Below are 40,997 nucleotides of genomic sequence, written 5' to 3'. Positions count from 1 at the left end.
TTATGTCTAGAGATCCAGTTGAGCCAGGTGGCGGTAAGTTATTAGATCCAATCGAACCTGATACAGGTGGAGATAAATTATATAACATCATAAAAAAGATGTTGTTGGGTTTTTCGGTTACATCCCTTTTATTAATAACGGCTTGTGGAGAGGAACAAGCGAAAACAGTTAAACCAGAAGCCGAGGAAACAGTAAAAGTTGATACAGATGTATCTTCCGAAGAGATAACAAGCACAACAGATTCAGAAGAAAACACAGAAACAGAAGAAGTAGAATCCAATGAAAGTAAAGGACTTCCAGAACTTGTTGAACATTTTCGTTCACAAGGGTTTGAAATGGGTGAGGTCACAAAGAAAGCTTACGAAATGCTTGGTGCTGTAGACGGCTTTGGTGTTGAAGCGAATGGAACGCAGATTGAATTTTATGAATATGACATTGAGAATGCTACTGAAGAAACTAAAGCAAACCTTGATAACGGACGTTCATCAGGGACAATGAGCATGGATGGGTTTTCGTTTTCTGTTGTTGTGAATGGGGACTTTATACTGATAAATCATGATGAACATCCAGAGCAAGATAAAATAGTAGAAGCTTTTAATAGCTTTAAATAAATATTAATTACAAGTCTATCCAAATGGGTAGGCTTTTTTATATCCGTTTCTGTTTGAGAAGGAAGTGATTATTATGGCAATGCTAAAGCTTTGCCGTTGTGGTAACCCAATTGATATTTCTCTTTCAAGGTGCACGTCTTGTGAGGGTAAACAAGAAGAACGCCACAAACTATACGATAAATACAGACGAGATAAAGAAGCTGATGCTTTCTATAAAAGCAAGGGATGGGAACGAGTGAGACTACAAGCCAGGTCACGCGATAAGAACCTATGCCAACACTGTTTGAAAGCTAAACGTATTAAAGTCGCTGACATGGTTGACCACATCATTCCGATTAAAATTAATTGGAAGTTAAAATTAGTTCTTAGTAACCTCCAATGTTTGTGTAACTCTTGTCATAATAAGAAAACTCATGATGATAGGAAGAAATATAGGACAACTTATAAGGGGTAGGGGGTATCTAAAAAGTATTAGGGAATCTAAAGAATACCGCGTATCCAGTTGTTGCACGTAAAAACTCCCTTTTTACAATTTTTTTTAAGGAGGTGTAATTGATATGTCAGGAAGAAATAAACAACCCTTGGCAGTTGTACAAGGAAAGGGAAAAAAGCATTTAACAAAAGCTGAAATTAAGGAACGAAAAGAGCAAGAAAAAGCTATAAAAGGCTATACAGATAACATTGAACCACCTGCATATTTAACAGCAGCACAAAAGAAAGAGTTTAATAGAATTGCAAATGAACTTGTGCGAATTGAGATATTAAGCAATTTAGATGTTGACCATTTAGCGCGATATATAGACTCAAAATCTGAACATGAGAAGATCAGTAAAGAGCTAAGGAAGATGAAGCCTACAATCCGAGTTGATACTGAAGGTGGTTCAGAAATTGTTCATAATGAGTCCTATATTAAGTTAAGGAAAACGAAAAACTTACTGTTTAATGAATGTCGTTCTGCAGCAACTGACCTTGGATTGACAATTACATCTCGCTTAAAGTTAGTCATTCCTACAAAAGAGAAAGAAAAGCCTGAAAGTAAGTTTGCTAAGTTTGGTCGTGGCAATAGTGGTTGATCGAGTCACCTCATATGCTTTTGATGTGTGTATGGGTAAAATTCCTGCAGGGAAAACACAACAACAGGCATGTAACAGACACTTAAAAGACTTGGAACGTCAAAACACAGAAGGTTTTCCTTATGTCTGGGATGTAGAATTAGCTCATGAGATTATTGAATTTGCTGAAACACTCACTATTGCAGAAGGTGAAGAGCCTCAACCATTAAATCTTTATGGATTCCAGGACTTTATATTTGGCTCCTGGCATGGTTGGAGAACGTTAAAGGGGTATAGGAGGTTTAGGACATCTTATGTTCAAGTAGCCAGGCAAAACGGTAAATCACTAGGAAATGCAGTCCCTACGATGTATTACGGTAATTTTGATGGCTACAATTATCCTCAAATATACTGTACGGCAACTAAAGAACTGCAAGCGAGGATTGTGTTAAAAGAGTGCTTTAAATTTATTAATGCAGATCCTGAATTATCAGGTGATGAATATGAAGATGGCTTGTTTACAATTAGAGATTATAAAAGTGTGATTGAGTGTAATGTTTCTAATGGTGAAGTTAGAGCATTGGGGCGTGATACAAAGTCCATTGATGGATTCCGTCCTTACTTCGCAAGTGTAGATGAGTACCACCTTCATAAAGACAATCAAATGTATAAATTGTTGGCCGATGGTACGAAGAAGTTGAAGCAAACATTAATCTCTGTTATCACTACAGCGGGATTTGACCTTAATTCACCGTGCTTTGCTCTTTATGAATATTGTAAAAAGGTTTTATCTGGAGTCGTTAAGGATGAAACACAATTCGTATTTATTTGTGAACTAGATAAGGGTGACGATGTTTGGAACGAGGAAAATTGGATCAAAGCTAACCCTTTATGGACTGAAGAAACGCTTGATAGTTTACGAGCTGAAGCAATTAAAGCTAAAGCAATGGGTGGCGATGACTTAAAGAATTTCCTCACTAAATCACTCAATGAATGGGTACAATTTGCTGACAATCAATATATGAACTTAGAACATTGGAAAGAATGTGCATCTAAAAAAACGCTTGAAGATTTCAAGGGTTTTTCTTGTTATGCGGGTTTGGATTTATCTAGTGGCGGTGATTTGACCAGTTTAGCCTTAGTTTTTCCGTATGAAGTAGACGGAGTAAAAAAATATTATGTTTATTCTCATTCATTTATCCCTAAAAACCGTGTCCAAGAGCATGTAAAAAAGGATTATGCACCATATGATATGTGGATCAGAGACGGCTTATTGACGGCAACTGAGACGTTAGGCGGTATTAAAACGGATTATAAATATATCATTGCCCATTTAAAGAAATTGATTGAAGAATACGACCTTGATTTACAGATGATTTGTTATGACCCCCATAATGCTTCTGCATTTTTAGGTGATATAGAAGAGCTTGGCTATGATTCTTTATCTATTACTCAATCAGCAAGAAACTTAAATGATCCAACTGTTGATTTCCGTTTAGAAGTCGAGGCAGGAAATGTAGAGTATGACGAAAATAATCAATTGTTAACATGGTCAGTAACAAACGCAAAAACTGTTTCAAACTCTTTTGGAGAAATTAAGCTCGATAAGGATTTACAGCAGAAACGAATAGATCCAGTTGATGCCATCATTGACGCGTGGAAAATGGCAATGACACAGGATATAGGCATTGATGTTACTGAGGCAACAGAAGAATACTTAGATATGATGGGGTGGTAGGAGGTGAGATGAAACATTGAATGTGCTTGCAAGGATGTATAAAGGGATAAAGAATTTAATAACCCCCACACAAGTTGCAGACATGCAGAGTGAAGAACTTCTTGAGTGGTTAGGTATTAGCACCACTTCAAAAAAGGTTATTAGCGAGGTCACATATTTTACTTGCTTAAAAATGCTGTCTGAAACTCTTGGGAAAATGCCTATTAAACTCTACCAAGAAACAGAAAAGGGAATTGAGAAAGCTACACCAAATGCTGCTTATAAATTATTGAGATTAAGACCAAACCCTTTTATGACAGCATCAACCTTTTGGGCATCTGTAGAAATGAATAGAAATCATTACGGAAATGCTTTTGTATGGCTAAGAAGAGAGCTGAAATTACAGAAGTTTGGCGGTTCATATGATTTAAAAGACATGTGGATTATGCCCTCGGATTCAGTTCAAGTAATGTTCGATAACGCTGGATATTTCGGGAACACTGGCCAAATATGGTACATCTATACTGATAAACATAGTGGTGAACAATATTTTTTGAAAAACCATGAAGTCTTACATTTTAAAACATCTTATAGTTTTGATGGGATCATGGGACTGCCAGTTAAAGAAATATTAAAAGCAACAGTTGAGGGTGGGTTGGAAAGCCAAGACTTCATGAACAACCTATACAAAAGTGGTCTTACTGCAAAGGCTGTTTTAGAATACACAGGGGACTTAGATAAGACAGCCAGAGAACGACTAGTAAAAGGGTTTGAACAATTTTCAAATGGATCTGAAAATGCAGGGAAAATCATCCCTGTGCCACTTGGAATGAAGTTAGTACCACTAAATATTAAGTTAACGGATAGTCAGTTTTTTGAACTTAAGAAGTTCAACGCTTTGCAGATTGCGGGTGCTTTTGGCATTAAGCCAAATCAGATTAACGACTATGAAAAATCAAGTTACGCAAATTCAGAAATGCAACAACTATCCTTCTATGTTGATACAGAGCTATTCATCTTAAAACATTATGAAGAAGAAATAGATTTTAAGATACTCTCACCAGAGCAATTGGATGAGGGTTATTTTTATAAATTCAACGAGAAAGTAATTCTTAGAACTGACAGTAAAACACAAATGGAGACTCTTGCAAAGGCTGTTGACAGTGGTATTTACAAGAGAAACGAAGCAAGAGAAATACTAAATCTCCCAATAGCAGAAGGTGGAGATGTATTAACTGTTAATGGCAACAGCATCCCTGTTACTATGGCTGGAAACCAGTGGGTTAAAGGAGGTGAAAGTAATGAGTAGATTTTGGAATTTTATAAAAAATCAAGATAGCGAAACACAGCCTGGTAGTGTTGAATTAAGAATTGATGGGGACATAGTATCCGATAATAACGCGTGGTTATATGAGTGGTTTGGAGAGCAGTCTACAAGTCCAAATGCATTTAGAGAAGAACTTGGTAAGTATGCAAATCAAGATTTAACGGTTTGGATCAACAGTAATGGAGGGGATGTATTTGCGGCTACAGGTATATATGACGCTTTAAAAAATCATAAAGGTAAAATAACAACTAGAATTGAAATAGCAATGTCTGCAGCAAGTGTTATAGCTATGGCAGGAGATGAAATATTAATGTCTCCAGTTGGAGTAATCATGATGCATAACCCATTAAGTGGTGCTAGGGGTTATGCTAGTGATTTAAGAAAACAAGCAGATGTGTTAGATGTTGTTAAAGATACAATCATCAACGCGTATGCTGCTAGAACGAACAAATCAAGATCAACAATTTCTGCCATGATGGATGATGAAACTTGGATGTCAGCAAACGTTGCCGTTAAAGAAGGGTTTGTAGACAAAATATTATTCCAAGATGATGAGAAGGTTGAAAACATCTTTAATTTATCTTTTAATCGTTTTGCCATTACAAATAATGCAAATGAGTCTATTAAGAAGTTAATAGATTTTGACAAACTGCATAACAAGGTAATTGAAGATAATTTGGAAACTGAAAAGGAAAAATTACTAATGGAATTAGATTTAATCTAGTTCTTTTTTTGTACTCAAATTTTAAGGAGGAATTACTTTGAATCCAGAATTATTAGAAATGTTAAATCAAATCAATACAAAGAAAGAAGAAGCAAGAAAGCTTGTTATGGAAAATAAAATTGATGAGGCAAAGGCTGCTAAAGCTGAATTAGAAACACTTCAAAATAAGTTTGATATTGCGAAAGATCTGTTTGATGAGCAAGAAAAGACTGTTCAAGATCAAGTTAAGAATAAAGCAAAAGCTGCTAAAACAGAAAGTGATGGTGAAAAGCAACGAAATTCGTTCGTGAATATTCTTAAGGCAGGTGTACTTAAAAAGCCAGTTAATGAAGAAGATGTTGAAGTATACAACATGATGACAGAATCAGATCCTAATCCAGAAGGGGAGTCTGATGGAGGTCTGACTGTTCCGAAAGACATTAGAACACAGGTTAAAGAGCTTCGTAGAGCAGGAGACGCTTTGGAGCCTTTAGTAAACGTTGAGCCAGTATCAACTTTAAGTGGTTCAAGGGTTATTGAAGTTAATGCTGATGAAGTTCCTTTCGATAATGTAGATGAAGCTTCGCAATTTCCTGATGTGGATACACCAAAATTTGAGAATCTAACATATAAGGTCATAAAAAAAGGTGGAATTCTTAAAGTAACTAGAGAACTTTTAAAGGATACGGCTGAAAATATTCTAGGTTATTTAAGAAGATGGATCTCTAAAAAATCAAGAGTCACACGTAATTTCTTAATACTAGATGAGCTTGAAAATAGCTTTGGAGGAGACAAGACAAAGGAATTGAGCACATTTGATGATTTTAAAGATGTTTTCAATATTGAACTTGATCCATCAATTGCCTTGACATCGAAAATATTAACTAATCAAGAAGGGTTTAATTGGTTAGATAAACAAAAGGATTCGGATGGTGATTATATTCTTCAACCAAATCCTATTAACAAGACAGAAAAATTATTGTTTGGAAAGTACCCAATTACCGTTGTTTCAAAGAAAGTACTAAAATCAACACCTATTGGAGACCAAAATTCGCCAACTGGATATAAACATCCTTTCTACATGGGGGATTTTAAAGAAGCCATTACAATCTTTGATCGTGAAACTTTATCCATTGAATTTTCAACAGAGGCAGGAGACTTGTGGGATAAAGATTTAACTGGTGTGAAGGTTCGTGAACGTTTGGACATTAAAACAGTTGACAAAGGAGCAGTAATTAAAGGTGAAGTTTCAGTTGACTCTGTTCCAACGCTTTAGTTTAAAGGAGGATTTATAATATGCCAGGTTATGAAGTGAAAAATACATTTCGTGATAAATATACAAAAGAGCTTTTCAAACCAGGAGACGAATACCCCACAGAAGATACAGAACGAGTACAATACCTAAAAAATAAGGGGTTTATCGGAGAAGAAATCCACTCCGAAGACCTAGATGATGAAAGAATAAAGCATGTAGGTGGCGGTTACTATGAGTTACCGAATGGTGAAAAGGTCAAAGGGAAAGATAATGCACTTGCTGCATTACAAAAGCTTGAGAGTGGGGAGTAACATCCCCACCTTATGGGGGTGAGAATGTGTTAGTAACCCTACTGGAGACAAAAGAGTGGTTAGGTGTTGAGCATGATTTACATGACGGGATGATTAGTAGAATTATAGGAGCTTCAGAAATTTACATTAAGAATGGTACAGGACACGATTTTGATTCTTCTAATGAACTGGCTCAACAATTGTGTTTGGTACTTGTCACAGATATGTATGAGAATCGTACATTTACTGGACCGAGTGAAAAAATCCGTCCAACAGTGAGAAATATGATTGAGCAATTAACCTATTGTTATGAAGGTGATACATGATGAATCCAGGGAAATTAAATAAACGAATTGATATTTTACAACAACCTGATGGACAAGATTCTTACGGTGAATCAGATGAAATATGGAATGCAATAGCTCATGTGTGGGCAGATGTTAACCCTTTGCGTGGTCGTGAATTGTACCGTGCTAAACAAATTCACCCTGAAGCAACATACATGTTTATTATTCGATATCGTCCAGGTATTTCTCATGACATGAGGGTACGGTACGGAGAAAGATTATTTGAAATTGTTGCTCCACCTTTGAATGACAAAGAGGTAAATCGTTATCTTGAAATTACTTGTAAAGAAGTGTTTTAGATGGCTAGACGAAATCAAATTGAAGGTATGAGAGATCTTGAAAAAGCTATCAAAAAACTAGGTCTACTCCCTCAAAAATGTGTTACTAAGTCAGCTAAAAAAGGGGCAACCATTGCACTAAAAGCAGCACGTAAAGGAGCACCTTATGATACTGGTGATCTAAAGAAAGGTATTGTGTTAAAAGGTGAAAAATTAAAAGTCAAGGGTAAGAAAGTCTATCAAGTAACATTGGATGCAAATATGAACGATGTATTCGTAAAGACATCAAAGGATGGAAAGCGAAGCTATTATCCTGCGTCACAAGAATATGGATTTATGACCAAAAATGGAGGGTATATTCCTGGTTACCGTTTCATGAGACATGCCATCGAGAATAATGTAAATGCGATGGAAAGGTCTATGATCAGTGTCCTTTCGAAAGAAATAGACAAGTTAAAGTGAGGTGTTATTAGTGACTTTTGAAGAAGCATTACAAGAAGAGTTATCAACCATTATGAAAGTATACCCGTTAAATGCTAAAGAAGGCACGAAAGCACCTTATATCATCTATGTATCTAGTGAGGGGTTACAGGATAAGAGTTTACAAGGTTATTTGGACAGTAAAGAGGTTTCTTTTGAGCTTAATATCTTACACAATGGATATGGTTTATTAAAGTCTAAAACACGACTTGTGTTACAGAAGGTATTGTCATTTCAAGGGAGAGCCATTGGTAACGATGGCCCTTTTATAGAAAACGTTAGTTATGAAAAACCAGTAGAGTTGTGGGAAGATCAAGTGAAATTATATAGATGTATTATAAATTGCAAAGTTAAATTTAAGGAGGGGTAACATGCCAAAGGCAGCAATGGGAACAAAATTGAAAAAGGGTGCTACTGTGATAGCAGAACTTACAAGTATCAGTGGTCTAGAGTTATCAGCAGATACGATTGAAACGACTACACTATCGTCACCAGACGGTTATCGTACGTTTACGCAAGGGTTGAAAGATGCAGGTGAGGTTGGGATTAGCGGCTATTTTGATGTATCCCATGAAGGACTTCTAAACGATTTTAATAGCGGTGCTGAAATTGATTATTCAATTGAATTTCCAGCAGCATTAGGAGCAACGTGGGAATTTAAAGCAATCGTCACAGCATATAGTACAGGGGCAGAGATGGAGGATAATGTCTCATTCGAATCTACTCTTAAAGTGAGTGGTAAACCCAACTTATCAATAACGGAAGCATAGGCTAGGTTGATTCCTAGTCTTTTTATATGGAGGGATAATTTTGAAAAACCAATTAGAAATCAAAGTTAATATAGACACTACAGAAGCACATCAAAAATTAAATCTATTAGAGAATCAATTAGACAGGATTACTAGCAAGATCAAAAAAATTAACGAATTTAAAGCACAGGAGGGGTAACATGGCAGATAAAAACGATGTAGTAATGATCGAATTAGATAGACCAAGAATGTTGTGGTATGGACATAAAGCATTAAAGACATTAACAGCAATGACAGGGAAAGATATTGATGCAATGATGTCTGAAGAAGAATTTGACTTAGAAGATTTTGAGAAAATCATGTATTGTGGCCTTTTGAAAGATGCGAAAGTAAATAACGAAACATTGAAGCTGGAGGATATGGAGGATTTGCTAGACGAAGCTCCATATCATGTAATTATGGGTAAAATGCAGGAGGCTTTTCAAGCAGCATTCGGTCAATTTGATACTGGTGATTCAAAAAACGCACAGAGGATGGCAACGAAGAACACGTAAAGTGGGATTGGGAAGATTCCCTTCGTTCTGCCATCCTTGTTGGTGTTAGTCAAACGGAATATGATGACATGACACCATATCAATTGAGTTTACATGTGAGTGTCTACAATGAGAAAAGGAAACTAGAGGAAGAAGAAAAAATAACATTCGCATATTTAAGTGCCCATTGGCAACGTGTCAAGAAGTTGCCTAGTTTTAAACAAGTACTAGGGAAACAGCAACAACAACCACAGAAAATGACTCCTGAACAGATGTTGGCCAAGGTTAAACAGTTAAATGCAGCATTAGGGGGTGAAACAAATAGCAGTAGTTAAGAATTTAATGGTTCGTGCCGGAGCTGATTTTAGTAAATTGCGCAAAGATATGTATAAAGCGCAAAAGCAAGTAAAGTCGTTCAAGAAAAATGTAAACAAAACTTTAGCTGGGATAGGAGCTACTATTGCTTCCGTTGGTCTGGGTTTTTATGTGAAAGATGCAGTAAATGATGCGATGAGGTTTGAGGCATCAATACAACAATTAAATAGATTAATGGGTCAAAGCGCAGGAGAGTTTATGAAATGGGCTGAATCGACTGCCTATGCCTTTAACATGAGTAAAAGTGATGCGGTTCAGTACGGTGCAACCTTTTCTAATATCATTAGTACATTTGCGAATGATACAAAACAAACTCAGCAATACACACAGGACTTATTACAAGCTACAGCAGTTGCAGCAAGTATGACAGGCAGAAGTATGGAGGATGCACTAGAGCGTGTTCGTTCAGGGATGTTAGGTAACACGGAAGCAATTGAAGATCTGGGGATTTTCGTAAACGTGGCCATGATTGAAAGCACAAAAGCATTTCAGGAATTTGCAAACGGTAAGTCTTGGGACCAATTAGACTTTAGAACTCAACAAACAATACGTTACTTTGCCATCCTAGAACAAGCTGCAACTAAATATGGTGTTGAAGTTGGTAATAACACCATGTCAGCCACAGCAAAACTAACAGCGAGATTAGGCGATTTGAAGCTCGCAATGGGCCAAGCATTCATGCCAATATGGAACTACGTGTTACCTGCACTTACTGCATTTGTAAGTAAATTGGTTCAAGTAATGAATGTAGTAGCTCAATTCACAAAAGCACTCTTTGGGAAATCTGAACAAAATGCCCAAGCTAAAGCTACAGACCAACAAGCAGGAGCTGTTAGCGGTCTTGGAGATGCATATAAAGAAGCTGGAAAAAAAGCAAAGAAAGCCAAAAATTCTTTAGCTGGTTTTGATGAAATAAACTCTCTTGGTAACAGTTCAAGTGCTGAAGATGAGGATGCTGATTCAGGGGGAGCTGGTATCCCAGAAGAAATGCCCATCAATTTTGATACAAATGCTACCGAAATCGGAGAGAAAATTCAAGAAATGGCCAATAAAACAAAACAATTCTTCCAGGATGTAAAATCATTAATAGTAGAGCATAAAGATTTAATTATTGCTTCATTAGCCGGAATTGGTGGAGCTATTACTGCATATACCGTCCTGTTAAATGGTGCTAAGGTTCCTACAAAATTATGGGCGGTCGCTTCTAAAAATTTATCAAAGTTTTTCGGAGCGTTATTATCACCTATAGGGTTAGTTGCATTAGCCATTGGATCTTTGGTTGCAGCGTTCGTCTATTTCTATCGAAAAAATGAAAAATTTAGAGGTGTTGTCGACGGCATCTTTAACAAAATAAAAGATGCAGCACTATGGCTTTGGAAAAATGTCATGGTTCCATTTGGAACGTTTCTAAGTGAAGTTTTTTCAAAAGCGTGGGATGTTGTTAAGGTAGCGAGTGAAAAGCTTTGGAATAAAGTATTAGTACCATTCGGTGAGTTTTTAGCTACAGTATTTAAGAATGCTTGGGATACAGTCAAACAAGCAGCAGAATGGGCATGGAAAAACGTCTTTGTTCCATTAGGTGATTTTTTATGGTGGTTTTGGAAGGACGTATTAGTCCCTGTAGGTGGAATTCTTTTTGATGTTTTGGCAATTGCATTTGAAACAGTAGCAGAAATTGCAAAGTCACTTTGGGAAAATGTCTTAGTCCCATTAGCTGAGTTCTTTGTATCTGCATTCGGCCCAACACTAGAAGCCGTATCTGCAGTGTTTACTTTTCTGTGGGAAAAAATTCTTGTGCCACTAGGAACATTTTTAGGAGGCGTATTTAAAAAGGCTTGGGAGGGTCTAATTACAGTTATTACTTGGCTATGGGACAACGTGTTGAAGCCAGTAGCGAAGTACTTAGCAGGAGCTTTTGCTGATACGTTTGACACAGTTTTTAGTGGTATTGGAAGCATTATCAAAGGACTTGAAACAACGTTTGAGGGCTTGATGACATTTATTACAGGTGTATTTACTGGAGATTGGGAGAAAGCCTGGGAAGGTGTCAAAGGCATCTTCAAAGGGATATTTGAGTCTTTGTACGGGTTTGTTAAAACACCGTTAAACTTGATTATTGATGCCATCAATACAGTAATAGGAGCTTTAAACAGTATTAGCATTGATATTCCTGATTGGGTGCCTAAGTACGGTGGACAAACCTTTGGTATCAGCATTCCAAAGATCCCTAAATTAGCTAGAGGTGGAATTGTAGACACAAAAACCAACATGGGTAATTACATTGCTGGAGAAGCTGGAAAAGAAATGATTGTACCATTAGAAAACACCTCTTTTGTAGACAAAATAGCAAGTGCTCTGGGAACTGCAGTTATGAACGCGATGGAGTTTAGCAATTCAAGCAACTCAGGTCAATCCGGTGATTTAATATTTAACGTTGATGGAAGAACTCTCGCAAGAGTCATGAAACCCTATCTAGACCAAGAAAAGAAGCGTATAGGAAACGACATTACACTAAATCCAATTTAAGGTGGTGGGCGATTATGATCAAAATAAACGGAGTGGAATTGCCCACTCCTTCTAAATATGCGATAGGCATCCAAGATTTATCTCAAGCAGAACGAAATGTTCGTGGGAACATGATCATTGAAAGAATAGCAACAAAAAGGAAAATTGAGTTAACATGGAATACTATAACTCAAGAAAATTTATCTCTGGTATTCCAGAGCGTATCAGATGTGTTTTTTACTGTAGAGTATATAGATCCTGAAAAGGGCGACCACAATACAGGAACATTTTACAGTGGAGACCGAAAAGCAGGAGTGATGGATATACGTAATGGTGTTGTACGTTGGAAAGATGCTAAGTTTAACTTGATAGAAAGGTAGTGTGTAAGCATGCTAGATGTATCAAAAGACTATAAAAATGCAGTTTATACACTTGTAAGAAAAATAACGGCTAGAATTAGCTTTACGATAGATGATGAAACAAATATATATGACGATACAATCATAGATTTGAAAATCCTAGAAGAAATGAACACGATAAATACTACGTTGCCTTCAAATGAAATTCAGGTGACACTTGATAATACTTCAAGAGCGTTTGACTTTTTAAACTTACAAAACATCCAGAATGTGTTGGCTAAAAAGCCTAAAATTAAAGCTGAATTTGGTTTGGAACTAGTAAATGGAATGATTGAGTACGTACCAATGGGATCATTTACTTTAATTGAATGGAAAAATGAAACTGGTTCAATGAGCGTTTCATTAATCGGACGAGATAGCTTTGATCTACTAAAAGAAGTTTCTTATCACAACACAGATCCAGGTACACTATACGATTTAGCAGTAGATATTTTTGAGAGAGCTGAGATTACAGATTATGAAATAGACGATAGCTTGAAAGCCATTCATACAGAAGGTTTTACTGAACGTATAGATAGTCGTACAGCCTTGCAGCATATAGGTATAGCAAGTAAAAGTGCAGTATTCCAGGATAGAAATGGTGTCGTCTTTATAAAACCATTTAAGGTATTGGACCAATCAGATAACTTCTTAGTGTACTGTGGGCAGCCTAATGTATTTGCAGGAGTCACTATCCCAGCAGTAGATGTAGGGTATGACATGAAACATATTGATTATGACAACATCTTTAAAGAGCCTGACATATCGTTAGACAAGTCAATATACGAGGTTGTGGTGAATGTATATGAATCTAATAATAAGAGAGAAGTCATTTATATCAATAGTGCGATTAGTGGGAATAATGGAGCTTCATTTCAAATAGATAACCCACTAATTAATAATGAAACGTTAGCCAAGGAAGTGGCCGAATGGATTATTAGAGAAAGTAATATTAATGCAGTATATAAAACGATTTGGAGACAGAATCCAGTATTGGAGTGCGGTGACGTGATCTTAGTTGAAGATGCTTTTGATGCGAAAAGACAGACAAGAATTGTGAAGCAAGAATTTGAGTATCGTGGGTTTTTAAGAGGTGTTACAGAAAGTAGGGGTGGTTTGTAGTGACGTACAGTAAAACAACATGGAAAGATAGGGTAGTAGAACGTCCTATGACATTTACAATGGATGAAAACGATGATGGAACTGTTACCTTAACACCATCGGAAGGTCAAATTATAGAGCCAGGTACACCTATTACAGCATCAAATATGAATAACATTGAAGATGGACTTGCTGAATTTTTAGAAGAAACTTCTGAGAATATTGAACATTTAAAGTCATCTGTCAGTAGTGGGAAACAATTACTCCACGACACACTTACTGACTATGGTGCTACGGTCGTGGATGCTGATGCTGATGGTGTACCAACCTTTAATGAACTAAACAATGCAATTCCAGAAATTGTTGGTGATTATAAAATCGGTGATAGAATTTCGTATTCTGCTTTGGGATTTAACGCTCCCTTTGTACCAGTAATTCATAAAGAGCAACCACTTGATAGTTATGCACGTTACTGGCGTAGAGAACGTGGTGCAGTAGATGAAACAGGTAAATATTTTTATTGGGGTCAATCAGCAGCAGACACTCATGGAACACAAAATGCATGGTGGGAACTTAAAAAAATAAACTTAGACACTAACCAAGTAAGCACTATTAAAAGCGACCATTCAGCTGGAGACACATCAGCCCGTTGGGATATAAAGAATATAGCCATCTCAAAGAATAAAATAATTGTTGTTGGTAATAGCGCTGACTATGATCTTCTTTGCTACAATAGGGATAATTTGTACACAGAACTGTGGAAAAAAAACGTTAGCTGGGATTACATTTATTGTGTCGATTACGAAAATGAACTGTTCCTTTGTTGTTATGGAAGTAGTGCAGGTGTAAATTTTGAGCTAATTGATGGTAACGGGAATATAATTTGGAACAAGTCTATTTATGAAGCAGAAATTGAAAGTGGAAATCTAATAAAAGACTACGTTATAGTAGGTGGATACCTTTACGTTACAGCACATAAAGGATATCTTATAAAATTTGATTACTCCAACGGAAACTATATAGTAAAAGCATGTATGGGTAATTATGCAAATTCAATTGATTCTGATGGTTACAAGTTGTTTGTTTCAGAAGATAACGTTATTACTGCTTACGATCTAGATATGAACCTGTTGTATTATGCTTATGTGGATTCTAAAAAAATTATTTACAGCCCAGAGTTCGATGAAGTTATTATCATATCAAATTCCTTACTTGCTTATTCAACTACTTCATTCAACTCTATAAAATGGGAAGCACCAATAAGTAGTACTTCTTCAATTGAGATAGTTAGAAATAAGGAAACTAACGGAAATAAAATAGTGATTATATCTGGAGACCTAGGTAATGGGGGAATGCCTATACAACCTATTTTATATGATCTAACCATTAAATCATGATTGGAGGAAGAAAATTGAAAGGCTTATTAGGTGACATCATAGCAGAAGATACATTAAGAGTTAATATGATTCATTCAGATCCTTATCATTCTGAATTTGGCTTGTCTGAGGAGCAGTGGAAGAATGCAGTAATTGTGGAGACAATTTTAGAGGCTGAGTTCCAAGAAGGAAAAAAGCGAATTCTATACGTAACAATTAGTAGTGGTGAAATGTGGTATGAATATGAAAAAAGACCATTAACACCAGAAGAAGAAATAGCGCAATTAAAAACAAAGGTAGAAGTACAAGATCAAGCAATTGGAGAGTTAACAATGTTGATCTCAATGCCACAATAATACTAGGAGGATGATTAATAATGATATTTACAAAGGATAGTGGGTTAGTAAAAGTTTGGGTAAGTTTAATAATGAGTGGTATTTATAGTCAAGATCAAGTCCCTTCACTTTCAAACTTAAAAGAAGCTGTCACAGAAGTATTAAACAAAACAGCATAATTTACCATCAAACCAAACACCAGATACGGTGTATTTTTTATGGGCATTTTTAGTAACCACAATACCCAATATGTTTAATAAAAAAATTCAAGCCCTGTCACAGGGGCTTTTAATTATGGAGAAAAAGAGGGGATAACATGAATTTAATTAAAAACTTTTCAGCAGGATTTATAAAATTAGGCCCTATTGGAACTGCACTAAATTTCTTGTATGGGGTAGGTAATTTAATTTTCATTGCAATGTTAGCACTCGTTACAGTATTAGATTGGGTAAGCGGAATTAGAGCATCAAAAATTGATGGGACGTACACGTCTGAGTATGGGAAATCAGGCATTTACAGAACGTTAGTTATGTTCTTATTACCAGTACTAGGGAACATCGTTGACCAAGCTTTATCAACCACTTTTATTCTGTACGAAATTGAAATCGGCATGTTTTTCTCTTTAATAACTGGAGGTTTGATTTATCACACCTTAATGAGTGCGGCTGCTAATTTTGAACGTGCTGGATGGGGAAAATGGGTGCCAATTAAAGTTGTAGAAAGTGTAGCATCTGAAATCAAAGCGAAAACAGAAAGATCTAATAAAAGAAAAGAGATTATTTATCCTGAGAATAAAGATGGTGAGCAAAAATGATACCAGTACGTAAAAAACTAGTATCTAAAACTAAACATAAACTTAAATGCCCATATACGATGAATGCTGAGTATATCACTATTCATAATACTGCAAATGATGCTCCAGCAGAAAATGAAATAAAGTACATGATTGGTAACAATAATGAAGTGTCATACCATTATGCCATTGACGATAAAGAAGTTATTCAAGGTATTCCAATTAATCGTAACGCCTGGCATTGTGGGGATGGCATGAAAGGTAAAGGAAACCGTTCATCAATTGGTGTTGAAATTTGTTACTCAAAAAGTGGTGGAGAACGTTACAAAAAAGCAGAGGCATTAACAGTTAAGTTTGTTGCTCAACTACTTAAGGAAAGAAATTGGGGCGTAGATAAGGTTAAAAAGCACCAAGATTGGTCGGGTAAACACTGCCCTCACCGTATTTTATCCGAAGGTAGGTGGAATGTCTTTCTAAAAGCTATAGAAGTTGAATTGAAGCCAAAGCAAGAGAAAGTAAATATGAAATTGAAGGATTGGCAATTCAACGATTTACAAGCAGCCTACCAAAACGCTTATGATCGTAACATTTTAAAAAGCAATGAATGGGCAGAAAAAGTTAAAAAGAAAGAAATCACTCTAGATGAAGCAATATTTTTAAATACTGTTATTGTTGATCGTGCGTTGAAATAACGTATACAAAAAATAACAGATGCATATTATAAAGTACACCACGATTGACTATCACGAACCTCCCTAGCCTACACCAAAAGGTTAGGGAGTACATAACTTAATCTACATGGCATTTGCATAATTGCATAACCTCACATAGCCTCTACTCTTCGGAGTAGAGGCTTTTTTTTGTGCTTTTTAGGCTAGCAAATAGAATATACGTTCGTTTATAATGTAATTAAATGCAGTTATAAGGAGCATAGATTATGCTATATGAAATGAACAAAAAAGAAAAAAAGAAGCTTGAATTTGAGCAGAAAGTATTAAAATCTATAGAAAAATATCTAAAGCTTTATAATCGTACACCAAGCATGAGAGAGATCAGGAAAATGGCAGAAATTAAATCATTATCTACTGTGTACGATGCTCTCAAGCGATTGCAGGAAAAAGGTGTTTTAAATTGGGAGCCTAAAAGACATAAAACGATAGAGTTATTAGATAAATAATGCCTTGCTACTAGAGTAAGGCTTTTTTATTTGCACTTAACTATACATAGTACATAAACGAAAAGATAATTTTGTCTGAGGGCGTTATAGCAACACTAGTAATCACATTGTTAATCAAGATCGTAAAATAACACGCATAAATTACGCATGTTATTATTGACGCGCGTGTTTTATGCGTGTTATAATATAATTAAGAAAGGAGGAAACGAGTTGGGGAAACAAGTCACAGTAAGAAAAGCATTACAAAGACTAAAAAAAGAAGGATTTATAAAATCCCCAAACCATAAGGGTGGAGGAAGTCACCAAAGATACATACATAAGGATGACTCAACAAGATATGCTGACATAGCCTTCCACAACAGTGGTCAAGTGATACCGAAAGGAACACTAAGAAGCATAGAACGGACGACAGGGATTAGATTCTAATCCCTCTTAGTCCTAACCCAATTTCGTTTCCTTCAAGTGAGAAATATAATTAATATATCGGAGTGTGATATTGTGTCTTATCCTAATCATTATATTTACCCTATAGTCGTGGAAAAAGCAGAAGATGGTGGGCTAGGAATGTACTTTCCAGATTTTTTAGGTACAGGTATACTTGCAAAAGATCTTATTGACGGGATTCAAAAGGCAAAAGAAATGCTATCAAACCTTGTAATCGGACTTGAAGAACAAGGTAAAGGTATACCAAATCCTTCTGACCCTGCCAGCATTGATTTATTAGATGAAAGTGATCGTATTGTGTTTATCGAGATTTACATGCCACCCTATCGTGATGAGGCAGCAAATAAATCAGTTACTAAAAACTGCACTTTACCGAAGTGGTTACGTGATGCTGGTGAAGAGGCAGGATTAAACTTTTCTCATCTTCTCCAAGCGTCAATAAAAGAAGCACTAAATATTAAGAACTCAAACGAAAAGCAATCCTAGGTGGTTTTTTTAGTAAACAAAAGTGATATTTAGTTGAATAGGAAGGGGTAAAATAATGGAAAAGTATTTCAAAAAAAGTGATTTGAATTTCCTTGATTATATTGAATTTGATTTTGAAGAATTAGAAAAGATTACATCAAAGGAATTTATTGAAGAATTACAAAGAGATTTACATTCAAATTATATAAGAAAAGCTGTAATAGAAGAAGAGAATGAATATAAACGGAACATGTACTTTTATGCAAATGGCGGAATCACTGAAGATATATACACGATAATAACTGTATTCTATTTGTACAAAGATAATAAACATCAAAGAAAAGATTCTTTTTTTATCGAAAGTATTAGCTCTTACGAATTTGAAAAGTTAGGATTAGCCGTTGTAGAACAATCTTAAATATATTAACTAACCTTAATAGAAACTCAGTCGATTAGGTTTACTTTGCAGGCTACAGCAAGAACCCTGTCACTTATCCAAATATAGGAACAAGTTATTTTGTTTAGGTGTTGCTATAATATTATTCATAATGATAGGGTGGTGTATTGATGAAAAAAGTCAGAGTAGATACTTATCTAGGTTGCTGTGGCGATGTTTCAAGTTTTTATGATCCTGAAGAGCCAGGGTTATATCGATGTTCAAAATGTAAAAAGATAGATTATCCAGATGCTTTTCAGAAGATGGATTTAGAAAATAAAATTTTGCCTTGCTCTCATTGCAAAAAAGATACTAAACAGGAATTAGAAAACTATGATGATTTTACTGGAGCTGTGGAGACTGAATGCTCTATTTGCAAAAATATTATTACACATAATGATTATTGAGGTTACTAGGGACTGAATTCAGTCCTTTTTGTTTTGATTAAAGGAGAAAAGGTGCCACGAACGCTAGTGTCAGCAAAGTGGGAACAACTTACGACAACATGGGCAACTATGGTATAATTGGAATACAATAGCGAATTTCTAAGGGTGGTCGGCTTCATTCCCTGAAAGGGGGTGAGGCGTATGACGGTATTTGAAGCGTTGATGTTGGCAATCGCATTTGGCGGGCTAATTATTTCAATACTGTCCTTCAACAAAAACGACAAAAAATAGACCACCCTTAACGCTTTAGCCGAGCGATTGGTGGTCTATTTTGACTTATCAAGCCGACTCTCTAGAGAATCGTCTATTGTATGACCGTGAGTGTTGAGAGCACTTGCGGTCTTTCTTATTGTATGCAGTTAATGCTTGTCTATGATTAGAATATCATAATTATTGGGAAATGTACAATGGCGACATACGTTCAATTAAGGGTAAACTTGGATTGTTTACTCAAACATAATGGTTACTTTTTCATTACTTATTATTTCGCAAGGTGCTGACGAATTTTCATTCGCTTTTCTAATTGTTTCTAATATCTCTTCTTTACTATCATATAATTTACTTACAGTTAACTTTTCTAAATCTAATGTGGCTAATTTTAATTTTTCATTTTGTTTAACACAAATCACCATATAGTAATTGCTCGTGGAATTAGTTGTGAAAATAACATCCCCAACCTTTAATGAATTATCCCAAGAAGTAACATTATCAACTATCTTCATGTTACATCACCACCTCTAATTATATTGAAATCCTTTTACTCATATTCTTCATTAGTATTGTTAGTCCTTTTTTTGTATATAGATGTATAGTCTATTCAATTCTAGTTTACATAATAGTAACTATAGGAACCAATACCTTTTCACAATCGTTGATATAGAAACGTTTTTTAAGTTTGAAAATTTATCATATATACATGATTTTATACATTGGCTTTAAATCAAGGTTTTAGAGTGGAGTAAATTAATTATTTCCCGAATTTCTTGCATATTTTTTATGTATAAATCTCCAATATTTAATAGTAGGAATATCACTTTCTATGTCGAATTGGGATTATATATCCATTTTGTAAAAAGGAGTTGATACGAATGATTGATCCAGGAGGAGGCATACCTATATTTAAAGATCCTGGTAAGGGCGGCGGCCATCATGATCCAGGTGATGGTGGAGGGTACCATTTAGATCCAGGTGGTGGCGTGTGAAAAAACATGCTGATGCAGTAGATAAATATATAAAAGAGACAATTATAGATAATCAAGTTGAGATCCAACCATTTTCGATGCTGCATTGTGGTAAACGGCTCATATTTGAAGATGGAAATGAAATATTTGTTTATTACTGCCCAGTAGATCAGATTGTTAAAACATCACAGCCTGCCGTAGTTGGAGCAATTTAAAAAAGAGCTGTAGTTAATGCAGCCCTTTTTATTTTTTCACTTTTTTCTTCTTCTTCCTCTTTGGTAGTCCCCATTTTTCAGCAACAGCGAGTATTTTTTTTGCTTCCTCTTCAGCCTCTTTCTTTGTCATTTTCACCAGGCTTCACCTCTCATATTCTATTTATCTCAGTTATTGCCAAAAATCAAAGCTTGTATACATAACCTTCTCTCCCTCCCCATATACATGAAAATAATCGAGACACAAAGACAGTGTCCTAAACTTAATCATGGGAATGGAGGAAAATAAAGTGAAAGCAGAAGAGGTGTTGAAGCAAAGAAAGGTACGTTCAGATAAAAAAAGAGAGATCAAACCAACAATTCCAGTTTCTCTTAAAGACTGCATTTATCGTATTTCATATATAACAGATCAACCCGTTAAAGATATTGCGGAGCAGATTTGTAGATCAGGAGTAGTATCAATCAAAGTTATGGACCACCTATCTGAAAAATTTAGGCGTAATTTACATCTGAAAGCCACCTATTATATTGGCGATATGTCTAGACCTAGCTTGAGAAGAAGATCCACAAAAGAACAGAAATCTAGGATAACAATTAAATTCCATCAAACCGACTATGAAAATATAAAAAAGTTAGCCTATGCTTTAGATATTACCCCTTCTGCTGCAACTGCCCATTTACTTGAAGCAACCATCAAAGAGCATGATTTTTTCGGAAAGTTCCTAAAGGGCTACCTGGAGCGTAAGTTGGATGATAGCCGAATGGCAGAGTTAAAAAAAGTTATGAAATATATAAACTCGAATAATCCCTATGACGGTGAAATCAGTTGGGCTGAGTTCATTTTCTACCTATACGACAGTGTGAAGAGCAGCACAATGAATGTTGTAGATGTTGTAAATAACTATCTTAATAAGCAAAAATAAACGAAATAAGTCTAGGACAGTTATAAGTGTCCTAGACCTTTGGTCTTTTCTTATTTGATGATATGTTGAAGCTATAATATTATGTATCTACTGAAAAAATCTTCTCCACCCTTTTTTCTTACTTTCTTCCACCTGTTGTTTTTTCAGTATCTGATTTTCTCGCAACGATTCCATGAGTTCTTCATCACGTTTTTTTATGTCAGCTTTATAGTTAGCCTCTATTTGTTCAATAGTTTTCGAAATACTTTTGATTTGCTCAGAGGTCTTAAATTCGCCTGTTTCAAGCTGTTTTTGCTGTTGTTCTGAAGCACTCGCAAGCTCCCTGCGAACCTCTGCAATCACTTCATTTTTCAACTCTTCACGCAGATCATTTTTAAATTCTTCAAAGTTCGTAAGTGCGTTTTGAATCTCTCGGAGTACAGTTACAGCCTCGTTCTGATTCATCCCATCTTGTTTAATTGGCTTTAACGTTTGTTCCATTTCCTTAACTGTATTCTTTTCTAAAAATTCACGAATTAATGGTTTAGATGCACCTTTTTCACGCATTTCTTTTATTGTAAGTAATAATTCAATTTCATAGTGCGTATAGTACCTGGCTTTTTTCTTGTCTCGTGGGATAACTAGTAATCCATCAAAATCTTTTTCCCATTGTCGGATAGTTCCTTCAGGAACATCTATACGTTTTGAAACTTCACTAATTGTATGTATGGCTAGTAATTCATCCATCTTCATAACCCCCATCTGAATAAATCGAACCATCTGAGTAATTCGCAATCAACCTTTGAACCCTTGATATTACTGTGTTATTAGTAAGTTTACTTTTATTATGGTAGGTTATCAAGATGATATTTTCATAACTGGAGAGCAATTTAATGATTTTCGAAAGGAGCTTATGAGTGATTAGAAGGCTCTGAGTAATTCGTAAGCAACATTCGAACGCCTGATAATACTATCTTGTTATAAAGAAAGGTTTGACATATGAGTAATTTATACAAAAAAATTCAAAGGTAATAAATAAAAAAGCGTAGAAATTAATCTACGCTTTTTATCAATCTACACCAAAATTATGATTAGCTTGCTCAATGAACCCATTTAAATTGCTATTAGTTTTTTTAGTTTCTTCTATATTAATTGTAGGATCTGAAGAAGATAGGGAAACTGCAGCAGTTCCTGAGTTAAGTTGAATCCATTTATTTATTACTTCTGATGGTTCAGAAGATCCGACTGACTTAGCAATAATTGAGTATGCTTTCAAAATCTCTTTCAATCGGTCTTGGACATAGCCACGTTTTACAACTTTTTGTGTTTCACCATTTGCTTCTTTATATTCAATTCCTTCATTTTCTATTTGATCGAGAAGGGCATAAACTTCTTTTTCGTTATCGTTAACGTACAGTTGAACTTTCTTTTTCACGTTCAATCACAGCCTTTCCGTAGTCGAAGTATCCAAGTACGTTTGCCTCTTGCGCATCATCGAGCACAATAAAGCTGTTTCTATTTTTCGCTTTTATTCTATCTGAGTGCATTTTTGCCATACCACCTGTAAAAATTACATTGTTATATGATTTCAAATCAAAATTATTGTCACGAACAAATAAGAACATATCATCAAAATGCTTGTTTAAAATGTCTTTTACTTCATTTATTTCTTTAATGTCTAATACTTGACCATCGTAAACCATGCCTTTTTCAAGAAGCTGTGGAATGTTTGATATTGAAATAGATCGCATGTCTCCGAATTGGTCTACTAGATAATTATAAATATCAATATGTGCATTTTTAACACCTTTCAAAGCTCCAGCACGTTGATTTATAGTGTATCCCTTCATTTCCGTAACATCCAGGGTACCGTGTCCTCCGTCAATGATAAGTGAAAGTTGTTCTTCTGGGTTAACTTTTTCGCTGTTTACCAAGCTCATGTACGTTCCTATTGGTTGCGGTAGTACGTGGACCTTTTCTACTTTAATAATAATTTCTTCACCATTAATAGAAATAACTTTACTGCCTTCAATTAATTTTTTTAGATCGTCAGCCTTAGCCTTAAAATGATTTACTGGTAGCCCAGTAACTAGATGAGGTATTGTAACAGATTCTCTAAAATCTTTTGCTATAAAAGCAAATAATAGTTGTCTAAATGCTATTGAGTCGTATCGCCCCATATCGTCATCACCAAGAGCTGGAATTGCTGTTAAATCAGCCTTTCTAACATCGTTGCCGACATAGTATGTATCGGTATCATGGTATTTAAAAGAATCATAGTCACTGGTTGTTGAGAAAAAATCAGGAGCTGCAGCAAACACAGACGGCTCTACCAAAACACTTTCACCATTCGTCCTTTTCGTATAACCATTTCCTAAATCAATTGCATATGGAATATTTAAGCGTTTCAACTAAAAAACCTCCTTGAATTAAGTATGAATTAAATTTAATTTAATTTTGAATCAACTATATTCCTATATTAGCAGATTCAACCAACTTAATTCAAGTTTAATTTAAAATAAAATCAATTATAATTCAAGTTTAATTCATTATGATTTGAAGTGTGTGAGGGAAACCGTTTGCAAAATTGCCTATTGCAATCTATCCAGTAGAGGTATAAACTAGAAAACAAGTTGAATAATAGAAACGGATATGAAAAAGAACCTTCTCTTCGACTGTTATAAGGTGCGCCAACACTCTATAACGGTTAAACCGTACTCCAGATACGGTAAAACACTGTGCCAAAAAGAAAGTTCTTTGTAGTTAACAAACTTTAGAATATTATTTATTCTTATATATTCTACTGTTTTTAGCTGCAAATTTCAAGCTTTTTAAGGACAATTGTTTTGCCATTTTGCGAGATTTTTCGCAGTACGGACGGCAACACAATTGTTCTTTTTCGTTCCTGGAGAAAGGGACGAGCTAAAATGATACTCAACGGAAGAATTGAAGAATTCAAACACTACAGCAATTTTAAAAACCTCAAAGAGTTTAATAACCACATAGAAATGTTTCTCGCTATACATAAAAAAGAATTTACTAAATCAGAATTCATAGCTTTCAATCGTTTACGAAAATACTGTGCTAAGGTTATCGGTGTCGCTAATGCTAGTAAGAGAAAGATCCTGGAGGCTATTCAAGGAAAAGACACAGAGCCTGGCGTGAGCGAATCTACTTTTCACCGTATGAGAAGAAAAGCGGAAGATTTAGGCATATTAAAAATTGAACCAACACACAGACGGGATGAATCGAGATCAACAAACCTTTGGATATTCAATAGATTTGTAGCTGAATCTACTACAATTGACACCCCCCGAACAGATGGGGAACTGGAAGAAACAGCGCCAAATCAACAAGAAGTTGTTAACCAATTGACACCCCATAAAACTAACCTATCTTTTAAAGCTAGTAACCTATCTATTAAACATTTAATGCCTGGGGTATTTAATTACATAAAATATGTTCCTAAATTAGTCAATGAAAAATACGCAGGAATTTTTCAACATGATTTAAAAGAGTTATGGGACCGTGTGAATCTAGCTTGCAAAAATGCAGAAAGAACATTTAGTGGTGTCCGTATCAGCAAGACAGATAAAAATGAAATTGGATTAATAGCGATAGATTCATTATACCGATATATGATTCAGCGCCATCAACGTAACGGATTTATGGACCTGGAAGAACAATGTAAAATTGTGTATTCTGTTACATTCAATCAAATAGAGCAGCAATACGTTTGCCAGGATCCAATATTGGAGGGTATCAACAAAGAGAAATTATTGAACGATGAAAAGCATAGTTTAATTGCTAAAATGCTAGAGTGACATAAGCTTATTTACATGTGTCCTTTTGTATGTCCCTGGGCTCAAGCGCATGTCCTATAAATTTTTTTTAGTTTATAAACGTTGATATAAAAGCATTTTGACAATAAAAGACAAAATATCAATATGTTTATTTTTTGTCCTGAAAACAGGAGCATTCGTGAGCATTCAGGGTGCTACATTCACCAAACCAAGATTTGACCCCAAAGATTTTTTTATACGAGGTATGTTAGCATATTTTCAAACTAATAAACTGTGAAAAAAAGGGATTATATCAAATTTATTGAATGGGTGATGGGGAATACATAAATTAACAAATGTGAAATAAAAAAATAGTTGGAAAATTACTTCCCGAACTGGAAGATAAAGTGTAAAATTCCAAAAATATAAAATTTGTGTAGAAAACGAACGACTTAGGTGTTATAATCGGAAATACGAACAGAAAACAGAACATGTGTTTGGTTTAAGGTTAAAAAAAATTAGCTATCTATTTCTTCTTCGTAGTAGTGAAATAGATCGCCAACGTCGTATTTTTTATCAATACCTTTTTCGGCAGCAAGTTGATTAAGAGTGTGAATGAGTTCGTACAGTGTGCTCATTCGAATACCTTTCATTCGATTATTAACTAAATCAGATATTGTACTCTTTCGAATACCACTGTCAAGGGCAATTCGATAAAATGACAAATCTAATTCTTCTAGAATCTCATTTAGTTTACAATGGATGCCGTTCATGCGTGATACCGTCCTTTGTATCTAGGTGTGTAAATTCTAATAGAGTAAGATAAGGTGTTGGTCACGATTAACGTACCTAAATTTAAAAACATATATTGCATAAACTGAAAAATATTAGTAGATTTATAAGTATAAAAGTCGGAATGTTCTTTAAAAAATTGAAGCCGTTACCTTTTCGTGGAAGTTAAGGTAACGGCATGTATCCTAACACTCGCTAAAGGATAGGATACTCTTGTATATTATCAAAAATTGGTCTGTTTTTCCATTATTTTTTGATGTGTATGAAGAGCTAATCCTTTGCGTGTGCGTGGGGATTAGCTTTTTTACAGTAAAAAAGGAGGAAAACCAATGACTAGAGACGCAGCAGCCTCCACCTTAGAATTTGGCACAGAATTTAAAAAATTGATTAAAAAATATCCGATAAGCCAAAAGGAATTAGCAGAGAAATTTGGCATTGATGAAACTACGTTTTCAAAGGTTTTAAAAGGTACTAGAGAGAGCGACTTTGAAAAAATACTTGCTGCTGTAAAGTATATAGCTACTTTTTCTAAAAAGATTAAAGTTGAAAAACTAATGTTACTTTACATTCGGGAACTGAGAAACTATGATAATGTTAAGGTCGCCATGGAGTACTGCGATACGCACAATTTTCTTGGCCAGTTACAAAGATTATGTGAGTATTTTTGGTCAAAGGCAAAAGAATCGAACGAGTTAAAAGCGTGGGCTGACCTATACTATCTGAGTATTCAAAGAAAACTAGGAAAGATATCATTAACAGATTGGTATACTAAACTTAAACTCATGGAAATAGAACCATCTTGTAAAGAGTTGGAGATATATCGCTCATTAAGAGCTCTTGAGAATGATAATTTCAACAGAAACTTCGTGAACATTTCAAATGACATGCTAGAATTAAAAGAAATAATAGCAGAAGTTGAAAATACATATTTACGTTTTTCCTTTGGGGTCCGTTTAGGGGAATTTCTACAGACAATATATGTACGTTCAGGAAGATTTGATGAAGCTGAAGAGTTAGCTTTGCAAACACTAGGGTTTTCAATAGGAAAAGGGTTTAATGCCTTTGCTACTATTACATTGGCAGAGAGAAATATTCAAGATCAGTTTGAAATAGCAGTTCAATATTTTAAAAAGGCTGCTGACATTTATAGAGAAATGGACAGGCCTGAAGTTGTCTCAGAGATAGTTAAGAAAATGCATTTTGTCCAATTGGTACATGGCGTTAACGTTCCTATGGAAGAGTTAGAGCACAAGCAAAATATTGCTTTTAAATACATTTTATCAGGTAATACAGCAGAGGGGCTTACCCTCCTGGAGCAAGTGGAGGATGAAGAAGATTATCAAGAACCTCTACGAGACTACATGAGGGGCCTAGCAACTGGAGATAGGGAATTCTATTGGAAATCTTTATCTGAATTAATAGAGCAAAATGATAAATTATATGGTTTCTTTCCAATGCAAGCACTCTTGCGATTAGGAGAAAGCGAAACAGGTGTAAAAGGTCTTTATAACATTCATAAGGCAGAAAGCAGGTGACTAGTATGTTAAAAAAAGGATTATTGACAGCGGCTTTGAGTTTAGGGTTAGTGATTGCGCCAAGTATGGCAGCTGCAAACACGGAAGAAGTTGAAGAAACAAAGACAGAAATCGTAAAACCAAAACAAGATGTAACGATGAAATCAGGCGGTACAGTTCCAACAGGCGGTTAATAGACAATTTAATAATATAACAAGTTATCATTTTGAAAGACGTAACCCTTAACCGGGTTGCGTCTTTCGCATTTTTACCGAAAAGTTGACAATCTTTGAAAAAAATCACAATTTGTCAATTTTTAAAAATACAAGAGGTGATCATCGTGGCCATGTCAATGCAGAAAATAAAACAACAAGCGAAAATTATTCCATTCCCACAAAAGAAAATACAAACAGAGATTGACGAACTTGCAGAAAAAGCCTTTGAGATTATGGATCAAGAAAAATGGAAACACACGGATTGGGATCCTGATCTAAGAGGAGAAGATTCATGGTCTGATCTTGTAAGAAAAAAATAGAGAGATAACGGGGGTTTTTCAATGAATACAGAACTATTAGACGCACTAAAAAAATTAGTAGAGAACAAAAATGCAAGTATGCCTACAGCAACTAAACTAGCACAAACAATTGAAAATAAAAAAGCTACCTGTTCCACCAGGTAGCTTATAGGCCTTTATTCGATTTTACTTTTACATATCCTATAACTTCTTTGATTATTTCATCTTTCTCTTTTTCAGGAAGAGATTCAATGACTTCATAAAGCTCCATTGCTTCTTTAGTAATTATACTATTTTGTTCTGCAGTCAATTTAGGTTCATCACTTTTTGCAAGTAAATAATCTATAGTCACATCAAAGATGATAGAGAGCTGTTCAATTGTATCAAGCGTTGGCCGTCTTTCGCCTCTTTCCATTTTACCAACACTACTATAATTCATTTCTAACATTTGGCCAACATCTTCAAGAGTAAGATTCTTAGCCATTCTTGCAGCACGAATGTGTTTACCGATTTTGTTATAATCCATAATTTTTTTGTCAGTCCTTTCAGGACAGTAGCCCTTATAAAGATAGCTCCATTGTAGCAGATAATGTCCTAATAGGACAATAGTTGGTCTTTTTTTCATCAAAAAAATTGTTGACTCAGGACTAATAGGGCAGATATACTTTGGTTACAACAGACCTTAAAGTCCTGCAAAAACATATAACAGTAGGTGATTAATTATGCTCGAAAATAAAATAGCGTATCACAGAAAGATTAGAGGAATTTCTCAAGGTGAACTAGCCAAAATGTTAGGTTTAACTGCATCGGCATTATCAAAGATAGAACTTGGGAAAAGTCCCATCACACTAGATAGAGCTAACAAGGTAGCAACTATTTTTGATACAACGATTGATGATTTAATAGTTAAATAGATTTTTTTTAACCACGTTAGGACTTTTAGGGCTAAATAAAAAGGAGGTGTTTAGGGTGGTCACAATAACCGATAGCAGGACTCAATGGATGGTCAAGGAGGACAAGTTAATGACCTGTATGGCCAAATGCAGACGTTACAAAGAGTGCTCTTCACGTTTTGGGACTGATTGTAGGGTAATGGGTGGGGAAGAGATACCAAAGCTAAGACCAAATTATAGGAGGAATGAATAATGAACATCACAATTGATATAAAAGCACCTGAACTAGCAACTGCCATTCAAGCATTAGCTGAAGCATTAACAGGTAAAGGTGCAATGGTACCAACTGCAGCACCAACTAAGAAGGAAGAAAAAACAGAGAATGTAAAGAAGCCGGATCCGGCTCCTGAAGAAGATCCAAAAACAGAAGAAGAACAGCCAAAAGTAACACTGGAAGTGGTGAGGGCCAAGTTATCCGATATCTCACAGAGTGGAAAACAGGAAGAGGTCAAAGCGCTGCTCACATCCTATGGAGTTAAGAAACTTACACAATTGCCAAAAGAGAAATATGCTGAACTACTGCAGAAGGCAGAAGAAATTAAATGAGTACAGCACATGCAGAAAGGGCACATGCATTACTAAGTGCTTCAGGATCAAAACGATGGCTCACATGTACACCAAGTGCTCAATTAGAGACAGAGTTCCCTGATCAAACTAGTGAATTTGCTGAAGAAGGAACATTTGCTCATGAACTCTCAGAGATACACCTCATGAAATACATAGGGCAGATTTCAAAATCAACGGCAACAAGGCGATTGAACAAGAAGAAAAAAGGTGAATGGTACTCAGAGGAAATGGCTGATTATGTACAAGTCTATGTGGACCATGTTATTGAGAGGATCAACGAGGCAAAAGCCAAAACAAAAGATGCTGTTATTTCTATAGAACAAAGGTTGGATTTTAGCGCATGGGTGCCGGATGGGTTTGGTACTGGTGACGTAGTTATCGTAGCTGATGGAGTGCTTGAGGTGATTGATCTGAAATACGGGAAAGGTGTTCCAGTATTTGCTGAAGATAACTCACAAGCTAGATTGTATGCCCTTGGAGCACTCACATTATACGGATTCTTGTATGACATAGAAACGGTCCGTATGACGATTGTACAACCCCGTTTAGACAGTATTTCAACTGATGAAATGGCCGTTGATAGTTTAATAGCCTGGGCGGATGAAGTCGTGAAGCCAAGGGCTGAAATGGCCATAAATGGTGAAGGGGAATTCGTAGCAGGGGATCATTGCCGTTTTTGTAAAGCGAGATCCACTTGTAGAAAACGAGCTGAAGAAAACCTGGAGCTGGCAAGACATGACTTTAAGGACTCAAAACTACTTTCCACTGAAGAGGTTGCTGAGGTCTTGGCCAAAGTATCTGAGATCCAAAAATGGGCTGAAGATGTGAAGAAATACGCTTTAGATCAAGCAGAAAATCACGGTGTGAAATACCCAGGGTACAAGCTAGTTGAAGGCAGAAGCAATCGTAAATACAAAAATGAAGAGGCTGTGGCTAAAGCATTACTTGAAGAAGGTTATGAAAAAGAGAAGATTTACAACAAGTCACTATTAACGCTATCAAAAATGGAAAAAGAAATAGGTAAAAAAGCATTTGGCCAAGTGTTAGGGGATTTAGTTATTAAGCCAGTAGGTAAGCCAACACTAGCGCCAGTGAGTGATAAAAGACCAGAAATAAATTCTACTGATTCAGCAGTAGCAGACTTTAAATAAAAAGGAGAATGATAAATATGGCAACTACAAATACAGATACTAAGGTAATTACAGGAAAGGTACGTTTAAGTTATGTTCACATCTTCCAACCTCATGCAATGGAGGGCCAGGAGGAAAAATACAGTGTTTCAATTTTAATTCCTAAGAGTGACAAAGCAACACTTAAAAAGATCAAGGCGGCAACAGATGCAGCAAAGCAAGCAGGATCTGCAAAGTGGGGAGGCAAAATTCCAGGCAATTTGAAAACGCCATTGCGTGATGGTGACGAGGAAAGACCTGACCAAGAGGAATACGCAGGGCATTACTTCTTAAATGCAAGCTCAAAAACAGCGCCAGGTGTTGTTGATGCACAGTTAAACCAGATCATGGATTCCCAGGAAGTATATAGCGGTTGCTATGGCAGGGCTTCACTTAACTTCTACGCTTACAACACAGCAGGAAATAAAGGGATTGCTTGCGGATTAAATAACGTTCAAAAACTAGCAGATGGGGATTATCTAGGAGGCCGTAGTCGTGCTGAAGATGATTTTGATGCAGTTGATACTGGAGACGATGAGGACGATTTCTTAGGATAATGAAATCAAAGGGGAGACGAGAGTTTCCCCTTTTTTATAGAAAGGGAGATAAAAATGTGCGGATATATTTTAGTTTTTGATGGTTATGACTATGTAGAATCTTATGATTTGAAAAGAAAAACAGTAGATACTAGTTGCGTTAGAGCAGATGCAATTGTTTTCCAAAGTGAAAGTAGGGCTAATTATGTAGCTGAGTGTCTTAACTGCGAAGTAAGAAATGTTTAATAAACACAAGAAGCATGGAGTCAATTAGGAGGATTGGAGATGGCGCAAACAAAAGAAAAGAAAGTTATATCGCAGATAGAAAATGTCCGTATTAAAGAATACGACAAATTGAATGTAGTTGTTGAGCGTTATGAGGAAGTATTTAATCCTGTATCCAAAGAAACATTAAACAAATGGAGATTTAAGGGTTATGCACGAAGCGTTTTGTCTGCCTTACTGTTCATACAAGCTAATGAGCTACTTATTGATAAAAACAACGTTGGTGATCTTGAAGCATATTTAAAACAAGTTGAGAAGTCCAATGCTGCTTTATTGGAAGTTATAAAACTATGAAACTTAATAGCAACGGAGTCAATTAGCGAAAGGGGAATACAAATGATTGAATCATTAACTAAACTAAATGTCGGAGATAAAGTTTACTTTTTACAAAGTAACCCCGACACATTCATTGTGCAAGCAAAAAAAGAAAATTACATTGTGGCTACATCGCATGAAGTAGAAGAAGGTATTCAATATACAATCATCGATACCGATAAAGGCATGTGCGGTCCACATGATCGAACATTTAACTTTTACGATTTTAATAAAAAAGAGAGCATGGAAGAACTTATAGATCATTTAATTCAGAAAAGAAAAGGAATTACACTATCAAGACGACATAGTGCTCCTGTATCACTAGTTTTAAATTTACCCAAAACTACTCAACAGTTTGTTAAATAACAACTAATGGTCTTAATGATAGTTCAAGAGAATAAGGAGAGGTACCATGGAAACTCTTTCAATAGATATAGAAACTTATAGCAGTATTGATCTAATTAAATCAGGCGTTTATGCATATGCAGAGGCGCCTGATTTTGAAATATTAATTTTTGCTTATGCATTTGATGATGGGCCAGTAGAAATTATAGACCTGGCTAATGGTGAAAAAATACCAACTTCTGTATGGTTCGCTTTAACTGATCCAGGAGTTATAAAAACGGCTTACAACGCTAACTTTGAACGCACATGTTTAGAAAAACATTTAAATAGATATATGGCTCCTGAACAGTGGAGCTGTACTGCAGTACATGCATTAACGATGGGGCTACCTGGTAATTTGGATGGGGTGGCCAAGGCCATGAACCTAGACTCACAAAAAGATGCTTCAGGTAAGGCATTAATACGATATTTTTCTAAGCCTTGTAAGCCTACAAAGGCAAACGGCAAGCGTACCAGGAACCTACCTGAACATGATCCTATCAAATGGGAACAGTACACGGCTTATTGTGCCCAGGACGTTGAGGTTGAGAGATCTATCAAAAATAAGTTAAGTGGGTTTGTGCCTTCAGAGTTTGAACAAAAACTATGGCACTTAGATCAACGGATCATAGATAGGGGCATTGTGATTGATACAGAGCTCGTAGATCACGCCATATCATGTGATACGGCATACCAAGAGAGATTACTAGATGAAGCAAAGGAGCTCACAGGTTTAGAAAACCCTAACAGTGTGGCTCAACTAAAAGCGTGGATCCATGACCAAGGGCTCGCAGTTGAGAGCCTTAATAAAGAAGCCATTTCAAAGCTTATCGATGGGACAAAAAATGAAAAAGTAAAACAAGTTTTAAAAATTCGTCAGGAGTTGGCCAAGACTTCTGTTAAAAAATATCAAGCTATGGAACGGGGGCTATGCCTTGATAATCGTGTCCGTGGGCTCCTTCAATTTTACGGTGCCAATAGGACAGGACGATGGGCAGGAAGGCTCGTACAAGTGCAAAATCTTCCACAAAACAAACTAGCAGACTCAGATTTAGATGTAGCAAGAGAGCTCTTAAAAGCTGGGCAGTATGAAATGCTAGATATTCTTTTTGATAAGGTGCCATTCATTCTATCCCAACTAATCAGGACAGCGTTTATACCGTCACCAGGGAACAGGTTCATTGTATCTGATTTCTCAGCCATTGAGGCCCGTGTCATTGCTTGGCTTGCTGGTGAAATGTGGCGTATGGATGTATTCAAAACCCACGGCAAAATATATGAAGCATCTGCAGCACAGATGTTTAAAGTACCAATTGAATCAATCGATAAAGGCAGCCCGTTACGTCAAAAGGGTAAGGTTTCAGAATTGGCCTTGGGGTACCAGGGAGGTAAAGGGGCATTGATTCAAATGGGCGCTCTTGATATGGGGCTTGAAGAGGACGAGCTGCCGGAATTGGTGAAATCATGGAGAAACGCAAATCCAAATATAGTTAAGTTTTGGTATGAAGTAGAAAAGGCTGCCATTAGAGCTGTGAGAGGAAAAACAGCCGTACAAATACAGCACGGGATAGAATTTTCTTATGAATCAGGCTGTTTATTTATAAAACTACCGTCTGGAAGGCGTTTAGCATATGTAAGACCAAAATTGAAAACAGATGAAAGATTTAACAAACAAGCGCTCACATATGAGGGAGTAGAACAAGGGAAGTGGACACGGCTAAATACATACGGGGGAAAATTGGTCGAGAATATTGTCCAGGCTACTGCCCGTGATTGCTTGGCCGAGTCGTTAATCAGATTAGATGAAGCAGGGTATGATATTACATTCCATGTACACGATGAAGCCATACTGGATGTGCCTATAGGTCAAGGATCCGTGGACCATGTAGCTGAGGTCATGGGACAGCCTATTCCCTGGGCGATTGACCTACCACTTACAGCCGATGGGTACGAGACAAACTACTATAAAAAGGACTAGGAGCTGAAGGACTTGGAAATGACAAAAGAAATCAACGGGCGTCCTATTACAAGGGACCAAGCAGTAGAACAAAACTTGAAACTTGTTTATCAAATTTGCCATAAATTCAAAGTACGAGGAAGCCGTCTAGGGTTAGAGTTTGATGATCTTGCACAAATTGGCGCTATTGGATTAATGAAAGCATATGAAAACTATGATAGTTCGCTAGGGTTTCAGTTTTCAACATACGCCTCACCACGTATAGCCGGTGAAATTAGAAGGGCAATACATGAAACGAACCTTGGAGCCAAATATCCTCCATATTTAAAATTTATAGCCGGAAACATCACAAAAGATATGGTGGATCTTCCAGTTGAAGAGATTGCAGCAAAGTTAGATGTAAGTGAGTCGCAAGTAATTGAGGCATTGAAGTACAAAAAGAATTGTTTTCCAGTTTACTTAGAAAAAGAGACAAAAAACTGTGGTGAGCCATCCGATACAATTCATTATTTCATTGGACGTAACGATGATACTTCTAGTGCATATGTTCAAGAGTTTATTAACTCATTAAGAGCGCCATTACAAACAGTGTTAAAAGGAAGATTGGAGTGTAAAAAACAGGTTGAGATTGCCCAGGAGCTTGGTTGCAGTCAGGTCCAAGTTTCTAGGATGGTGAAAGAAATCCGAGGATTGTATGCAGCGTATGAAAAAGGTAACAGAATCAATTTAATAGGACAAGTTAGAGAGCTAGAGCTTTCCATTGCAAAAACTACAGTAGGCTATGGGGGGATTTGATGAAGTGCCCTGGATGTGGAGTGTTAGACCGTAAAAGTAAAGTAACAGATAGCCGTCCATACAAACACACAGTTAAAAGATCCCGTTTATGTTCATTATGTGGGCATCGATGGATAACCTATGAAGCTACTGAACATGAGTTCACTAGTGATAGAAACCGAAATAAATATCTGCCCTGGAGTCCTGGAGAAGAAGAAACAGCCATTATGATGCACTACCGGGGAGCCTCAAGAATTGAAATTGCTAACGCCTTGGGAAGAGGCCGTAATTCAGTGAAAAGAAAGCTAGATAAGTTAAAAGAAAACGGGGAGTATTTGACAGTTATACAGGAAGGAATGAAACAAGCATGACAAAAAATGAACGGTTGAACTTTCTACTAAATTATCACCACAATCTAATACTCCAACTTACATGTGCGACCTCATGGGAACGTGAAAACCTTAAGCATGGGCTTGGTAACTTGGAAAACGAAATTGAAAAACTACTATTTGAAGATTGATGGGAAGTGATCTTATGAGTGCTGAAAAATCACCAAAATTACAATACGATGGATCCCTTACAATTGCTACTGGAAAAAGCCGAAAAGAAACTAATTGGAAAAACAAAGAGACGTTATGGTCAGATCTCATTAAACGTCTCTCTGAGACTACTAGAACGCATGAAACTTATCAAGAATACAAGAAGATGCCTAAGTCACAACAAGGCGAAATTAAGGATATAGGAGGCTTTGTTGGGGGTACGTTAAGAGGTGGAAGAAGAAAAACAGATGCAGTCGTATGGAGGCAAGTTCTTACACTGGATGCTGACTATATCAAAGGCGATTTATGGACCTCAGTTGAAATGATGTACGACTTTGCCTGTGCTGCCTATTCAACACACAAGCATAGTACCAAAACGCCACGCCTACGGCTCGTTATCCCACTAAGTAGACCAATCACACCTGACGAGTACCAAGCCGTTTCAAGGCGCATAGCAGCCGATTTAGGCGTTGATTTTTTCGATGATACAACATACCAACCTCACAGGCTCATGTATTGGCCGTCAACACCTAAAGACGGGGAATTTATGTTTGAATACCAGGACGAGCCTTGGTTAGATCCGGATAAGGTTTTAGCTCGTTATCCAGATTGGAGTGATCCTTCATATTGGCCGGAGTCATCAAGGCAGCAGCAATCACGCCAAAAGCTTGCAGATAAGCAAGGGGATCCACACGAAAAACCAGGAATGGTTGGGGCATTTTGCCGTACATACTCCATTCCTGAAGCCATCGAGTCATTTTTAACAGATGTTTATGAGCCTGCAGGAGAAAACAGGTACACGTATAAAGAAGGATCCACAAATGGAGGGCTTATCTTATACAGTGATGATAAATTTGCTTATTCCCATCACGGGACGGATCCAGTAGGCGGTAAGCTCGTTAATGCTTTTGATTTAATCCGGCTGCATAAGTACGGGATTAGGGACGAGGATGCAGAACCAGGAACGCCAGTAACAAAATTACCTTCATATAAAGCCATGGTTGAGTTTGCAGGAAAAGACGAAAAGGTCAGTCAGTTATTAGGTGAAGAAAAGCTCACTGAAGCAGGCGTGGACTTCCAGGATTCTAATATGGAATGGCTTAAAAAATTGAAGCGAGATAGAAAATCAGGGGAAATCCTTTCCACCATCGATAATGCATTAATTGTCCTGGAGAATGATCCCTCACTAAAAGGCAAAATTGCCATGAATGAGTTTGCAAACAGACCTATGATCCTAGAAGAGCTGCCATGGGCAAACACTGAAGCAGAAACATACTGGAGTGATCAGGACGATGATGCTTTGTTCCATTACTTAGAGAAAGTTTACGGAATAAGTTCATCAATTAAAGTGAGAAATGCTATAGGAGTGGTTCTTAAAAGGCACCAATTCCATCCAGTACGAGAATACTTGAACGGTTTAGAGTGGGACGGCCTTCCAAGATTAGATACTGTCATGATTGATTATCTTGGGGCAGATGATAGCCCGTATACAAGAGCTGTTACACGTAAGTCATTAACGGCAGCAGTAGCCAGGATCATGAATCCTGGTGTGAAATTTGATTACATGCTTACACTTGTGGGCTCCCAGGGTGTAGGTAAGAGTCTTATCCTTAATAAATTAGGAAAGAGTTGGTTTTCGGACTCACTAACGACAGTACAAGGAAAAGAGGCATACGAGCAATTACAGGGGGCATGGATCATTGAAATGGGCGAGCTCTCAGCCACAAGGAAAGCAGATGTTGAAGCAATCAAGCACTTTTTAACCAAACGTGAAGATATATACCGTGTGGCTTATGGCAGGCAAACGACTACATTTAAACGTCAATGCGTGTTCTTTGGAACAACGAATGATATTACCTTTTTAAAAGATAAAACGGGAAATAGAAGATTTTGGCCCGTGTCAGTAAATGCAAAGAAGCGTAAAAAAACCCTATGGGATGATATGACAGATCATGAGATAAATCAAATATGGGCTGAAGCAAAAGAAGCCTATAAGGAAGGTGAAGCACTCTACCTACCAAAAGAGCTTGAAGAAGAAGCTATGGAAAGGCAGAAGCTTCACACTGAAGAAAGTGAAAAGTATGGAGTGATCCAGGAATACTTAAACAGGCCGTTACCTTCCAACTGGAGCAATATGGATATAGGCGCAAGACGTAGATATATTCATGGGAGCGACTTTGGAGAGCAAGAAGAGGGCACAGTAGAGCGTGACCGTGTTTGTGCTATGGAGGTATGGGTAGAGCTCTTTGAGAGTGATCCTAAGCACCTGAACCCTGCCCAATCAAAAGAGATTAACGATATCTTGCGGAGAATGTCAGGGTGGGGAGCCTATACAAAAAGTAGAGGGAGAATGAAATTTGGGAAGTTGTACGGTATACAAAGGGCATTTGTAAGAAGTTAAAACAGGGTTGCCATAAGGGTGAAAAACGGTATCCTTGCCCTAAAAAAGTATCCATTGATAGGCGTATCCATGGTATCCATTAAAAAGTAAAAGTTTTCATAAACATACCATTTATAGATTTTCAAGTATCCTTAGTATCCGTAAAAAATGGGAATGGCTACTAGGGACGGATACTCCAAAACTCTTACAGCCCCAACGGTTTTATTTTATTAGTATCCATAGTATCCATTCTTTCTTATAGAGGTAAGTGTATAAAAGAATACACATATATACATAAAACGCATAAACGCATATATAGCGTATACGTGTGTGAGAGAGCGTTTTATGGCAACTGTGGAAACTAGACGAAATGGGAGGTATACCAGACATGCTAGAAAGCCAATTAGAAAGGACATTGAAAAGAGAGGTCGAGAAGGTGGGAGGTCAGGCGTTGAAATGGACGTCACCTGGAAAGGCAGGGGTGCCGGATAGGATTGTCCTATTACCTGGAGGCAGATGTGTTTTTGTTGAAATGAAAGCGCCAGGTAAACCACTAAGACCTTTACAGAAAAAGCGAAAACGAGAATTAGAGAATTTAGGTTTTGAAGTATACAAGCTTGATTCTCTTAATGCGATAGATGAATTTATACAGGAGGTGGCCTATGGAATTTAGAGCGCATGACTACCAACAATTTGCGATAGAAAGAATATTAAATCTTAAAGCTGTAGGGCTGCTTTTGGAAATGGGTATGGGGAAAACGATTAGCACTCTTACAGCGATAACTGAGCTTTTACATAACTATTTTGAGGTTACGAAAGTATTAGTTATTGCACCTAAACGAGTAGCAGAGGACACCTGGAGCCGTGAGACAGAGAAATGGGACCATACAAAATATTTAAGAGTTTCAAAAGTATTAGGGGCAAAGGATAAACGGTTAAAAGCTTTAGATGAAAAAGCTGACATATATGTGATCAATCGTGAGAATGTTGAGTGGTTAGTGGAACATTATAAAGCTGAATGGCCGTTTGACATGGTTGTCATAGATGAACTATCAAGTTTTAAATCTCCAAAAGCAAGACGGTTTAAGGCATTGCGAAAAGTGAGGCCTTTTATTAAAAGGATAGTAGGCCTTACAGGCACACCAGCACCTAACAGTTTAATTGACTTATGGCCACAAATTTATTTACTAGATCAAGGTGAACGATTAGGAAGAACAATGACATTGTACAGAGATCGATATTTTAAGCCGGATCAACGAAACGGCCATATTGTCTATAGTTGGAAGTTACGTCCTGATGCTGAGCAGGATATACACAATAAGCTTTCAGATATTTGTATCAGTATGCAGGCAAAAGATTGGCTGGATCTGCCGGAAAGAATTAACAACGTGATAAATATACCGTTATCTGCAAAAACCAAGGCGCATTATAGAAAACTAGAGAAAGAGTTATTATTGCCATTTGCTGAAGGTGATGTGGTAGCCGATACAGCAGCCGTCCTTTCAAACAAGCTTTTACAGTTAGCAAATGGTGCTGTATATGACGAAAATGGAAACATCCAAGAGATCCACGATGCAAAATTAAAGGCATTAGAGGATGTTGTAGAAGCTGCAAACGGTAAACCCATTCTAGTGTTTTATTCTTATCAGCATGATCTAACAAGAATACAGGAGCATTTTAAAGATGCTAGAAAGCTAGAAACATCAAAGGATATTGAGAATTGGAATAAAGGAAATATATCTATGCTGTTAGCCCATCCGGCTTCTGCAGGGCACGGGTTGAACCTTCAAGCAGGAGGCCATATCATCGTTTGGTTTGGCCTCACCTGGAGCCTTGAGTTGTACCAACAAGCGAATGCAAGGCTAGATAGACAAGGACAGAAAAACAGTGTTGTGGTGCACCATTTAGTTGCTGAGGGGTCAGTGGACGAGGATGTCATGAGAGCCCTTGAGGGCAAAGCGTTGGGCCAAGATGCCCTATTACAAGCCGTGAAAGCGAGATTGGAGTTGATAGCAAATGGGTAAAACAAAGATGAACCAACAGACATTGATTGAGCAAGTGACCAAAATTAGTACAGAAATGGCCGTCAAAGCTGCTATGGAATATATGGAAGAGCAAAAGAAGAAAGAAGAAAAAGAAAAGTACGACAAGCGTTTACGAAACACCAAAATATTAATCAAGAACTATCGTAATTTTGTACTACACACGAAGGATATACAAGATGACATTGACCAATTGAATGATAATTTATTGATTGATGATCTACATGGTGCGGATGAGTTAGCAGTTGAGAGCATTAAGCGCAGTAAACAAAGGACATTAGCAATGATCAAGTTTATTAATCAAATGTTTGTCCTGTATAAAAACCGTTGTGAGGATTCAGATAAACCAGAAGATATGAGACGATATGAAACAGTTTTTTACATGTATATTTCTGACGATAAAAAGACTGTAAACCAGATAGCTAAAGAGAATTGCATCGATAATAGGACCGTTTATAAAGATATTAACAATGCCTGTAAAGAATTATCTTCCTTAATGTTTGGGGTTGATGGCATAAGATTTGTCTTGTAAGGAATGGAGGGCAAAAAGAGGGCATTTTATATCCACTCTAAAGGTGTTACTATGGTAGTGTGAAATAATTGTAAGTCGATTGAATAAGAGAAAATGGCAGAGAAGTCTATCCTTGCACGGGTAGGCTTTCCTTTTTATTAAAGGGATTAAACGAAGAATATAGAACTTATTAGTATTACAACTGTGTGAGGTGATACGAATGAGCGATTTAAAACCGGGCAGTTATCGTTTGGATGATGAACCACTTCCAATAGGTGGAAGATCATTTACAGATGAAAATGCACCAATAGGTTAATTTGAAAGGGTGGATGAAATGAATAAAGATCCTATCAATCCTGGAGGGCATCATATAGACCCAGTTGAACCAAAGCCTGGAGGGCATCATTTAGACCCAATTACTCCAGAACCAGGTGGAAGTCGTTTAGGTTAACTTAAAGGAGTGGCACAAATGAAAGAAGCGAAACCAGGTGGTTA

Annotated in this window: 56 protein-coding genes and 1 pseudogene; 51 read left to right on the top strand and 6 right to left on the bottom strand. The window is 36.6% G+C overall.

All coding sequences use genetic code 11. The features are described 5' to 3' along the window. The 30 genes and pseudogenes from V1503_RS25025 to V1503_RS24880 all read left to right on the top strand — a co-directional run. The coding region (locus V1503_RS25025) for a hypothetical protein (protein ID WP_410630038.1) at positions 1-611 on the top strand (611 nt) is incomplete at its 5' end. Positions 612-684: 73 nt separating this feature from the next. Then, a complete protein-coding gene (locus tag V1503_RS25020; RefSeq protein ID WP_410630036.1) occupies positions 685-1,065 on the top strand; it encodes an HNH endonuclease in 381 nt (126 codons plus the stop codon). Between the two features lie 103 nt (positions 1,066-1,168). After that, positions 1,169-1,684 carry a phage terminase small subunit P27 family gene (locus tag V1503_RS25015; protein ID WP_410630034.1) on the top strand — a complete coding sequence of 172 codons (516 nt, stop codon included), beginning with the start codon at positions 1,169-1,171 and terminating at the stop codon, positions 1,682-1,684. A gap of 31 nt (positions 1,685-1,715) precedes the next feature. Continuing rightward, the gene (locus V1503_RS25010; protein WP_410630045.1) at positions 1,716-3,401 is read left to right on the top strand and encodes a terminase large subunit; all 1,686 of its coding nucleotides are present in this window, start codon (positions 1,716-1,718) and stop codon (positions 3,399-3,401) included. Between the two features lie 34 nt (positions 3,402-3,435). After that, positions 3,436-4,689 (top strand): phage portal protein, encoded by a 1,254-nt coding sequence (locus tag V1503_RS25005; RefSeq protein WP_410630043.1) that lies wholly within the window; start codon positions 3,436-3,438, stop codon positions 4,687-4,689. Beyond that, positions 4,682-5,431, top strand: coding sequence for a head maturation protease, ClpP-related (locus V1503_RS25000; RefSeq protein ID WP_410630032.1), 750 nt, complete (start codon positions 4,682-4,684; stop codon positions 5,429-5,431). Before V1503_RS25005 ends, V1503_RS25000 begins: the two co-directional genes overlap by 8 nt. A gap of 37 nt (positions 5,432-5,468) precedes the next feature. Next, the gene (locus V1503_RS24995; RefSeq protein ID WP_410630031.1) at positions 5,469-6,686 is read left to right on the top strand and encodes a phage major capsid protein; all 1,218 of its coding nucleotides are present in this window, start codon (positions 5,469-5,471) and stop codon (positions 6,684-6,686) included. A gap of 20 nt (positions 6,687-6,706) precedes the next feature. Continuing rightward, positions 6,707-6,976 carry a hypothetical protein gene (locus V1503_RS24990; protein WP_410630029.1) on the top strand — a complete coding sequence of 90 codons (270 nt, stop codon included), beginning with the start codon at positions 6,707-6,709 and terminating at the stop codon, positions 6,974-6,976. A 26-nt stretch (positions 6,977-7,002) separates the two neighbouring features. Beyond that, positions 7,003-7,281: a head-tail connector protein gene (locus V1503_RS24985; RefSeq protein ID WP_410630027.1), complete on the top strand. Its 279-nt coding sequence runs from the start codon at positions 7,003-7,005 to the stop codon at positions 7,279-7,281. Further along, entirely contained in the window at positions 7,281-7,601 is a 321-nt protein-coding gene (locus tag V1503_RS24980; RefSeq protein ID WP_410630026.1) for a phage head closure protein, read from the top strand. Before V1503_RS24985 ends, V1503_RS24980 begins: the two co-directional genes overlap by 1 nt. Further along, a complete protein-coding gene (locus tag V1503_RS24975) occupies positions 7,602-8,042 on the top strand; it encodes an HK97 gp10 family phage protein (protein WP_410630025.1) in 441 nt (146 codons plus the stop codon). Positions 8,043-8,052: 10 nt separating this feature from the next. After that, entirely contained in the window at positions 8,053-8,430 is a 378-nt protein-coding gene (locus V1503_RS24970; RefSeq protein ID WP_410630023.1) for a DUF3168 domain-containing protein, read from the top strand. A gap of 1 nt (position 8,431) precedes the next feature. Then, positions 8,432-8,830, top strand: coding sequence for a phage tail tube protein (locus tag V1503_RS24965; protein WP_410630022.1), 399 nt, complete (start codon positions 8,432-8,434; stop codon positions 8,828-8,830). Between the two features lie 40 nt (positions 8,831-8,870). Continuing rightward, the gene (locus tag V1503_RS24960; protein ID WP_410630021.1) at positions 8,871-9,008 is read left to right on the top strand and encodes a hypothetical protein; all 138 of its coding nucleotides are present in this window, start codon (positions 8,871-8,873) and stop codon (positions 9,006-9,008) included. A 1-nt stretch (position 9,009) separates the two neighbouring features. Continuing rightward, positions 9,010-9,363, top strand: coding sequence for a hypothetical protein (locus tag V1503_RS24955; protein WP_410630020.1), 354 nt, complete (start codon positions 9,010-9,012; stop codon positions 9,361-9,363). Between the two features lie 95 nt (positions 9,364-9,458). Next, positions 9,459-9,677: a hypothetical protein gene (locus V1503_RS24950; RefSeq protein WP_410630019.1), complete on the top strand. Its 219-nt coding sequence runs from the start codon at positions 9,459-9,461 to the stop codon at positions 9,675-9,677. Then, positions 9,655-12,243, top strand: a complete 2,589-nt coding sequence (locus V1503_RS24945; RefSeq protein WP_410630018.1) for a phage tail protein — start codon at positions 9,655-9,657, stop codon at positions 12,241-12,243. Before V1503_RS24950 ends, V1503_RS24945 begins: the two co-directional genes overlap by 23 nt. A 14-nt stretch (positions 12,244-12,257) precedes the next feature. Then, positions 12,258-12,602 carry a DUF6711 family protein gene (locus V1503_RS24940; protein ID WP_410630017.1) on the top strand — a complete coding sequence of 115 codons (345 nt, stop codon included), beginning with the start codon at positions 12,258-12,260 and terminating at the stop codon, positions 12,600-12,602. Positions 12,603-12,611: 9 nt separating this feature from the next. Beyond that, positions 12,612-13,742: a hypothetical protein gene (locus V1503_RS24935; protein WP_410630015.1), complete on the top strand. Its 1,131-nt coding sequence runs from the start codon at positions 12,612-12,614 to the stop codon at positions 13,740-13,742. After that, positions 13,742-15,118: a PQQ-binding-like beta-propeller repeat protein gene (locus V1503_RS24930; RefSeq protein ID WP_410630014.1), complete on the top strand. Its 1,377-nt coding sequence runs from the start codon at positions 13,742-13,744 to the stop codon at positions 15,116-15,118. Before V1503_RS24935 ends, V1503_RS24930 begins: the two co-directional genes overlap by 1 nt. Positions 15,119-15,132: 14 nt before the next feature. Continuing rightward, a complete protein-coding gene (locus tag V1503_RS24925) occupies positions 15,133-15,453 on the top strand; it encodes a hypothetical protein (RefSeq protein ID WP_410630012.1) in 321 nt (106 codons plus the stop codon). 20 nt (positions 15,454-15,473) lie between these two features. Then, positions 15,474-15,611, top strand: coding sequence for a hypothetical protein (locus V1503_RS24920; protein WP_410630011.1), 138 nt, complete (start codon positions 15,474-15,476; stop codon positions 15,609-15,611). Between the two features lie 137 nt (positions 15,612-15,748). Then, a complete protein-coding gene (locus V1503_RS24915; protein ID WP_410630009.1) occupies positions 15,749-16,246 on the top strand; it encodes a phage holin family protein in 498 nt (165 codons plus the stop codon). Next, positions 16,243-16,725, top strand: a pseudogene (locus V1503_RS24910) (peptidoglycan recognition protein family protein); the annotation flags it as partial. The gene V1503_RS24915 and the pseudogene V1503_RS24910, both read left to right, overlap by 4 nt. Positions 16,726-17,162: 437 nt before the next feature. Continuing rightward, positions 17,163-17,402, top strand: a complete 240-nt coding sequence (locus tag V1503_RS24905) for a LexA family protein (protein WP_410630007.1) — start codon at positions 17,163-17,165, stop codon at positions 17,400-17,402. A gap of 210 nt (positions 17,403-17,612) precedes the next feature. Further along, positions 17,613-17,828 (top strand): type II toxin-antitoxin system HicA family toxin, encoded by a 216-nt coding sequence (locus V1503_RS24900; protein ID WP_410630006.1) that lies wholly within the window; start codon positions 17,613-17,615, stop codon positions 17,826-17,828. Between the two features lie 72 nt (positions 17,829-17,900). After that, on the top strand, positions 17,901-18,332 hold the full coding sequence (locus V1503_RS24895) for a type II toxin-antitoxin system HicB family antitoxin (RefSeq protein ID WP_410630004.1): 432 nt from the start codon (positions 17,901-17,903) through the stop codon (positions 18,330-18,332). A 55-nt stretch (positions 18,333-18,387) separates the two neighbouring features. After that, a complete protein-coding gene (locus V1503_RS24890) occupies positions 18,388-18,729 on the top strand; it encodes a hypothetical protein (protein WP_410630003.1) in 342 nt (113 codons plus the stop codon). Between the two features lie 149 nt (positions 18,730-18,878). Continuing rightward, on the top strand, positions 18,879-19,154 hold the full coding sequence (locus V1503_RS24885; RefSeq protein WP_410630002.1) for a hypothetical protein: 276 nt from the start codon (positions 18,879-18,881) through the stop codon (positions 19,152-19,154). A 180-nt stretch (positions 19,155-19,334) separates the two neighbouring features. Beyond that, positions 19,335-19,424 (top strand): putative holin-like toxin, encoded by a 90-nt coding sequence (locus V1503_RS24880; protein ID WP_410630001.1) that lies wholly within the window; start codon positions 19,335-19,337, stop codon positions 19,422-19,424. A gap of 215 nt (positions 19,425-19,639) precedes the next feature. Here the strand turns inward: V1503_RS24880 and V1503_RS24875 are convergent, their stop codons facing one another. Beyond that, positions 19,640-19,915 carry a hypothetical protein gene (locus V1503_RS24875; protein ID WP_410630000.1) on the bottom strand — a complete coding sequence of 92 codons (276 nt, stop codon included), beginning with the start codon at positions 19,913-19,915 and terminating at the stop codon, positions 19,640-19,642. 476 nt (positions 19,916-20,391) lie between these two features. Here V1503_RS24875 and V1503_RS24870 point away from each other — a divergent pair, with 476 nt between their 5' ends. Beyond that, positions 20,392-20,589: a hypothetical protein gene (locus V1503_RS24870; protein WP_410629998.1), complete on the top strand. Its 198-nt coding sequence runs from the start codon at positions 20,392-20,394 to the stop codon at positions 20,587-20,589. Positions 20,590-20,876: 287 nt separating this feature from the next. Continuing rightward, positions 20,877-21,509, top strand: a complete 633-nt coding sequence (locus V1503_RS24865; protein WP_410629997.1) for a hypothetical protein — start codon at positions 20,877-20,879, stop codon at positions 21,507-21,509. Positions 21,510-21,596: 87 nt separating this feature from the next. Here V1503_RS24865 and V1503_RS24860 read toward each other — a convergent pair whose 3' ends face one another. The 3 genes from V1503_RS24860 to V1503_RS24850 all read right to left on the bottom strand — a co-directional run bounded on the left by V1503_RS24860 (position 21,597) and on the right by V1503_RS24850 (position 23,899). After that, the gene (locus V1503_RS24860) at positions 21,597-22,235 is read right to left on the bottom strand and encodes a MerR family transcriptional regulator (protein ID WP_410629996.1); all 639 of its coding nucleotides are present in this window, start codon (positions 22,233-22,235) and stop codon (positions 21,597-21,599) included. A 322-nt stretch (positions 22,236-22,557) separates the two neighbouring features. After that, a complete protein-coding gene (locus V1503_RS24855; RefSeq protein WP_410629994.1) occupies positions 22,558-22,923 on the bottom strand; it encodes a hypothetical protein in 366 nt (121 codons plus the stop codon). Continuing rightward, positions 22,895-23,899: a ParM/StbA family protein gene (locus V1503_RS24850; protein WP_410629992.1), complete on the bottom strand. Its 1,005-nt coding sequence runs from the start codon at positions 23,897-23,899 to the stop codon at positions 22,895-22,897. Before V1503_RS24850 ends, V1503_RS24855 begins: the two co-directional genes overlap by 29 nt. A 516-nt stretch (positions 23,900-24,415) precedes the next feature. On the opposite strand from V1503_RS24850, the gene V1503_RS24845 reads away from it, so the two are divergent. Beyond that, positions 24,416-25,312, top strand: a complete 897-nt coding sequence (locus tag V1503_RS24845) for a hypothetical protein (RefSeq protein ID WP_410629990.1) — start codon at positions 24,416-24,418, stop codon at positions 25,310-25,312. Positions 25,313-25,788: 476 nt separating this feature from the next. On the opposite strand, the gene V1503_RS24840 is transcribed toward V1503_RS24845, so the two are convergent. Next, positions 25,789-26,043: a helix-turn-helix domain-containing protein gene (locus tag V1503_RS24840; RefSeq protein WP_410629988.1), complete on the bottom strand. Its 255-nt coding sequence runs from the start codon at positions 26,041-26,043 to the stop codon at positions 25,789-25,791. 348 nt (positions 26,044-26,391) lie between these two features. Here V1503_RS24840 and V1503_RS24835 point away from each other — a divergent pair, with 348 nt between their 5' ends. The 4 genes from V1503_RS24835 to V1503_RS24820 all read left to right on the top strand — a co-directional run bounded on the left by V1503_RS24835 (position 26,392) and on the right by V1503_RS24820 (position 28,255). Beyond that, positions 26,392-27,597, top strand: coding sequence for an AimR family lysis-lysogeny pheromone receptor (locus tag V1503_RS24835; RefSeq protein WP_410629987.1), 1,206 nt, complete (start codon positions 26,392-26,394; stop codon positions 27,595-27,597). Positions 27,598-27,602: 5 nt separating this feature from the next. Then, a complete protein-coding gene (locus V1503_RS24830; RefSeq protein ID WP_410629986.1) occupies positions 27,603-27,770 on the top strand; it encodes a hypothetical protein in 168 nt (55 codons plus the stop codon). A gap of 146 nt (positions 27,771-27,916) precedes the next feature. After that, the gene (locus tag V1503_RS24825; RefSeq protein ID WP_410629984.1) at positions 27,917-28,111 is read left to right on the top strand and encodes a hypothetical protein; all 195 of its coding nucleotides are present in this window, start codon (positions 27,917-27,919) and stop codon (positions 28,109-28,111) included. A 21-nt stretch (positions 28,112-28,132) separates the two neighbouring features. Further along, entirely contained in the window at positions 28,133-28,255 is a 123-nt protein-coding gene (locus V1503_RS24820; protein WP_410629982.1) for a hypothetical protein, read from the top strand. A 1-nt stretch (position 28,256) separates the two neighbouring features. Here V1503_RS24820 and V1503_RS24815 read toward each other — a convergent pair whose 3' ends face one another. Then, complete coding sequence (locus V1503_RS24815; protein WP_410630041.1) at positions 28,257-28,715, bottom strand: helix-turn-helix domain-containing protein; 459 nt, start codon at positions 28,713-28,715, stop codon at positions 28,257-28,259. 97 nt (positions 28,716-28,812) lie between these two features. Between V1503_RS24815 and V1503_RS24810 the strand changes: the two genes are divergently transcribed. The 14 genes from V1503_RS24810 to V1503_RS24745 all read left to right on the top strand — a co-directional run bounded on the left by V1503_RS24810 (position 28,813) and on the right by V1503_RS24745 (position 40,523). Further along, a complete protein-coding gene (locus tag V1503_RS24810; RefSeq protein WP_410629980.1) occupies positions 28,813-29,004 on the top strand; it encodes a helix-turn-helix transcriptional regulator in 192 nt (63 codons plus the stop codon). Between the two features lie 231 nt (positions 29,005-29,235). Then, positions 29,236-29,589, top strand: a complete 354-nt coding sequence (locus tag V1503_RS24805) for a hypothetical protein (protein ID WP_410629979.1) — start codon at positions 29,236-29,238, stop codon at positions 29,587-29,589. Beyond that, the gene (locus V1503_RS24800; protein WP_410629977.1) at positions 29,586-30,761 is read left to right on the top strand and encodes a DUF2800 domain-containing protein; all 1,176 of its coding nucleotides are present in this window, start codon (positions 29,586-29,588) and stop codon (positions 30,759-30,761) included. Before V1503_RS24805 ends, V1503_RS24800 begins: the two co-directional genes overlap by 4 nt. A 17-nt stretch (positions 30,762-30,778) precedes the next feature. Continuing rightward, positions 30,779-31,336, top strand: a complete 558-nt coding sequence (locus V1503_RS24795) for a DUF2815 family protein (RefSeq protein WP_410629976.1) — start codon at positions 30,779-30,781, stop codon at positions 31,334-31,336. A gap of 54 nt (positions 31,337-31,390) precedes the next feature. Continuing rightward, a complete protein-coding gene (locus tag V1503_RS24790; protein ID WP_410629974.1) occupies positions 31,391-31,561 on the top strand; it encodes a hypothetical protein in 171 nt (56 codons plus the stop codon). Between the two features lie 39 nt (positions 31,562-31,600). Next, the gene (locus V1503_RS24785; RefSeq protein ID WP_410629973.1) at positions 31,601-31,894 is read left to right on the top strand and encodes a hypothetical protein; all 294 of its coding nucleotides are present in this window, start codon (positions 31,601-31,603) and stop codon (positions 31,892-31,894) included. A 42-nt stretch (positions 31,895-31,936) separates the two neighbouring features. Continuing rightward, positions 31,937-32,281, top strand: coding sequence for a hypothetical protein (locus tag V1503_RS24780; RefSeq protein WP_410629972.1), 345 nt, complete (start codon positions 31,937-31,939; stop codon positions 32,279-32,281). 46 nt (positions 32,282-32,327) lie between these two features. Continuing rightward, positions 32,328-34,277, top strand: a complete 1,950-nt coding sequence (locus V1503_RS24775) for a DNA polymerase (RefSeq protein ID WP_410629970.1) — start codon at positions 32,328-32,330, stop codon at positions 34,275-34,277. An 18-nt stretch (positions 34,278-34,295) separates the two neighbouring features. Next, positions 34,296-35,051, top strand: a complete 756-nt coding sequence (locus tag V1503_RS24770; RefSeq protein WP_410630040.1) for a sigma-70 family RNA polymerase sigma factor — start codon at positions 34,296-34,298, stop codon at positions 35,049-35,051. Next, the gene (locus V1503_RS24765) at positions 35,051-35,401 is read left to right on the top strand and encodes an NrdR family transcriptional regulator (protein WP_410629968.1); all 351 of its coding nucleotides are present in this window, start codon (positions 35,051-35,053) and stop codon (positions 35,399-35,401) included. Before V1503_RS24770 ends, V1503_RS24765 begins: the two co-directional genes overlap by 1 nt. Positions 35,402-35,564: 163 nt before the next feature. Further along, on the top strand, positions 35,565-37,970 hold the full coding sequence (locus V1503_RS24760) for a virulence-associated E family protein (protein ID WP_410629966.1): 2,406 nt from the start codon (positions 35,565-35,567) through the stop codon (positions 37,968-37,970). 367 nt (positions 37,971-38,337) lie between these two features. Continuing rightward, a complete protein-coding gene (locus V1503_RS24755) occupies positions 38,338-38,622 on the top strand; it encodes a VRR-NUC domain-containing protein (RefSeq protein WP_410629964.1) in 285 nt (94 codons plus the stop codon). After that, positions 38,612-39,973: an SNF2-related protein gene (locus V1503_RS24750; RefSeq protein WP_410629962.1), complete on the top strand. Its 1,362-nt coding sequence runs from the start codon at positions 38,612-38,614 to the stop codon at positions 39,971-39,973. The genes V1503_RS24755 and V1503_RS24750 overlap by 11 nt, the downstream gene beginning before the upstream one ends. Next, positions 39,966-40,523 (top strand): hypothetical protein, encoded by a 558-nt coding sequence (locus V1503_RS24745; protein ID WP_410629960.1) that lies wholly within the window; start codon positions 39,966-39,968, stop codon positions 40,521-40,523. Before V1503_RS24750 ends, V1503_RS24745 begins: the two co-directional genes overlap by 8 nt. Positions 40,524-40,997 lie beyond the last annotated feature (474 nt).

Source organism: Nanhaiella sioensis, from assembly GCF_046557775.1.
Classification (GTDB): Bacteria; Bacillota; Bacilli; order Bacillales; family SM2101; genus Nanhaiella; species Nanhaiella sioensis.
The sequence above is the reverse complement of the archived record's forward strand: the minus strand, read 5'-3'. Positions and strand labels throughout refer to the sequence as shown.

Coding starts and splice junctions, on each gene's coding strand:
- V1503_RS25020 (WP_410630036.1), top strand. CDS start 685: ATGGCAATGCTAAAGCTTTGCCGTTGTGGTAACCCAATTGATATTTCT.
- V1503_RS25015 (WP_410630034.1), top strand. CDS start 1,169: ATGTCAGGAAGAAATAAACAACCCTTGGCAGTTGTACAAGGAAAGGGA.
- V1503_RS25010 (WP_410630045.1), top strand. CDS start 1,716: ATGGGTAAAATTCCTGCAGGGAAAACACAACAACAGGCATGTAACAGA.
- V1503_RS25005 (WP_410630043.1), top strand. CDS start 3,436: ATGTATAAAGGGATAAAGAATTTAATAACCCCCACACAAGTTGCAGAC.
- V1503_RS25000 (WP_410630032.1), top strand. CDS start 4,682: ATGAGTAGATTTTGGAATTTTATAAAAAATCAAGATAGCGAAACACAG.
- V1503_RS24990 (WP_410630029.1), top strand. CDS start 6,707: ATGCCAGGTTATGAAGTGAAAAATACATTTCGTGATAAATATACAAAA.
- V1503_RS24980 (WP_410630026.1), top strand. CDS start 7,281: ATGAATCCAGGGAAATTAAATAAACGAATTGATATTTTACAACAACCT.
- V1503_RS24975 (WP_410630025.1), top strand. CDS start 7,602: ATGGCTAGACGAAATCAAATTGAAGGTATGAGAGATCTTGAAAAAGCT.
- V1503_RS24965 (WP_410630022.1), top strand. CDS start 8,432: ATGCCAAAGGCAGCAATGGGAACAAAATTGAAAAAGGGTGCTACTGTG.
- V1503_RS24955 (WP_410630020.1), top strand. CDS start 9,010: ATGGCAGATAAAAACGATGTAGTAATGATCGAATTAGATAGACCAAGA.
- V1503_RS24940 (WP_410630017.1), top strand. CDS start 12,258: ATGATCAAAATAAACGGAGTGGAATTGCCCACTCCTTCTAAATATGCG.
- V1503_RS24935 (WP_410630015.1), top strand. CDS start 12,612: ATGCTAGATGTATCAAAAGACTATAAAAATGCAGTTTATACACTTGTA.
- V1503_RS24920 (WP_410630011.1), top strand. CDS start 15,474: ATGATATTTACAAAGGATAGTGGGTTAGTAAAAGTTTGGGTAAGTTTA.
- V1503_RS24915 (WP_410630009.1), top strand. CDS start 15,749: ATGAATTTAATTAAAAACTTTTCAGCAGGATTTATAAAATTAGGCCCT.
- V1503_RS24905 (WP_410630007.1), top strand. CDS start 17,163: ATGCTATATGAAATGAACAAAAAAGAAAAAAAGAAGCTTGAATTTGAG.
- V1503_RS24890 (WP_410630003.1), top strand. CDS start 18,388: ATGGAAAAGTATTTCAAAAAAAGTGATTTGAATTTCCTTGATTATATT.
- V1503_RS24885 (WP_410630002.1), top strand. CDS start 18,879: ATGAAAAAAGTCAGAGTAGATACTTATCTAGGTTGCTGTGGCGATGTT.
- V1503_RS24880 (WP_410630001.1), top strand. CDS start 19,335: ATGACGGTATTTGAAGCGTTGATGTTGGCAATCGCATTTGGCGGGCTA.
- V1503_RS24875 (WP_410630000.1), bottom strand. CDS start 19,915: ATGAAGATAGTTGATAATGTTACTTCTTGGGATAATTCATTAAAGGTT.
- V1503_RS24860 (WP_410629996.1), bottom strand. CDS start 22,235: ATGGATGAATTACTAGCCATACATACAATTAGTGAAGTTTCAAAACGT.
- V1503_RS24845 (WP_410629990.1), top strand. CDS start 24,416: ATGATACTCAACGGAAGAATTGAAGAATTCAAACACTACAGCAATTTT.
- V1503_RS24840 (WP_410629988.1), bottom strand. CDS start 26,043: ATGAACGGCATCCATTGTAAACTAAATGAGATTCTAGAAGAATTAGAT.
- V1503_RS24835 (WP_410629987.1), top strand. CDS start 26,392: ATGACTAGAGACGCAGCAGCCTCCACCTTAGAATTTGGCACAGAATTT.
- V1503_RS24830 (WP_410629986.1), top strand. CDS start 27,603: ATGTTAAAAAAAGGATTATTGACAGCGGCTTTGAGTTTAGGGTTAGTG.
- V1503_RS24820 (WP_410629982.1), top strand. CDS start 28,133: ATGAATACAGAACTATTAGACGCACTAAAAAAATTAGTAGAGAACAAA.
- V1503_RS24815 (WP_410630041.1), bottom strand. CDS start 28,715: ATGAAAAAAAGACCAACTATTGTCCTATTAGGACATTATCTGCTACAA.
- V1503_RS24810 (WP_410629980.1), top strand. CDS start 28,813: ATGCTCGAAAATAAAATAGCGTATCACAGAAAGATTAGAGGAATTTCT.
- V1503_RS24805 (WP_410629979.1), top strand. CDS start 29,236: ATGAACATCACAATTGATATAAAAGCACCTGAACTAGCAACTGCCATT.
- V1503_RS24800 (WP_410629977.1), top strand. CDS start 29,586: ATGAGTACAGCACATGCAGAAAGGGCACATGCATTACTAAGTGCTTCA.
- V1503_RS24795 (WP_410629976.1), top strand. CDS start 30,779: ATGGCAACTACAAATACAGATACTAAGGTAATTACAGGAAAGGTACGT.
- V1503_RS24790 (WP_410629974.1), top strand. CDS start 31,391: ATGTGCGGATATATTTTAGTTTTTGATGGTTATGACTATGTAGAATCT.
- V1503_RS24785 (WP_410629973.1), top strand. CDS start 31,601: ATGGCGCAAACAAAAGAAAAGAAAGTTATATCGCAGATAGAAAATGTC.
- V1503_RS24780 (WP_410629972.1), top strand. CDS start 31,937: ATGATTGAATCATTAACTAAACTAAATGTCGGAGATAAAGTTTACTTT.
- V1503_RS24775 (WP_410629970.1), top strand. CDS start 32,328: ATGGAAACTCTTTCAATAGATATAGAAACTTATAGCAGTATTGATCTA.
- V1503_RS24770 (WP_410630040.1), top strand. CDS start 34,296: ATGACAAAAGAAATCAACGGGCGTCCTATTACAAGGGACCAAGCAGTA.
- V1503_RS24765 (WP_410629968.1), top strand. CDS start 35,051: ATGAAGTGCCCTGGATGTGGAGTGTTAGACCGTAAAAGTAAAGTAACA.
- V1503_RS24760 (WP_410629966.1), top strand. CDS start 35,565: ATGAGTGCTGAAAAATCACCAAAATTACAATACGATGGATCCCTTACA.
- V1503_RS24755 (WP_410629964.1), top strand. CDS start 38,338: ATGCTAGAAAGCCAATTAGAAAGGACATTGAAAAGAGAGGTCGAGAAG.
- V1503_RS24750 (WP_410629962.1), top strand. CDS start 38,612: ATGGAATTTAGAGCGCATGACTACCAACAATTTGCGATAGAAAGAATA.
- V1503_RS24745 (WP_410629960.1), top strand. CDS start 39,966: ATGGGTAAAACAAAGATGAACCAACAGACATTGATTGAGCAAGTGACC.